The organism is Streptomyces sp. NPDC001922 (assembly GCF_042891165.1).
Classification (GTDB): domain Bacteria; phylum Actinomycetota; class Actinomycetes; order Streptomycetales; family Streptomycetaceae; genus Streptomyces.
In genome coordinates this window covers 113,903-171,573 of record NZ_JBIASV010000013.1, presented here as the reverse complement: position 1 = coordinate 171,573, position 57,671 = coordinate 113,903, and the positions used below count along the sequence as shown (strand labels likewise).

General features: G+C 71.7%; 44 protein-coding genes, 1 tRNA gene and 1 pseudogene (2 of these 46 running past the window's edge). 31 read left to right on the top strand and 15 right to left on the bottom strand.

Features of this window, described 5'->3' with window-relative positions; genetic code table 11:
• From ACFYYR_RS24435 to ACFYYR_RS24415, 5 genes are all read right to left on the bottom strand, one after another.
• Positions 1-548, bottom strand: the 5' portion of a protein-coding gene (locus ACFYYR_RS24435) for an alpha/beta fold hydrolase (protein ID WP_388857336.1). Its footprint begins 379 nt before the window's first position; only the first 548 of its 927 coding nucleotides appear in the window; the start codon lies at positions 546-548; its stop codon lies off the left edge, out of view.
• Positions 545-1,003 (bottom strand): phage holin family protein, encoded by a 459-nt coding sequence (locus ACFYYR_RS24430; protein WP_388857333.1) that lies wholly within the window; start codon positions 1,001-1,003, stop codon positions 545-547. The genes ACFYYR_RS24435 and ACFYYR_RS24430 overlap by 4 nt, the downstream gene beginning before the upstream one ends.
• A 75-nt stretch (positions 1,004-1,078) precedes the next feature.
• Positions 1,079-2,470 (bottom strand): Na+/H+ antiporter NhaA, encoded by a 1,392-nt coding sequence (gene nhaA / locus ACFYYR_RS24425; protein WP_388857330.1) that lies wholly within the window; start codon positions 2,468-2,470, stop codon positions 1,079-1,081.
• Positions 2,471-3,000: 530 nt separating this feature from the next.
• Positions 3,001-4,962: an acetate--CoA ligase gene (gene acs, locus ACFYYR_RS24420; RefSeq protein ID WP_388857326.1), complete on the bottom strand. Its 1,962-nt coding sequence runs from the start codon at positions 4,960-4,962 to the stop codon at positions 3,001-3,003.
• Between the two features lie 467 nt (positions 4,963-5,429).
• Positions 5,430-7,781, bottom strand: a complete 2,352-nt coding sequence (locus ACFYYR_RS24415; protein ID WP_388857323.1) for a SulP family inorganic anion transporter — start codon at positions 7,779-7,781, stop codon at positions 5,430-5,432.
• Positions 7,782-8,084: 303 nt separating this feature from the next.
• On the opposite strand from ACFYYR_RS24415, the gene ACFYYR_RS24410 reads away from it, so the two are divergent.
• On the top strand, positions 8,085-9,461 hold the full coding sequence (locus tag ACFYYR_RS24410) for a hypothetical protein (RefSeq protein ID WP_388857615.1): 1,377 nt from the start codon (positions 8,085-8,087) through the stop codon (positions 9,459-9,461).
• A 28-nt stretch (positions 9,462-9,489) separates the two neighbouring features.
• On the opposite strand, the gene ACFYYR_RS24405 is transcribed toward ACFYYR_RS24410, so the two are convergent.
• Positions 9,490-10,479: an ATP-binding protein gene (locus ACFYYR_RS24405; RefSeq protein WP_388857321.1), complete on the bottom strand. Its 990-nt coding sequence runs from the start codon at positions 10,477-10,479 to the stop codon at positions 9,490-9,492.
• Between the two features lie 100 nt (positions 10,480-10,579).
• On the opposite strand from ACFYYR_RS24405, the gene ACFYYR_RS24400 reads away from it, so the two are divergent.
• Positions 10,580-11,401: an oxidoreductase gene (locus ACFYYR_RS24400; RefSeq protein ID WP_388857319.1), complete on the top strand. Its 822-nt coding sequence runs from the start codon at positions 10,580-10,582 to the stop codon at positions 11,399-11,401.
• A 323-nt stretch (positions 11,402-11,724) separates the two neighbouring features.
• On the opposite strand, the gene ACFYYR_RS24395 is transcribed toward ACFYYR_RS24400, so the two are convergent.
• Positions 11,725-12,561: an HAD family hydrolase gene (locus ACFYYR_RS24395; protein WP_388857317.1), complete on the bottom strand. Its 837-nt coding sequence runs from the start codon at positions 12,559-12,561 to the stop codon at positions 11,725-11,727.
• A gap of 443 nt (positions 12,562-13,004) precedes the next feature.
• Between ACFYYR_RS24395 and ssd the strand changes: the two genes are divergently transcribed.
• The 7 genes and pseudogenes from ssd to ACFYYR_RS24360 form a co-directional block, all read left to right on the top strand.
• Complete coding sequence (ssd, locus tag ACFYYR_RS24390; RefSeq protein WP_388857314.1) at positions 13,005-14,132, top strand: septum site-determining protein Ssd; 1,128 nt, start codon at positions 13,005-13,007, stop codon at positions 14,130-14,132.
• Positions 14,129-15,313 (top strand): TadA family conjugal transfer-associated ATPase, encoded by a 1,185-nt coding sequence (locus ACFYYR_RS24385; RefSeq protein WP_388857311.1) that lies wholly within the window; start codon positions 14,129-14,131, stop codon positions 15,311-15,313. Before ssd ends, ACFYYR_RS24385 begins: the two co-directional genes overlap by 4 nt.
• 35 nt (positions 15,314-15,348) lie before the next feature.
• A complete protein-coding gene (locus tag ACFYYR_RS24380) occupies positions 15,349-16,248 on the top strand; it encodes a type II secretion system F family protein (RefSeq protein ID WP_388857612.1) in 900 nt (299 codons plus the stop codon).
• The gene (locus ACFYYR_RS24375; RefSeq protein WP_388857308.1) at positions 16,245-17,054 is read left to right on the top strand and encodes a type II secretion system F family protein; all 810 of its coding nucleotides are present in this window, start codon (positions 16,245-16,247) and stop codon (positions 17,052-17,054) included. Before ACFYYR_RS24380 ends, ACFYYR_RS24375 begins: the two co-directional genes overlap by 4 nt.
• Positions 17,055-17,168: 114 nt before the next feature.
• Positions 17,169-17,366 (top strand): DUF4244 domain-containing protein, encoded by a 198-nt coding sequence (locus ACFYYR_RS24370; protein ID WP_388857609.1) that lies wholly within the window; start codon positions 17,169-17,171, stop codon positions 17,364-17,366.
• Positions 17,353-17,796: a TadE family type IV pilus minor pilin gene (locus tag ACFYYR_RS24365; protein ID WP_388857304.1), complete on the top strand. Its 444-nt coding sequence runs from the start codon at positions 17,353-17,355 to the stop codon at positions 17,794-17,796. Before ACFYYR_RS24370 ends, ACFYYR_RS24365 begins: the two co-directional genes overlap by 14 nt.
• Positions 17,793-18,242, top strand: a pseudogene (locus ACFYYR_RS24360) (Rv3654c family TadE-like protein); the annotation flags it as partial. The gene ACFYYR_RS24365 and the pseudogene ACFYYR_RS24360, both read left to right, overlap by 4 nt.
• A gap of 127 nt (positions 18,243-18,369) precedes the next feature.
• Here ACFYYR_RS24360 and ACFYYR_RS24355 read toward each other — a convergent pair.
• Positions 18,370-21,006: a DEAD/DEAH box helicase gene (locus ACFYYR_RS24355; RefSeq protein WP_388857301.1), complete on the bottom strand. Its 2,637-nt coding sequence runs from the start codon at positions 21,004-21,006 to the stop codon at positions 18,370-18,372.
• Between the two features lie 54 nt (positions 21,007-21,060).
• On the opposite strand from ACFYYR_RS24355, the gene bldG reads away from it, so the two are divergent.
• From bldG to ACFYYR_RS24300, 11 genes are all read left to right on the top strand, one after another.
• Positions 21,061-21,402 carry an anti-sigma factor antagonist BldG gene (gene bldG / locus ACFYYR_RS24350; RefSeq protein ID WP_014178436.1) on the top strand — a complete coding sequence of 114 codons (342 nt, stop codon included), beginning with the start codon at positions 21,061-21,063 and terminating at the stop codon, positions 21,400-21,402.
• 90 nt (positions 21,403-21,492) lie between these two features.
• Positions 21,493-21,939, top strand: a complete 447-nt coding sequence (locus ACFYYR_RS24345; protein WP_351508044.1) for an ATP-binding protein — start codon at positions 21,493-21,495, stop codon at positions 21,937-21,939.
• A 1,067-nt stretch (positions 21,940-23,006) separates the two neighbouring features.
• The gene (locus tag ACFYYR_RS24340) at positions 23,007-25,400 is read left to right on the top strand and encodes a sodium-translocating pyrophosphatase (protein WP_388857297.1); all 2,394 of its coding nucleotides are present in this window, start codon (positions 23,007-23,009) and stop codon (positions 25,398-25,400) included.
• A 214-nt stretch (positions 25,401-25,614) separates the two neighbouring features.
• On the top strand, positions 25,615-26,175 hold the full coding sequence (locus ACFYYR_RS24335) for a small secreted protein (RefSeq protein ID WP_388857294.1): 561 nt from the start codon (positions 25,615-25,617) through the stop codon (positions 26,173-26,175).
• A 49-nt stretch (positions 26,176-26,224) separates the two neighbouring features.
• Positions 26,225-27,763 (top strand): methyltransferase, encoded by a 1,539-nt coding sequence (locus tag ACFYYR_RS24330; RefSeq protein ID WP_388857291.1) that lies wholly within the window; start codon positions 26,225-26,227, stop codon positions 27,761-27,763.
• Positions 27,764-27,877: 114 nt separating this feature from the next.
• Entirely contained in the window at positions 27,878-28,075 is a 198-nt protein-coding gene (locus tag ACFYYR_RS24325) for a hypothetical protein (RefSeq protein WP_388857288.1), read from the top strand.
• 226 nt (positions 28,076-28,301) lie between these two features.
• Positions 28,302-31,154, top strand: coding sequence for a type I DNA topoisomerase (gene topA, locus ACFYYR_RS24320; RefSeq protein WP_388857285.1), 2,853 nt, complete (start codon positions 28,302-28,304; stop codon positions 31,152-31,154).
• Positions 31,155-31,300: 146 nt separating this feature from the next.
• On the top strand, positions 31,301-34,795 hold the full coding sequence (gene tmk / locus ACFYYR_RS24315; RefSeq protein ID WP_388857282.1) for a dTMP kinase: 3,495 nt from the start codon (positions 31,301-31,303) through the stop codon (positions 34,793-34,795).
• Between the two features lie 461 nt (positions 34,796-35,256).
• Entirely contained in the window at positions 35,257-36,519 is a 1,263-nt protein-coding gene (locus tag ACFYYR_RS24310) for a DNA polymerase III subunit delta' (RefSeq protein ID WP_388857279.1), read from the top strand.
• 141 nt (positions 36,520-36,660) lie between these two features.
• Positions 36,661-38,262, top strand: a complete 1,602-nt coding sequence (locus ACFYYR_RS24305; RefSeq protein ID WP_388857276.1) for an alpha/beta hydrolase — start codon at positions 36,661-36,663, stop codon at positions 38,260-38,262.
• A 223-nt stretch (positions 38,263-38,485) separates the two neighbouring features.
• Positions 38,486-38,559 (top strand) — tRNA-Thr (locus ACFYYR_RS24300).
• A gap of 231 nt (positions 38,560-38,790) precedes the next feature.
• On the opposite strand, the gene ACFYYR_RS24295 is transcribed toward ACFYYR_RS24300, so the two are convergent.
• The 7 genes from ACFYYR_RS24295 to ACFYYR_RS24265 all read right to left on the bottom strand — a co-directional run bounded on the left by ACFYYR_RS24295 (position 38,791) and on the right by ACFYYR_RS24265 (position 44,251).
• Positions 38,791-39,186 carry a hypothetical protein gene (locus ACFYYR_RS24295; RefSeq protein ID WP_388857273.1) on the bottom strand — a complete coding sequence of 132 codons (396 nt, stop codon included), beginning with the start codon at positions 39,184-39,186 and terminating at the stop codon, positions 38,791-38,793.
• 243 nt (positions 39,187-39,429) lie between these two features.
• Complete coding sequence (locus tag ACFYYR_RS24290) at positions 39,430-40,215, bottom strand: hypothetical protein (protein WP_388857270.1); 786 nt, start codon at positions 40,213-40,215, stop codon at positions 39,430-39,432.
• Between the two features lie 78 nt (positions 40,216-40,293).
• A complete protein-coding gene (locus tag ACFYYR_RS24285; protein WP_388857267.1) occupies positions 40,294-41,205 on the bottom strand; it encodes a hypothetical protein in 912 nt (303 codons plus the stop codon).
• Positions 41,206-41,306: 101 nt separating this feature from the next.
• On the bottom strand, positions 41,307-42,575 hold the full coding sequence (locus tag ACFYYR_RS24280; protein ID WP_388857264.1) for an enoyl-CoA hydratase/isomerase family protein: 1,269 nt from the start codon (positions 42,573-42,575) through the stop codon (positions 41,307-41,309).
• Position 42,576: 1 nt separating this feature from the next.
• A complete protein-coding gene (locus ACFYYR_RS24275; RefSeq protein WP_351508868.1) occupies positions 42,577-42,882 on the bottom strand; it encodes a hypothetical protein in 306 nt (101 codons plus the stop codon).
• A 360-nt stretch (positions 42,883-43,242) separates the two neighbouring features.
• Positions 43,243-43,464, bottom strand: coding sequence for a DUF397 domain-containing protein (locus tag ACFYYR_RS24270; RefSeq protein ID WP_388857261.1), 222 nt, complete (start codon positions 43,462-43,464; stop codon positions 43,243-43,245).
• A complete protein-coding gene (locus tag ACFYYR_RS24265; RefSeq protein WP_388857258.1) occupies positions 43,457-44,251 on the bottom strand; it encodes a Scr1 family TA system antitoxin-like transcriptional regulator in 795 nt (264 codons plus the stop codon). The genes ACFYYR_RS24270 and ACFYYR_RS24265 overlap by 8 nt, the downstream gene beginning before the upstream one ends.
• Positions 44,252-44,594: 343 nt before the next feature.
• On the opposite strand from ACFYYR_RS24265, the gene ACFYYR_RS24260 reads away from it, so the two are divergent.
• The 11 genes from ACFYYR_RS24260 to ACFYYR_RS24210 form a co-directional block, all read left to right on the top strand.
• The gene (locus ACFYYR_RS24260; protein ID WP_388857606.1) at positions 44,595-44,936 is read left to right on the top strand and encodes a hypothetical protein; all 342 of its coding nucleotides are present in this window, start codon (positions 44,595-44,597) and stop codon (positions 44,934-44,936) included.
• A gap of 399 nt (positions 44,937-45,335) precedes the next feature.
• Entirely contained in the window at positions 45,336-46,148 is an 813-nt protein-coding gene (locus tag ACFYYR_RS24255; RefSeq protein WP_388857255.1) for a hypothetical protein, read from the top strand.
• Between the two features lie 104 nt (positions 46,149-46,252).
• A complete protein-coding gene (locus ACFYYR_RS24250; protein WP_388857252.1) occupies positions 46,253-47,473 on the top strand; it encodes a hypothetical protein in 1,221 nt (406 codons plus the stop codon).
• Between the two features lie 697 nt (positions 47,474-48,170).
• A complete protein-coding gene (gene hemA, locus ACFYYR_RS24245) occupies positions 48,171-49,391 on the top strand; it encodes a 5-aminolevulinate synthase (RefSeq protein WP_388857249.1) in 1,221 nt (406 codons plus the stop codon).
• Between the two features lie 37 nt (positions 49,392-49,428).
• Positions 49,429-50,364 carry a TauD/TfdA dioxygenase family protein gene (locus tag ACFYYR_RS24240; protein ID WP_388857246.1) on the top strand — a complete coding sequence of 312 codons (936 nt, stop codon included), beginning with the start codon at positions 49,429-49,431 and terminating at the stop codon, positions 50,362-50,364.
• The gene (locus ACFYYR_RS24235; protein WP_388857243.1) at positions 50,352-51,311 is read left to right on the top strand and encodes a 3-oxoacyl-ACP synthase III family protein; all 960 of its coding nucleotides are present in this window, start codon (positions 50,352-50,354) and stop codon (positions 51,309-51,311) included. Before ACFYYR_RS24240 ends, ACFYYR_RS24235 begins: the two co-directional genes overlap by 13 nt.
• Positions 51,308-52,516: an acetyl-CoA carboxylase biotin carboxylase subunit family protein gene (locus ACFYYR_RS24230; protein ID WP_388857240.1), complete on the top strand. Its 1,209-nt coding sequence runs from the start codon at positions 51,308-51,310 to the stop codon at positions 52,514-52,516. The genes ACFYYR_RS24235 and ACFYYR_RS24230 overlap by 4 nt, the downstream gene beginning before the upstream one ends.
• A complete protein-coding gene (locus tag ACFYYR_RS24225; RefSeq protein ID WP_388857237.1) occupies positions 52,513-54,435 on the top strand; it encodes a phenylacetate--CoA ligase family protein in 1,923 nt (640 codons plus the stop codon). Before ACFYYR_RS24230 ends, ACFYYR_RS24225 begins: the two co-directional genes overlap by 4 nt.
• A 100-nt stretch (positions 54,436-54,535) precedes the next feature.
• Positions 54,536-55,534 carry an NADP-dependent oxidoreductase gene (locus ACFYYR_RS24220; protein ID WP_388857234.1) on the top strand — a complete coding sequence of 333 codons (999 nt, stop codon included), beginning with the start codon at positions 54,536-54,538 and terminating at the stop codon, positions 55,532-55,534.
• Entirely contained in the window at positions 55,531-56,790 is a 1,260-nt protein-coding gene (locus ACFYYR_RS24215; RefSeq protein ID WP_388857231.1) for an MFS transporter, read from the top strand. Before ACFYYR_RS24220 ends, ACFYYR_RS24215 begins: the two co-directional genes overlap by 4 nt.
• 48 nt (positions 56,791-56,838) lie before the next feature.
• Positions 56,839-57,671, top strand: partial view of a PLP-dependent aminotransferase family protein gene (locus ACFYYR_RS24210; RefSeq protein ID WP_388857228.1) — the 5' portion only. 442 nt of this gene lie beyond the right edge of the window; only the first 833 of its 1,275 coding nucleotides appear in the window; its start codon is at positions 56,839-56,841; the stop codon falls past the right edge of the window.

The following is a 57,671-nucleotide window of genomic DNA, read 5'->3' as shown; positions in this document are numbered from 1 at the left end:
TCCCCCACCAGCGCCGCGCCGTCCGCCGTCAGCCGGCGCTCGGGCAGCCACGGCCGCTGGAAGCCCCAGATGTGGCTGCCGGCGGCGGTCTGCCGGGCGTCGGTGAGCATCGCGGAGCGCCAGCGCCGGGGATGCGGCATGGAGGAGACCGTCAGCCGCCGGACCAGCTTGGGCCGCATCGCGGCGGCCGTCCACGCGAGATAGCCGCCCAGATCGTGGCCGACCAGCGCGGCGTCCGGCTCCCCCAGCGAACGGATCACACCCGTCACATCGAGCGCGAGATTGGCGGGGTCGTACCCCCGGGGCGTGCGGTCGCTGCCGCCGACCCCGCGCAGGTCCATGGCGACGGCCCGGAAGCCCGCCTCGGCGAGCGCCGTGAGCTGGTGCCGCCAGGTCCACCAGAACTGCGGAAAACCGTGCAGCAGCAGGACGAGCGGCCCGTCGCCGGCCTCGGCGATATGGAATCTGGCGCCGTTCGCGGCCACGTCGCGATGGGTCCAGGGGCCGTCGAGCCGTACGACCGAGGCGCTGCTGTCGGGTGCCGTCATACGGAGGAGCGTGTCACAGTCACGCCGATCGGGCGCGGTTCGCTCGCCGGGCGCGGATGCGGCTTGACGCCCTGCAGCACGGCGGCCGTCTGCTTGGCCGAGGAGATGCTCCGCTGCGGGGGCTTCACCTTCTTGAACTTGGCGATCGCGAAGAGCCCGAGCACCGCGGCGATCAGCAGGTAGGCGCCGCCCACGATCAGGAAGGACCAGGCCAGACCGAGCCCCAGATTGTGGATGCCGTACGCGGCGGCGAAGCTCAGCACGGGGAGCGCGAACAGCGCCAGGATCCCGGCCGCCGTGATCGCGCCGCCGCCGATGCCGGCCCGCTTCGCGTCCTGGCGGAGCTCGGCCTTGGCTAGGGCGATCTCGTCGTGCACCAGGGCGGACATCTCGGTGGTCGCCTGCGCCATCAGCTGACCGAGGCTGCGGTCGCCGTCCTGCTCGACTGCGCTCATCGATACATCCCTCTTCTCTCTGCGCCTCTGCGCTCCGGACTGCCCACCGGGGCTTACCCGCCGGTTGCCCTCAGATCATGCCGGACCGTCGCGTTTTGTGCTTCCGTCCGCCGCCCCCTCGGCCAACCGCCGGTGCTCCGCGGCCTTCGCCTCGAGGATGGCCGCCATCCGCAGGTGGTACTCCGGGTTGTCCAGCTCGTAGATGTCCGGGATGCCGTCCTGGTCCTCGTCCCGCTCCTCTTCCTCGAACAGCCTCCGGTACACCCGGTCGCGCAGTTTGAGGAGCACCCCGGCGAGGATCGCCGCGATCAGCGACCCCACCAGGACGGCCGCCTTCACCTCGTCGGTGAGTACCGGGTCGTCGGGGAAGGCCAGTTCGCCGATGAGCAGCGCCACGGTGAAGCCGATACCGGCGAGCGCGGCGACGGCGAGCACATCGGCCCAGGCCAGATCCTTGTTGAGTTCCGCCTTGGTGAACCGGGCGGCGAGCCAGGAACCGCCGAAGACACCGACGGTCTTGCCGAGGACCAGGCCGAGGACGACGCCGAGCGGCTCCGGGGTGGTGAAGACGTCGCCGATGGCCTCCCCGGAGACCACGACCCCGGCCGCGAACAGGGCGAACAGCGGCACCGCCAGACCGGCGGACAGCGGTCGCACCAGGTGCTCGATGCGCTCGGCCGGGGAACGCTCCTCGCCCTCCCGGACCGTGCAGCGCAGCATCAGTCCCATCGCGACACCGGCGACGGTGGCGTGCACGCCGCTCGCGTGCATCAGCGCCCACACGACGAGGGCGAGCGGCACGTAGACGTACCAGCCGCGCACACCCCGGTGGTGCAGGAACCAGAACAGCACGAGGCCGGCGACGGAGAGCCCCAGGGCCACGAAGTCGATCGTGGTGGTGAAGAAGACCGCGATGATCAGAATCGCGAAGAGGTCGTCCACCACGGCCAGGGTCAGCAGGAAGGCGCGCAGCGCGGCCGGCAGCGAGGTGCCGAGCACGGCGAGGACGGCGAGGGCGAACGCGATGTCGGTGGCGGTCGGGACCGCCCAGCCGGCCAGGCTCCCCCCGCCGCCCACGTTCACGACGGCGTAGAACACCGCCGGGACCACCATGCCGCAGGCCGCCGCGACGACCGGGAGGGCCGCCGCCCGGGGGTCGCGCAGTTCCCCCGAGACCAGCTCGCGCTTGAGCTCGATACCGGCGACGAAGAAGAAGATGGTGAGGAGCCCGTCGGCCGCCCAGGAGCCGACGGAGAGGTGGAGATGCAGGGCCTCGGGGCCGAGCTCGAAATCCCTGACGTCCTGGTAGAAGTCGCTGAGCGGGGTGTTCGCCATGACGAGGGCGGCGAGCGCGGCCACCAGCAGGAGGATTCCTCCGGCCGTTTCGGTCCGCAGCGCGTCCGCCACGAAGTTCCGCTCCGGGAGCGGGAGACGGGCGAGGAACGTGCGGCTCTGGGGCGCGGCCACGGGGGCGACCTCCGGTCGGTTCGGTGAGAGTCCTCAGCCCAGGCATCGCTGAAGCTCTTGCCGACCAGACTTCCCGGCACCCCTGTATTTCTTGTCGCGACTTTGACGCGACGGCCAGTTTACCCGGCCCGCACAGGGGAGCGACGGGGGGAAGTTCACCCGCGCAGTGCACGGCGGGAGGAACGCAGGTCGGGGCGCACGCAGGACGTACGCAGGCCGGGGCGTACGCGGGCCAGGACGTACGCGGGTCGGGCGCACCCGCCACGGACGTAGCGCGTGCCGGGCGCACCCGTACGGGACGGGCCCACTACGACGGGAGCGGCCCACCACGGACGCAGATGCGCCGGGAGCGCCGCATGACGGGGCCGCCGCCCGACGGGACGGCCGCACCACGCGGCCCGGCGTCCGCCCGAGGGCGCCCGGAGCCTCGTCCGCACGACGGGACGCTCGGCACAACGGGGTGCCCGGCGTCATGCCGGACACCCCGTCATCGGTGTTCCGCCGGTGCCCCTGGGTGGGCTCCGGTCCGCTCAGTCCTCGCTCGAGGCGCTGGGCAGCTGGCTCTGGATGAGCTCCATCACCGACGAGTCGGTGAGCGTGGTGACATCGCCCAGGTCCCGGTTCTCCGCGACATCGCGCAGCAGCCGGCGCATGATCTTGCCGGAGCGGGTCTTGGGCAGCTCGGCCACCGGCAGGATCCGCTTGGGCTTGGCGATCGGGCCGAGCGCCTTGGCGACGTGGTTGCGGAGTTCCTCGACCAGCTCCGCGCCCTCGGTCGCGCCGCCGCGCAGAATGACGAAGGCACAGATGGCCTGGGTGGTCTGCGGATCGGTGGCCCCGACCACCGCGGCCTCGGCGACCTTCGGGTGCGAGACGAGGGCCGACTCGACCTCCGTGGTCGAGATGTTGTGGCCCGACACCAGCATCACGTCGTCGACCCGGCCGAGCAGCCAGATGTCCCCGTCGTCGTCCTTCTTGGCGCCGTCGCCCGCGAAGTAGCGGTTCTGGAAGCGCGACCAGTACGTGTCGAGGTAGCGCTGGTCGTCGCCCCAGATCGTCCGGAGCATCGAGGGCCACGGCTCGGTCAGCACCAGGTAGCCGCCGGAGCCGTCCGGCACCTCGTTGGCGTCGTCGTCGACGACGGTGGCGGCGATGCCGGGCAGCGGAATCTGCGCCGAGCCCGGCTTGGTCGTGGTGACTCCCGGCAGCGGGCTGATCATGATGCCGCCGGTCTCGGTCTGCCACCAGGTGTCGACGACGGGCGTCCGGTCCCCGCCGATGTTCTTCCGGTACCAGACCCAGGCCTCGGGGTTGATCGGCTCGCCCACCGACCCGAGGACCCGCAGCGACGACAGGTCGAACTTCGCCGGAATGTCGTCGCCCCACTTCATGCAGGCGCGGATCGCGGTCGGTGCGGTGTAGAGGGTCGTGACGCCGTACTTCTGGACGATCTCCCACCAGCGGCCCTGGTGCGGCGTGTCCGGGGTGCCCTCGTAGAGCACTTCGGTCGCCCCGTTGGAGAGCGGCCCGTAGACGATGTAGGAGTGGCCGGTCACCCAGCCGACGTCGGCGGTGCACCAGTAGACGTCGGACTCCGGCTTGAGGTCGAAGACCGCGTGGTGCGTGTAGGACACCTGGGTGAGGTAACCCCCGGTGGTGTGCAGGATGCCCTTGGGCTTCCCGGTGGTGCCGGAGGTGTACAGGATGAAGAGCGGGTGCTCGGCGTCGAACGCCTCCGGGGTGTGCTCCTCCGGCTGGCGGTCCACGATGTCGTGCCACCACACGTCGCGGCCCTCGGTCCACGCCGTGTCCTGGCCGGTGCGGCGGACGACCAGCACGTTGCGCACGTTCTCCGTGCCGGGGCGGGTCAGTGCCTCGTCGACGGCGGGCTTGAGGGCGGACGGCTTGCCGCGCCGGTAGCCGCCGTCGGCGGTGATGACCACCCGCGCGTCGGCGTCCTCGATCCGGGTGGCCAGGGCGTCGGCGGAGAAGCCGCCGAAGACCACGGAGTGCGGGGCACCGATCCGGGCGCAGGCCAGCATCGCCACGACCGTCTCCGGGATCATCGGAAGGTAGACGGCGACCCGGTCGCCCGCCCGCACCCCCAGCTCGGTCAGGGCGTGCGCCGCCCGCGAGACCTCACGCTGCAGCTCGGCGTAGGTGATCGAACGGCTGTCCCCGGGCTCGCCCTCGAAGTGCAGGGCCACCCGGTCGCCCAGGCCGTTCTCGACGTGCCGGTCCACGCAGTTGTACGCGACGTTGAGCTTGCCGTCCGCGAACCACTTCGCGAAGGGCGGGTTGCTCCAGTCGAGGGTCTCGGTCGGCTCGGTGGCCCAGGTCAGCCGACGCGCCTGCTCGGCCCAGAACGCCAACCGGTCGGCACCGGCCCGCTCGTACGCCTCGGCCGTCACATTGGCACCGGCGGCCAGGTCGGCCGGCGGCTCGAACCTCCGGTCCTCCTTCAGCAGGTTGGCCAGGCTTTCGTTGCTCACGACATCTCCCAATCCGAGGGTCCCCTGTGTGTCCCAGGCCATAGCTCATCAGTCAGCTGGCCACGTGACAAGGGCCTTCCGTGATTGGTTTAGACCTGTGCCCCGAGGTGCCCGGACAGCTGTGAGACGTACCCCGGCGGAGGCCGATTCACCGGCCCGCCCCGGGATCCGCCCCGCTGCCCGCCCATCCGGCGCAGAGCCACCACCGCGGCACGGATCTTCGCCGGTCGGGCAGCCGCCGACCCCGACGGCACCGCGCCCAGCAGCCCCTTCCCCCCAGCAGCCCCGGTCGCCCGAGCGGGCCCCGGTTGCCGAGCGGGGACGGGGGAGCACCACCGGGGTGTGCGGGACACCCCGGTGCAGCTCCCCACTGGACGAGTGCTCGGGCGGCCCGGGACGGGAGCGGCCGCACGAACCGGGCCCGGCCGCCCGGAGGCGGACCGAGCGCCCGTCGCGCCCGGCGCCCGTCAGACCAGGCTCTCCTCCTGCGCGGCGGGCTCCACCCGGGCGAACTCCTTCGCCTCCCCGTCGAGCACGTACGCCTGTGCCTCCCCTACATCGAAGTACATGCCGTGCAGCTCCAAGGAGCCCTCGGCCATCCGGCGCGCCACGGACTCGTGCGCCGCCAGATTGCGCAGCTGCTGCACCACGTTGGTCAGGCAGAGCCGCTCCACCGTGTCCGCAGGCGGCCGTCCGGCGATCCTCGGCCCGTCCTCGGGGTGCCCGGCGTTCATCCGGTCCAGGCTGGGGAAGCCGTGTCGCAGCCAGCGCTTCAGCGGGGTCCGCGGGCCTTCCGGCCCCGAGCTCAGCAGCGCCTGCATGGCTCCGCAGCCCGAGTGTCCGCACACCGTGATGCTGCTGACCTCCAGCACCTCGACCGCGTATTCGATGGCTGCGGCCACCGAGTCGTCCGAGGTCTCGAGCCCGGGCAACGGCACCAGGTTGCCGACATTCCGCACGGTGAAGAGGTCACCCGGTCCACTGGACGTGATCATGCTGGTGACGAGCCGCGAGTCGGCACAGGTGAGGAACAGCTGGGACGGCCGCTGCCCCTCCTTGGCCAGGCGGGCCAGCTCGTCCCGCACCAGCGGCGCGGTATTGCGCTGGAACGCGCTCAAGCCGCTGACCAGCTGTCCGCTCGCCGCCCCCGGCTTGCGTGGCGTCGGCGGCCGGGTGCACTGGTGGTTGCGCCAAGGAGTCCACGGCCGGCAGCTGTGCGAGGCGTGCGGTTCGCCGATGCGGTCCCCCGCCCGCCCGGTGACCGTCACGGTCCCCCCGAGCCCGGTGTGTGCGTCCCGCCAGTGCTGCAGCGTCTCGTACGCCGCGTGGTCCAGGAACGAACCGTCCAGCTCGACCACGGCGGGCGCCCCCTCGGGCACCTGCCCGAGGGCGCGGCTGAGCCGGGGCACCGCGAGGAACATCAACTGACCGCGCACCCGCACCCGGTGCGTGCCGTCCGGTTCCTTCTCGACGGTGATGCGGGTGTGTGCCAGCCGGTGCAGCGCCAGGCCGACCGCGACGGCGATACCGGCCGCCACTCCCTCCAGTACACCCAGCAGGACGACGGCGGTCAGGGTCGCCGCGTACACCAGGACCTCCCGGTGGCGTCTGACGGTGCGTACGTGCGTCAGGCTGACCATCTGCACACCCACCACCATCACCAGTGCCGCGAGGACGGCCAGCGGGATCAGCTCCAGGGCGCCGACGAGGACGCCGGCGGCGAGGAGCACCCAGACCCCGTGCAGCACCGTCGAGGCCCGGCTCACCGCTCCGGCGGCCACGTTCGCCGAGCTGCGCACGGCGACACCGGTGACCGGCAGTCCGCCCAGCGCCCCCGACACCACATTGGCCGCGCCCTGGCCGCGCAGCTCCCGGTCCAGGTCGGCGCGGGGGACCCGGCTTTCCGGTGGCCCTCCGCGGGCTGTGGCCAGCTTGTCCACGGCGACCGCGGACAGCAGTGATTCGACACTGGCCACGAGGGTGATGGTGAGCGCCGCCGCGAGGAGGCCCAGGACCGGCCCGTCGGGCATCCCGGGCAGTGCGTGACTTCTCCAGGAGGGCAGGTCGACCCGCGGCATGCGCAGTCCGGCCAGCGTCGTGAACGCCGTGGCCAGGGCGACGGCCACCAGAGCGGCCGGAGCCCTGCGGAGCATGCGGCCCCAGCGGTGGGGGAGCCGCGGCCAGACCAGGAGGGTGGCCACCGTGAGCGCGCTGACGGAGAGAGCCCCGACGTGGAGGTCCGTCAGCTGGTCGGGAAGGGCCAGGGCGTTGGCGACGGCGGAGCTCTGCGGCGTGCCGCCCAGGACGACATGGAGCTGCGCCAGCGCGATGGTGACCCCGATGCCGGCCAGCATGCCGTGCACGATCGCGGGGCTGACGGCCAGGGCGGACCGGGCCACGCGGGCGCAGCCCAGGCCGAACTGGGCCAGTCCGGCCACGACGGTGAGGGCGCAGGTGGTGCGCCACCCGTACTGCTGGATCAGATCCGCGGTGACCACGGTGAGTCCCGCGGCCGGGCCGCTGACCTGGAGCGGTGCACCGCCGAGCAGCCCGACGACGATCCCGCCGACGGCGGCCGCGACGAGCCCGGCCTGGAGCGGAGCTCCGGTGGCCAGGGCGATGCCCAGGGACAGCGGCAGGGCGATGAGGAAGACGGTGGCGGATGCGGAGAGGTCGGCGGTGTGCAGCCGGAAGCGCCTGCCCGGGCGGCGGCCCTCCGGGGGTGGGCACGGTTCTCGAGTGCTGCGGGCGCCGGATTCTTCCGGCGCTGTGCGGTGCGGGCGCAAGGGGCGGTCGCCCATGGACATTCGCAAGGTCATCGTCCCGTCTCCTCCGGGGCTGCGCGGTCGCGGTCTCGCGGCCGTGGGTCACGGCGTACAGCGGCGGGATGGCGGAGCGCCGGGTCCGGAGTGGTGCTGTCCGACTCAACGTTCCTCAACTCTCGGTAAATGAATCGTAATCCAGAGTAAAGAACGAGCGGTTGCTATCTCCATGAATACGCTGGTCTTTGCGCCTATTGAGTGAATTTGTATGACAGTCAGCTTGTCGTACAAATCCTCCGGCCCGGTCATGCGACGTTGGCGGTGCTGTGTCGGACTGGACAAGCCTCAGGAAAGAGGTGGCTGATGGCAGCCGCATGGAGAGTCGTTCTCGGTGTTGTCACCCCGGCGATGGCCCTCGCGGTCACCGGTTGTTCGAGCGGTGTGGCGCCGAAGCCGGGAGCCGGTGAGGCGCAGGAACGTTCTGCCGCACCCAAGGGGGCGGCTGCCGAAAAGGTCAGAATCATCGGTGACGGGTCGACAGCCGACACCGGACGTCAGCCCAGCCAGCCCGCCGCGCGCAGGATGCGGCCCGGCGAGGAGCCCCCGCAGTTCGTCGTCTTCTCCTGGGACGGCGCGGGGGAGGACAGCCAGAAGCTGTTCTCCCACTTCCGCGATGTCGGCAAGAAGTACGACGCGAGGATGACGTTCTTTCTGAGCGGCGTGTACATGCTTCCGGAGGAGAAGCGGAGGATCTACGCCCCGCCCGGGCACTCCGCCGGCGCCTCGGACATCGGCTTCAACAACCTGAAGGGAATCAGGGACACCCTGGCTCAGATCCGTCAGGCCTGGAAGGAGGGGCACGAGATCGGCACCCACTTCAACGGGCACTTCTGCGGAGCCAACGGTGTGGGGACCTGGTCCACGGAGGAGTGGAAGAGCGAGCTCGAGCAGGCCGAATCCTTCGTCAAGAAGTGGCGGACCCACACCGGCCTGAAGAACGAGAAACCGCTGCCCTTCGACTACAGCAAGGAACTCGTCGGCGGCCGCGCACCCTGCCTGGAGGGCCAGCGGAATCTGATCCCCGCGGCCAAGGCCATGGGGTTCCGATACGACGCCAGCTCCTCCGGCGGCCGTCAGGTCTGGCCGGGCACCATCGACGGGATCTGGGACTTCCCGCTCCAGGAGGTGCCCATGCCCGGCCGGGCGTTCGAAACCCTCTCGATGGACTACAACTTCCTGGCGAACCAGTCGGGGACAGTGCACGGGGACCCCGCACGGCACGGTGCCTGGGGGGAGCAGATGCGCAACGGGCTGCTCTCGGCCTTCTCCCGGGCGTACCGCGGCAACCGCGCGCCGCTGTTCATCGGCAACCACTTCGAGTCCTGGAACGGCGGCACGTACATGCGGGCCGTCGAGGACACCATCAAGGCGGTCTGCCCTCGGGAGGGCGTCCGCTGTGTGACGTTCAAACAGCTCGCGGACTGGCTCGACGCCCAGGACCCGAAGGTGCTTGACCGGCTCCGCACCCTGGACGTCGGAAAGAAGCCGAAGGGCGGCTGGGAGACCTTCCTCGACCGGCGCACTCCCGTACCCCGGAAGACCCCGCCCCGGAAAACCTCGCCCCGGAAAACTCTGCCCGGGAAGACCGCTCCGCGGAAGACGGCCCCCGGGAAGGCGGTATCCGGGAAGGCGGCCTCCGCGGAGCGCCGGGGAGCCGGGATTCTGGCCCAGGGGTAGCGCCCGGGGTGGCGGTCGCGCCCGGGGATCAGACGGGCTCGGTGGCCGTGCGGCTCTCGTCCAGTACGAAGGAGGGGTCGACCTGGGCCGCCAGGTCGGCCCCGGTTCTCGCGTTTCCCCAGCTCTGTGCGTTCTTGAGGTGGAAGTGCACCATCTGCCGGGTGTAGCGGTCCCAGTCGCGCCGCTCGTAGGCGGCGTCAGCCGTTCCGTGCAGCGCCTCCAGCGCCTGCCGGGTGGCGGGTTCGAGCGCGTCGAAGCGTGCGGGGCGGCCCTTCTCCATCGCCCGCACCCAGTCGGAGTGACCGACCGTCACGAGCAGGTCGTCGCCCACTTCCGCCCGGAGGAAGTCGACGTCGTCCGGTCCCTGCACCTTGTTGCCGACCACCCGCAGCGCCACCCCGAAGTCCCGGGCGTACTCCTTGTACTGGCGGTAGACGGCGATGCCCTTGCGGGTCGGCTCGGCCACCAGGAAGGTCATGTCGAAACGGGTGAACATGCCGGACGCGAACGAGTCGGAGCCCGCCGTCATGTCGACGACGACGTACTCGTCCCGCCCGTCGACGAGGTGGTTGAGGCAGAGCTCGACCGCGCCGACCTTCGAGTGGTAGCAGGCGACCCCGAGGTCCGACTCGGTGAAGGGCCCGGTCACCATCAGCCGGACGTCGGAGCCGTCCTCGAGCTGTACGGGCCGGGCGCAGGCGGCGTAGACCGGGTTCTCCTCACGGACCCGCAGCAGACGGGAGCCGTGGCCCGGAGGCGTGGTTTTGATCATGGTCTCGGCCGTGGGGATCCGCGGATTGGAGCCGCGCAGATAGTCCTTGATCAGGGGGAGTTCCGCGCCGAGGGCGGGCAGCTCGGCGGCCTCCCGCTCGTCGATGCCGAGGGCCGGGGCGAGGTGCTGGTTGATGTCGGCGTCCACCGCGATCACCGGGCGGCGCTCGGCGGCGAGATGACGGATGAACAGGGAGGACAGGGTGGTCTTGCCGCTGCCGCCCTTCCCAACGAAAGCGATCTTCATGTTCACCAAGGGTAGGCAGGTGTCGCTCAGGGTGAACGGAGGTGGTGAGGAAGACCACTCCTTCGAGGGGGGTGGGCCGTGAGTGCGTAGGGTCGGGCGCATGGGTACCAAAGCCGATCCGCTGGCCGCTCTCAGTGCGCTCCCGGGCGTGGCCGACTCCGTGGACTCCGTACGCAAGGCCGTGGACCGGGTCTACGGCCACCGGGTGATGCGGCGTCGCAGCAACGAGATCACCTCGGAGGCCGCACTGCGCGGAGCGCGCGGTTCCGCGGCGCTGGCCGGTGCCGACTGGGCGCTGGAGGAGGTGCGGCGGCGCAGCGACTTCGGCGGCGAGGGCGAGCCCCGGACCGTGGGTGCGGCGCTCCGGCTGACCGCGGAGGCGGGGCAGCTGCTCAGTGTCTGGCGGCAGTCGCCGCTGCGGACGCTCGCGCGGCTGCATCTGGTGGCGGCCGGGGGGTCCGCGCCGGAGGGCACGGTGGGCCGTCCGCGGCTCGAGGGTGAGCCGGTGGCCGAGCCGCTGGTCGAACTGCCCCTGCCGGATGCCGACGAGGTCGCCGGTCGGCTCGACGGGCTCGCGGAGCTCCTGCTGGCGGGAACGGAGGCGCCGGCGCTGGTGACGGCCGCGGTGGTGCACGGCGAGCTGGTGGCGCTGCGGCCCTTCGGGTGGGGCAACGGGCTGGTGGCGCGGGCGGCGGAGCGGATCGTGCTGGTCGGCAGCGGACTCGATCCGAAGTCGATCTGCCCGGCGGAAGTGGGGCACGCCGAGCTGGGGCGGGCCGCGTACGTCGCGGCCCTGGACGGTTACGTCTCCGGTACCCCGGAGGGCATGGCGGCCTGGATCACCCACTGCGGGCGGGCCGTGGAGCTGGGAGTCAGGGAGAGCGCGGCCGTGTGCGAGGCGCTGCAGCGCGGCGCGGCCTGAGTCGACGGTCCGGCCGGCGCGGCCGGTGACGAGTTGCGGCGGTACCCGCTGGGGGTACCGCCGCTGGCATGTCGGTCCGGTTACCAGTGCGTGCTCGTTTTTTGCTCATCAGGTCGGGTTCTTTGCCCGTCACCTGGTGCAGCTGGCCCGTAATCGACGGGTCGGCGTCGCGTGGGTGCCCGACTTTCATGCTCCGGTCCGTGGGGCCTTGATGCGTTGAGGAAGATCCTCCCGGATATCCCTGGTCTCGCGGGCCGTTGACTCCTTTCTACTCCTGGGTGTCCGGAAGCGGAACCCCTGGCTGCATATCTTTACTGTCGGCTTCACATGTGGGCATAAGCCGCACGGCGTCGGCCCGCGTACCAGACCAGGCCGGCGGTCGCGGCTGCCGCGCCCACCGCGGCGATGGCCGCGAGGACGGGTCGGGGCGGCAGGGAGAGCGACGGGAGCCGCTCCCTCAGTCGCACCGGACGGCTGAACGAGAGCACGGGCCAGCCCCGGGCCGCCGCCTCCCGGCGCAGCCCGCGGTCGGGGTTGACCGCGTGCGGGTGGCCGACTGTCTCCAGCATCGGGATGTCGGTGACGGAGTCGCTGTACGCATAGCAGCGGGCGAGGTCGTAGCCCTCGCTCTCGGCCAGCTCGGCGACGGCCTCTGCCTTGGTCGGCCCGTAGGCGTAGTACTCGATCTCGCCGGTGAACCGGCCGTCCTCGACGACCATGCGGGTGGCCACGACGCGATCGGCGCCGAGCAGCTCGCCGATCGGTTCGACGACCTCGGCGCCCGATGTGCTGACGATCACCACGTCCCGTCCGGCGGTGTGGTGCTCCTCGATCAGCGATGCGGCCTCGTCGTAGATGATCGGGCCGATGAGGCCGTGCAGCGCCTCCGCGACAATCTCCCGCACCTGCTGTACATCCCAGCCTTTGCAGAGGGCGGAAAGGTACTCGCGCATCCGCTCGGTCTGGTCGTGGTCGGCCCCTCCGACGAGGTACACGAACTGCGAGTAGGCGGTGCGCAGTACGGCCCTGCGGTTGATCAGGCCACCCTGGTAGAAGGACTTGCTGAAGGCCAGCGTGCTCGACTTCGCAATCACCGTCTTGTCGAGATCGAAGAAGGCGGCGGTGCGCGGCAAGAGGTGATTTTCCACGAGGCAGAGCATAGGGGCCCGCCATTCGGCGTAAGCTGTGGCGCGTGGGTTTGCCTGAGAAGGCTCTCGGGTACACCATGGAAGTCACGGATCGTTCGCGACCGTGCTAACCCGGTCCGACTCCTCCCCCCCCGAGTCGGCCGTGGGGACGACCCCCGCTCTCCCCCCCGGCGGGGGTCGTCGCATGTCCGGACGCGTTTTCGCATTTCCTTTCCGGATCTTCTCCCTCCGCTCTCTCTCGCCGAGCACGCTCTTCGTCTGTCATGACGCGTAACGCATCGTAATCGTTGCGATGCGGAGGGGAAGTCACCGGTATAGGTGACGGGGATATTCACAACCCGCAAGTAGTCCACAGTTTCCGACCAAGATCCACATGATTTCCCGGATCGCCGCACGGTGATTACCCGCGAAGTTCGCGGATGTGAGAGTGCGATGCGAGAGAGGGGGCGGAGACCGTGGCCGGATCCATTGGTTCACAGGGGCCGCAGACCGCCGGAGGGCAACCGCGGCGGCCGCTGATCGTCACGGAGGACGAAGCGCTGCTGGACGACCTGTTGCGCCTGTGTGCCGCGGCGGGTGCGGAGGCGGAGGTCTCCCATGGAGTGCCCGCGCAGCGGGGCAGTTGGGAGACGGCTCCTCTGGTCCTGGTCGGTGACGACGCCGCGCACCGGCTGCGGGGCACGGCGCGCAGAGCGGGAGTGCTGGTCGTCGGGCGGTGCCTCGACGACCAGGCCGTCTGGCGCCGCGCCGTGGAGATCGGTGCGGATCAGGTGCTGGCCCTGCCGGATGCCGAAGCCTGGCTGGTGGAGCGGATCGCGGACGCGGCCGAGAGCGTCGGTCGGGCGCTGACCGTCGGGGTGATCGGTGGCCGCGGCGGCGCGGGGGCGAGCACCCTGGCCTGCGCTCTCGCTGTGACCGCGGCCCGCGCCGGGCGGCGCACGATGCTGATCGACGCCGATTCGCTGGGCGGCGGGCTGGACGTGCTGCTCGGCGGAGAGCGGACGGAGGGACCGAGATGGCCGGCCTTCGCCCAGTCGCGTGGCCGACTGGGCGGCAGCGCGCTGGAGGAAGCCCTGCCCGAGCTGCGCGGAGTGCGGCTCCTGAGCTGGGACCGCGGCGATGCGGTGGCCCTGCCGCCCGAGGCGATGAGTTCGGTCCTGGCCGCGGCGCGCAGGGGCGGCGGGGTGGTCGTCGTCGATCTGCCGCGGCGCGTGGGTGACGCGGAGGCGGAGGCGCTGGCACAGCTGGACCTGGGTCTGCTCGTGGTGCCCGCGGAGCTGCGGGCGGTTGCCGCCGCGCACCGGGTGGCGGCCACGATGGGCACGGTGCTGGACGATCTGCGCGCTGTGGTGCGGGGGCCGTGCGGTGCCGGCCTGCACAGCGAGGAGATCGCCCGGCTGTTGGGGATCCCGCTGGCCGGGGAGCTCGCCCCGGAGACCGGGCTGTCGTCCGGCGGAGGTGTGCCGCCCGGCAGCAGTGTGCGGGGGCCGCTCGCGCGGTTCTCCGCGGACTTCTGGGAGCGGGCCCTCGCATCCGGAGGCGGGGCCGCGCCCGCCGGGCGCCCGGGAGGTGGCGTCGGATGACGGTGACGAGCCGGGCCACGGATGTGGCGGTGCCCCTGGTGGACGCGGTGCGGCTGAGGCTGGCCGAGAGCGGGGCCGAGCCCACTCCGGCAGCGGTGGCGGCAGCGTTACGCGCGGAAGGGCGGCTGCTGGGGGACACCGAAGTCCTGCGCGTGGTGACGCGCCTGCGGTCCGAACTCGTGGGCAGCGGGCCACTGGAGCCGCTGCTCGCGGAGCCGGACGTGACCGACGTCCTGGTCACCTCCCCGTCCGAGGTCTGGGTGGACCGCGGGCGGGGGCTGGAGCGGTCCGCTGTGTCGTTCCCCGACGCGGCGGCGGTCCGTCGGCTCGCCCAGCGGCTTGCCGCGGTGGCCGGGCGGCGGCTGGACGACGCACGGCCGTGGGTGGACGCCCGGCTGCCGGACGGCACCCGGCTGCATGCGGTGCTGCCGCCGGTGGCCGTCGGCTCGACCTGCCTCTCGCTGCGGGTCGTACGGCCCAGGGCGTTCGGGCTGGCCGAACTCGTGGACGCGGGGACCCTGCCGCCCGGCGGGGAGCGGCTGCTGCGGCAGATGCTGGAGTCCCGGCTGTCCTTCCTGATCAGCGGGGGGACCGGATCGGGCAAGACGACACTGCTCAGCACGCTGCTGGGGCTGGTCGGTCCGGACGAACGGATCGTCCTGGCCGAGGATTCGGCGGAGCTGCGGCCCGACCACCCCCATGTGGTCCGCCTCGAGGCGCGGCCCGCGAACCAGGAGGGGACCGGCCGTGTCACGCTGCGGGATCTGGTCCGCCAGGCACTGCGCATGCGGCCGGACCGGCTCGTGGTGGGCGAGGTCCGGGGCGCGGAGGTCACCGACCTCCTCGCCGCCCTGAACACCGGTCACGAAGGCGGCTGCGGAACGGTGCATGCCAATGCCGCGGCGGATGTGCCCGCCCGGCTGGAGGCGCTCGGTTCGGCGGCCGGACTCGACCGGGCCGCGCTGCACAGCCAGTTGGCAGCCGCTCTGTCGGTCGTGGTGCATCTGGTCCGGGACCGCACCGGACGCCGGCGCCTCGCCGAGGTGCATGTGCTCGAGCGGGACGGGGCCGGGCTGGTCCGAACGGTGCCGGCCGCTGTCTGGGGTGCCCAGGGCTTCGCGCGCGAGCGGGGCTGGGAGCGGCTCGGCCGGTTGTGCGCCCGCGGCGGTGATGCCTGGTGACCGGCGGCCTGATGACCGAGGGGGCGGTCACCGGCATGAACACCGGCCCGGCGTACGCGGCGGTGCTCTGTGCGGGCCTGGCCGCGCTGCTGCTGGGCGGGCGGGATGCGGAACTGCGGAGAGCCCGGCTGCTGTTCGCCGACGGCGGTGGCACGGCCCCCGGCCACCTCCGGCTTCCCGGGCCCTGGGAACGCTGGGCGATCGAGGCCCGCAGGCGCTGGAAGTCCCTGCCGGTCGGGCAGCCCGGACCGGAGCTGTGGTGCCTGCCCGTCGGGTGTCTGGTGGCGCTGCTCGGCGCCTCGGTGCTGCCCCTGCCGGCGGCGGTCGTCGCCGTGCCCCTGGTGCGCCGGTGGCTGCGGAGCCGGGAGCGGAGGCGGGCCCGTGACGCCATGGCGGCGCGCGTGATCGAGCTGTGCGCCGGGGTGGCGGGCGAGTTGCGTGCCGGGCGCCAGCCCGACGAGGCGCTACGGCTCGCTGTCTCCGGGGCTCTCGGAACGGCGGAGGGCACGGTGACGGCCGCCGCGCGCTTCGGCGGCGACGTACCGGCGGCGCTGCGGAAGGCCGCCCGGCAGCCGGGGGCCGAGGGGCTGCTCGGGGTCGCGGCGTGCTGGCAGGTGGCTGCCGACAGCGGAGCGGGGCTGGCCGCCGGGCTGGAGAGGGTGGCTGACGCCCTGCGTGCCGAACGGGCGCAGGGCGAGGAACTGGAGGCCCAGCTCGCCGGCACGCGGGCGACGGCGGTGATGCTGGCTCTCCTGCCGCTCGTCGGGCTGCTGATGGGCTCGGCGCTCGGCGCCGAACCGCTGCGCGTGCTGCTGCACAGTCCCGCCGGCTGGGTCTGCCTGCTGGTCGGCGGAGCGCTGGAGTACGCGGGGCTCGTCTGGACGGCCCGTGTCGTACGGGCCGCGTCGGGCCGACGCGGAACGGGGGCCGGATGACCGGCGAGGGGACCGTGGCCCTGGCGGGAGCGGCCGCAGCCGGCGCCGTGGCCGTCCGGATCTCGGTGGCGGTGGTCCGCCGCCGGCGGGAGCGTGCGGTACGCGGACGGCTCGGGCGGGTCTTCGGCTCGGGCGACGTGGCGCCGCGTCGGCAGCACCGTCTGCGGGAGTGGTTCGCCGCGTCGGCGGGGCGCCCCGGCCGTGCTCTGCGGGAGCGGTGGTTCGTACCGGCCGTCGGACTGACCGGCTTCGTCCTGGTGGGCGGAGTGCCGGGGTGCCTGGTCGGCGCCGTGGCGGCGTACGGCGTGCACCGATGGCGGCGGAGCCGCTCGGTGCTCGCCGTGACGGCGGAGGGCGACGAAGCCGTGTCCCGTCAACTGCCCATGGCCGCAGACCTGCTGGCGGCATGTCTGGCTGCCGGAGCGGGGCCGTGCGAGGCGGCGGACGCCGTCGGGAGGTCCCTCGGCGGCCCGGTCGGTGACCGGCTGGCGCGGACCGCTGCCGAGCTGAGGCTCGGCGGCGAACCCGCCACGGCCTGGGGCCGGCTCGGCGCGCTCGCCGGTGCGCGCGGACTGGCGCGCTGCTTGGAGCGAGCCCAGGCGACAGGAAGTCCCGCGGTGCAACCGGTGACCCGGGTGGCGGCGGAGTGCCGGGCCGAACAGGCACGGACGGCGACGGCCAGGGCGCGCCGCGCCGGTGTGCTGGCCACCGCGCCGCTGGGGCTCTGCTTTCTCCCCGCCTTTCTGACGGTCGGTGTGGCCCCGGTGCTCATCGGCCTGGCAACCGGCTTGCTGAACGGCCACTGACGGGTGGCGAGGAGAGGGCTCGGCGTGCGGCGGCGCCACAGACCTGGTGGCGACGGCGCAGCGACGACGGAAACGGAACCGGACCGGAAGAGGGAACCGACGATGGGTGCAGAGATGTTCACGAGGCTCGGTGCGCGGTGGCGGAGGCTGCGGTGCGCGCGACGGGACCAGGGGATGACGACGGCCGAGTACGCGGTCGGGACGGTCGCGGCGTGCGGATTCGCTGCCGTCCTCTACAAGGTGGTGACCAGCGGGGCGGTCTCCGGGGCACTCCAGTCGATCATCGGAAAGGCGCTCGATGCGCCGTTCTGACCGAGGGTTCGTGACGGCCGAGGCAGCGGTGGTGCTGCCCGCGCTGGTGCTGTTCGCCATGGCGCTGCTGTGGGGGCTGATGGCCGCCGCGGCCCAGATCCGGTGTGTGGACGCGGCGCGGGCGGGAGCTCGCGCCGCCGCCCGATCCGAACCGCCGGAGGCCGCACTGGCGGCCGCCCGGGCGGCCGCTCCACGGGGAGCGGAGGTGGCCGTGGAGCGTGAGGGGGATCAGGTACGGGTGCGGGTCGTGGCGCCCACAGCGGGGCCTCGCGCGCTGTCCCTCAGCCTTCGGGCGGAGGCCGTGGCGCTGTCGGAGGACCGGAGGACGGGGCCCGGGGCCGGAGCGGGAGCCGGCGCCACTCGATCCTTACCGGGTCCGGCCCCTTTCCCGGGCCCGAGCCACTGGCCCAGTGGGGTGGGATCCGTATGAGGACCTGGCCGAGGGATCGGATACGGGAGCGAGGCCGTGACGGCCGGGGCCCGCAGCCGGACCTGGGGAGAAGTACGGCGACCGCGGCCGGCCACAGGCCGGCGACCACGACCGGTCGCGGGCCGGCGACCACGACCGGTCGCGGGCCGGCGACCACGACCGGTCGCGGGTCGGCGGCCGGGACCGTCGTGACCGACCGTGGGTCGGCCACGGTGTGGACGGTGGTGTTCACCGCGGCGCTCTGTGCGGTGTTCACCGCGGTGCTGGGCATGGGAGCGGCGGTGACCGTACGCCACCGGGCGGGCGGAGCCGCGGATCTGGCCGCACTGGCGGCCGCCGATCATGCCCTGGAAGGTCAGGAGACCGCCTGTGCCATCGCACGGCGGATCGCGGTGGCACAGGGCGCACGGGTGGTCCGGTGTGCCGTGGCCGGAGAGGTCGCCGATCTCACTGCGGAGGTGCGGGCCGGGCCGTTCAGCTCCCGGATCCGGTCGCGGGCGGGCCCCGCGCCCGGGCGAACCGTGCCTGTCCTCCCCGCTCCACCGCACGCCCGGCGAGCCGGGTGGCCCGGAGCTACGCCTGCTCGCCGGAGTCTCCGGGATGTCCGGAGCCTCTCGGCCGACCGGAGTGCCCCGTCGTTGGCCCCGTCTGCGGCCCTGTCCGTGGCCCGGCCGGTGGGCCCGTCGAAGGCCCTGCCGGCCCACCGGCTGCGTCCGTCGGGGCCGAGGCCGCCCCCGCGGCCTCGCCGGACCGCGGTGCATCCTCCGGCAGATCCTCCGGCGCCGCGGAGAGGAGTGTGGCGAGCAGCCGTACGGCGGCTCGCTTGTGGAGCGGGTCGTTGCCGTTCCCGCACTTCGGGGACTGGATGCAGGACGGGCAGCCGGCCTCGCACTCACAGGAGGCGATGGCCTCCCGGGTGGCCCTCAGCCAGCGCTCCGCGGTGTGGAAGGCGCGTTCCGCGAACCCCGCCCCGCCCGGGTGGCCGTCGTATACGAAGACCGTGGGCAGAAGGGTGTCCGGGTGCAGCGGCACCGAGACCCCGCCGATGTCCCAGCGGTCGCAGGTGGCGAAGAGCGGCAGGATCCCGATGGAGGCGTGCTCGGCGGCGTGGAGGGCCCCCGCCAGCTGCTCCGGGGCGATCCGGGCGGCGTCGAGCTGGTCCTCGGTGACCGTCCACCAGACGGCTCGGGTGCGCAGGGTCCGGGGCGGCAGGTCCAGCTTGGTCTCGCCCAGCACCTCGCCCGTGACGAGTTTGCGACGCAGGAAGGAGACGACCTGATTGGTGACCTCGACCGAACCGAAGCACAGCCGGGAATCGCCCCAGGGGATCTCGGTCGTGGTGTCCAGAACGGAGATGGCCGTGGTGTCGCGGGCGGTGGTGCTGTACGGCGGGTTGGACTCCTCGACGAGGGCGACGGAGTCGTGGAGATCGAAGTGCTTCACCACGTAGGTGCGCCCCTGGTGGAGGTGGACCGCGCCGTCGTGGACCGTGGTGTGGGCAGCGGCGGCGTCCACGGTGCCCAGCAGGCGCCCGGTCGCCTCCTCCACCACGTGGACGGGGTCGCCGCCCTCGCCCCGGATGTCGGCCAGGTCGGCCGCCCGTTCGCGACGCGGCCAGTGCCAGGCGGTCGCCCGCCGCCGCAGCAGCTTGCGCTGTTCCAGCTGCGGTATGAGATCCGGAGCGGCCGGACCGAAGAGTCCCAGGTCGGCCTCGGTGAGCGGGAGCTCGGCAGCCGCCGCACACAGGTGGGGAGCGAGCACATACGGATTGTCCGGGTCGAGCACCGTGGACTCGACCGGCCGCTGGAAGAGGGCCTCGGGATGGTGCACCAGATAGGTGTCCAGCGGGTCGTCGCGGGCGACGAGGACCGCGAGTGCCCCCTGCCCCGCCCGGCCCGCCCGGCCGGCCTGCTGCCACAGGGACGCCCGGGTGCCGGGGTAACCGGCGACGAGCACCGCGTCGAGCCCCGCGACGTCCACACCCATCTCCAGAGCCGTGGTGGCCGCCAGCCCCAGCAGCTCCCCGGAGTGGAGGGCACGCTCCAGGGCGCGGCGTTCCGCCGGGAGGTAGCCGCCGCGATAGGCCGCGACCCGGCCGGGCAGGGACCGGTCGACCGCCGCCAGCCGCTCCTGGGCGATCAGGGCGATCAGCTCGGCCCCGCGCCGTGACCGGACGAAGGCCACGGTACGGACGCCCTGGACGGCCAGGTCGGTGAGCAGGTCCGCGGTCTCGGCGGTGGCGGTGCGCCGCACCGGCGCGCCCTGTTCGCCGTGGAGCTCGGTCAGCGGCGGCTCCCACAGGGCGAACACCAGCTCACCGCGGGGGGAGGCGTCCTCGGTGACCTCGGCCACCGGGACGCCCGTGAGCCGGGAGGCGGCCCGAGCCGGGTCCGCCGCGGTGGCGGAGGCGAGCAGGAACACGGGCTCGGAGCCGTAGCGGGCACAGACGCGGCGGAGCCGGCGCAGGACCTGCGCGACATGCGAACCGAACACCCCGCGGTAGGTGTGGCACTCGTCGATCACGACGAAGCGCAGCGCCCTCAGGAACGACGACCAGCGGGGGTGGGCGGGGAGGATGCCGCGGTGCAGCATGTCGGGGTTGGTCAGCACGTAGTTCGCGTACTGGCGCACCCATTCGCGCTCCTCGACGGGTGTGTCGCCGTCGTACACCGCGGGGCGCACGGCGGTGCCGAGCGGCGCCGCGAGCTCTGCGACGGCGCGCTTCTGATCGGCGGCGAGCGCCTTGGTCGGGGACAGGTAGAGGGCGGTCGCCCCTCGCCCGTTGGGGGCCTCGGAACCGTCGAGGAGCGTGCTGAGCACCGGAGCCAGATAGGCGAGCGACTTCCCCGACGCGGTGCCGGTGGCGACCACGACGGAATTCCCGCGCAGAGCGTGCTCGACCGTGTGCGCCTGGTGCTCCCACGGACGGTCGATCCCGGCCTTCCGGATGGCGTCGACGACCTCGGTGCGGATCCCCTCCGACCAGTCCGCATGACGGCCCGCACGCGGGGGCAAGTGCTCCGTATGAGTGATGCGCACAGCCCGATCGGCCCCGGCTGCGAGACGGTCCAGGACCGAGCGCGGGGATGTGCGTACGCCCGCAGAACGCGGGAGTTGATTGTTGGCCATCGGCACCGAGTGTGTCACTGGCGTGACGGAGAATGGACTCAAGGCGTCGTGCGCGCCTGCTGGTAAGTGATTGAATGCCATCGCGGCTGCCGATCCATGGGGGGCGACCGCTCGATGCAAGGTGCTGGAGGATCCGTGGACCTGTCCCTGTCGACCCGGACCGTTGGCGACCGCACGGTCGTCGAGGTCGGTGGCGAGATTGATGTATACACCGCGCCCAAGCTGCGCGAGCAGCTGGTCGAGCTTGTCAACGACGGTAATTATCACCTCGTCGTGGACATGGAGGGCGTCGACTTTCTCGACTCCACCGGGCTCGGCGTGCTGGTCGGTGGCCTGAAGCGGGTGCGTGCCCATGAGGGCTCGCTGCGCCTGGTGTGCAACCAGGAGCGCATTCTCAAGATCTTCCGCATTACCGGTCTGACCAAGGTGTTCCCGATTCACACCTCGGTCGACGACGCTGTCGCAGCCACCGACTGACGGCAGCGTTTCCCGCGGAAGCCACTGGGGGGACCGGGCGATCCTGCCCGGGCCCCCTGAGATGTACGCCCGTACGACCGAGGGGATGGCATGGCCACCGTCGAACTACTGTTCAGCGCGTTGCCCGAGCATGTCCGGACCGCCCGTCTGGTGGCGGCCGCGGTCGCGCGCCGAGCCGGGGTCGACGAAGCGGTGCTGGACGAGGTGCGCCTCGCCGTCGGTGAGGCCTGCACCCGGGCCGTGAGCCTGCACCAGAGCAATGCCGTGTCGGCTCCCGTCAAGGTCGTGCTGATCGAGGACGAGAAGAAGTTCTCCATCGAGGTGGGCGACGAGGCGCCGCACGCCGTCTCGGGCGCGGTCCCCGGAGCCCGCACGGGCGGGGACGGTGGCGCCGAGGACTCCGCCGCCGAGGAAGAGGACGAGATGGGCCTGGCGGTCATCAGCGGCCTCGTCGACGACGTGGAAGTGTCCACGGGTGAAGCAGGCGGGCTCATCCGGATGAGCTGGCCCGCGACCCCCGCGACCATGCTTCCGTAGCCCGAGCCCGAGCCCGAGCCCGAGCCCGAGCCCGAGCCCGAGCCCGAGCCCGAGCCCGAGCCCGAGCCCGAGCCCGAGCTCTGAGGCGGTACGTGCCTGCCCCGCGGCAGGCGCCCGACGCGGTCCGGCCGGTCCAGGACTGTGGGCTGCCGCGTCCGCTTCCGCGGGCGGTCGGCTTCCTCTGCGCTGCGCTGTAGGTGCCCCCTGGGTCACCCACCGCCCGTCCCGGACTCCGTGCCGAGCGCCGGCCCCGGTCGGGGCGTCGGCCTTGCAGAGGGGACGTCGGACCCGGGCCGCGCCGTGTCGTGGTCCGGTCGGCGATCTGCTGCGCCTCGCTCGCACTCCGTGCTCGCGCTGGTGCGTCCGTCACTCCGTCCGGCGTGATGGGCCGGGCCGTGCCCCGCCGTTCCTGCGGTGTCGGTGTCGGTGCCGGTGTCGGTGTCGGCGTTCGCGCTGTGCCCCATCGCCGCGTCGGCCCGCGTCGGCCCGTGTCGGCCCACGCCTTGTTCGACTCGGTGTCGGGGTGCGCATCTTGTGCACGTTCCAGTGCCCCGACGCCGCACCACCCTGCCCCGCCGTCGCGCCCTGCCCCACTGGTTCCCGGTCCCGGGAGTGGCCACTTCTGTCGCCCGTCCCCCGGTCCGTGTCGAGCGCGCAGGGCCCGCTCGCCTCCGGTGTCCCTGCTGTCGGTTCCGGCCGCTTCAGCCCGTCAACGGCACCCGTCCCCCGGGGGCTCCGTGCGTCACCCGGGTCCCGGGTGTCCGGCTCGGCGGGCCCGCTGAACTGCTCCTTCGGATGCCCGGAGATCTTTTTGTAGATCATTCCGTAGATCATTCAAAGGGCGTCAGTGAATTATCGGCCATCCCCCCTCCGGGCGAATTCCCGGAGTGATTCGTTTTGATCTTCGCTGGGTACGGGCGAATTCCGGTCACGGCACCCTGTTTTGATCCAGCTCGGCTCCCTACAATCCGTCCACATCTTGAGCTCAGTACGCCTGAGCGTGGCGGCTGTTCCTGTCGTAACCGACAACAGCTGCGCGCCCATGTGCCAAACGTCAAGGAGGACGAATGGCGGGGCCCTTTACCCCTCTGCAGCTGGACCACCCCTCTTCGCTCGCGGCCGCCGTGCTGACCAGTGACAACCGGGTGCTCGTGGCGGTCATCGCCGCGGTCGCGGTGGCCGCGCTCGTCGTCGCCGTGGTGCTCGTTCGACAGGTGCTCGCCGCCGGCGAGGGCACCGACAGCATGAAGGAGATCGCCGCCGCGGTGCAGGAAGGCGCCAATGCCTACCTCGCACGCCAGTTGCGCACCCTCGGCGTATTCGCCGTGGTGGTCTTCTTCCTGCTCCTGCTGCTTCCGGCGGACAACTGGACGCAGCGTGCCGGCCGTTCCGCGTTCTTCCTGATCGGTGCCCTGTTCTCGGCAGCGACCGGATACATCGGAATGTGGCTCGCGGTGCGCAGCAATGTCCGCGTCGCGGCAGCCGCCCGTGAGGCGACCCCCGCCGAGGGCGAGCCGGCCAAGGACCTCACCGCGGTCTCCCACAAGGCGATGAAGATCGCCTTCCGGACGGGTGGCGTCGTCGGCATGTTCACCGTGGGGCTGGGCCTGCTGGGCGCCTCCTGCGTGGTGCTCGTCTACGCGGCCGACGCGCCGAAGGTGCTCGAGGGCTTCGGCCTCGGTGCGGCGCTGATCGCGATGTTCATGCGTGTCGGCGGCGGCATCTTCACCAAGGCCGCGGACGTCGGCGCCGACCTGGTCGGCAAGGTCGAGCAGGGCATCCCGGAGGACGACCCGCGCAACGCCGCGACCATCGCGGACAACGTGGGCGACAACGTCGGTGACTGCGCCGGTATGGCGGCCGACCTCTTCGAGTCCTACGCGGTCACCCTCGTCGCGGCGCTGATCCTCGGAAAGGTCGCGTTCGGGGACTCCGGTCTGGCGTTCCCGCTGCTGGTTCCGGCGATCGGTGTGGTCACCGCGATGATCGGCATCTTCGCGGTGGCGCCCCGGCGTTCGGACCGCAGTGGCATGACCGCCATCAACCGCGGCTTCTTCATCTCCGCGGTGATCTCGCTGGTGCTGGTGGCCACGGCCGTCTACATCTACCTGCCGGCCAGCTACGCGGATCTGAACGGGGTCACCGACTCCGCCATTGCCGGGCACGAGGGCGACCCCCGGGTCCTCGCGCTCGTCGCCGTCGCCATCGGCATCGTGCTCGCCGCGCTGATCCAGCAGCTCACGGGCTACTTCACGGAGACCAACCGGCGCCCGGTGCGGGACATCGGCAAGACCTCGCTCACCGGGCCGGCGACCGTGGTGCTGTCCGGCATCTCGATCGGTCTGGAGTCCGCGGTCTACTCGGCGGTGCTGATCGCGCTCAGCGTGTACGGCGCGTTCCTGCTCGGCGGTACCTCGATCATGCTCGCGCTGTTCGCGGTCGCGCTGGCCGGCACCGGTCTGCTGACCACCGTCGGCGTGATCGTGGCCATGGACACGTTCGGTCCGGTCTCCGACAACGCGCAGGGCATCGCCGAGATGTCCGGCGACGTCACCGGTTCCGGCGCGCAGGTGCTCACCGACCTCGACGCGGTCGGCAACACCACCAAGGCCATCACCAAGGGCATCGCTATCGCCACGGCCGTCCTCGCCGCGGCCGCGCTGTTCGGCTCCTACCGGGACGCGATCGCCACGGCGGTCGCGGAGGTCAACGCCGAGGCCGGGGAGCTGGGGCTGAGCCTGGACATCTCGCAGCCCAACAACCTGGTCGGGCTGGTCCTGGGCGCGTCCGTCGTCTTCCTGTTCTCGGGGCTGGCGATCAACGCCGTGTCCCGGTCCGCCGGTTCGGTGGTCTACGAGGTGCGGCGGCAGTTCCGTGAGCACCCCGGGATCATGGACTACACGGAGAAGCCGGAGTACGGGCGCGTCGTCGACATCTGCACCAAGGACGCGCTGCGCGAACTCGCCACTCCCGGCCTGCTCGCGGTGCTCGCCCCGATCGCGGTCGGCTTCACGCTCGGTGTCGGGGCGCTCGGCTCGTATCTCGCGGGCGCGATCGGTACCGGCACGCTGATGGCCGTCTTCCTCGCCAACTCGGGCGGCGCCTGGGACAACGCGAAGAAGCTGGTCGAGGACGGGCACCACGGCGGCAAGGGCAGCGAGGCACACGCCGCGACGGTGATCGGCGACACCGTCGGCGACCCGTTCAAGGACACCGCGGGCCCCGCGATCAACCCGTTGCTGAAGGTGATGAACCTGGTGGCCCTTCTGATCGCTCCGGCCGTCGTCAAGTTCAGCTACGGCGACAACGCCAGCGTGGGGGTGCGCATCACGGTGGCCCTGCTCGCGATCGCGGTCATCGTGGGCGCGGTGTACGTCTCGAAGCGGCGTGGGATCGCCGTGGGTGACGAAGGCAACTCCGAGCGGGTGGCGAAGGCCAGCGACCCCGCGGTGGTGTCCTGACTCCGATGTCCCGATCCGGCCTCCTGGCCGGTCAGTTGGCGGGCGGGCGGCGTGCGTGAAGCGCGCCGCCCGCCCGTTTGCATGTATCGGTCGTCACACTCGGCCGTATGGTGCAAATGGTTACAATGCTGATCCTAATGGATGCCTGACTCGCGGCCCCGTCCCGCAGGGCGTGTATGTTCCGGGGCCGAGAGCCATGGAAGGGACCAATCCGGTGAACAAGAAGCTTGTGGCCGCGCTGTCCGGTGGCGCTGTGCTCGTGCTGGCGCTGTCCGGCTGCAGTGACGACGGCAGTGAGGTCGACGCCTACGCCAAGAAGGTCTGCGACGACGTCCAGCCGCAGCTGAAGAAGATCACGCAGGCCAACCAGGCGATCAAGGACACCGCGGCGGACGGCAAGCCGAGGGACATCAAGAAGACCGACTCGGCGGCCTTCCAGCAGATCTCCGACGGGTACGCCGCGCTGTCCGACTCCGTGGAGAAGGCGGGCACCCCGCCGGTCGACAACGGCGCGCAGATCCAGAAGGACGCGGTCAAGGAGCTGGACGCGACCTCCAAGGCATACGCCGAGCTGAAGCAGCAGTCCGACAAGCTCGACATCAAGACCCGGGGCGCGTTCGCCGACGGGCTCAAGAAGCTCATCGTCGAGATCGACAGGGTCAACGAGGTCGGCAACGCGGCGATCAGGAAGCTCCAGTCGGGCGAGATCGGCACGGCCATGGCCAAGCAGACCAGCTGCCAGCGGACCACCAAGGCCCCGTCGGCCGGCTCCTGAGGGCCCCGCCCCGGTCCGCCGGAAGCCGTCGGCACGGGACAATGGGCCGGTGAGTACGCACAGCCTCCCCACCCCCGATGCCGACCGCACCGCACGGCTGCGTGAGGCGCTCCGGTCGGCCGACTTCACCGCCGACGGGCTCCTCGCACTGCTCGGCGGTCCCGCCTACGCGGCCCTGGCCCGCAGCGAGACGGTCCCCGCGCTGCGGGCCACCCGCGGCGGGTCCCCGCTGGAGACCCTGACCCGGCTGTTCCTGTTGCAGCAGCCGGTCCCGCAGGCGCAGGCCAGGGCCGCGCTGCCGGCCGGGGACTGCCTCGCCGACGGCTGGCTGGTGCGGCACGGCGACGAGGTGCGGGCGACGGTGGACGTGCGCCCGTACGCCGGATCCGAGGGCCGGGACTGGTGGATCGTCTCCGATCTGGGCTGTGCGGTCGGCGGCGCCGGCGGCATTGCCTCGGGCGTGACCGGGGTGCCCCGCTCGCAGCTCGTCCTGGGCGTCGGCGGCGCGTCCACCACGCTGGCCGGGATCACCGTCCGGGAGCCCGTCGCCCGTGCCCTGGATCTCGGGACCGGCTCGGGCATCCAGGCCCTGCACGCCGCGCACCACGCCGACCTGGTCACCGCCACCGACCTCAACCCCCGGGCGCTGGGCTTCGCCCGGCTCACCCTCGCGCTCTCCGGCGCGCCCGAGGCGGACCTGCGGCAGGGGTCGCTCTTCGAGCCGGTGGCCGGTGAGGAGGGGTACGACCTGATCGTCTCCAACCCGCCGTTCGTGATCTCCCCCCGCTCCGCCGACGGGCCGCGGCTCACCTACCGCGACGGCGGGATGGCGGGCGACGACCTGTGCCGGACCCTGGTCCAGCAGGCCGCCGGGCACCTCAACGACGGCGGTCACCTGCAGCTGCTGGCCAACTGGCAGCACACCAAGGGCGAGGACTGGCGGGGCCGGCTGTCCTCCTGGGTGCCCGCGGGCTGCGACGCGTGGATCGTGCAGCGCGAGGTGCAGGACGTGGCGCAGTACGCGGAACTGTGGCTGCGGGACGCCGGTGACCACCGCACCGATCCGGCCGAGTACGCGGAGCGTTACGACGCCTGGCTGGCGGAGTTCGGGGCGCAGGGCACCGAGGGCATCGGTTTCGGCTGGATCACCCTGCGCAAGACGGGGTCGGAGCGCCCGTCGGTGGTGGCCGAGGAGTGGCCGCACCCGGTCGAGCAGCCGCTGGGCGCGGCCGTGCGGGACCACTTCGACCGGCAGGACTTCCTGCGCGCCACGGATGACGCCGCCCTGCTCGCGGGCCGCTTCCGGCTGGCCGGCGAGGTGGTGCAGGAGCAGGTCGGGCAGCCCGGTGCGGAGGACCCGGAGCACGTGGTGCTGCGGCAGAACCGCGGGATGCGGCGCGCCACCGAGGTCGACACGGTGAGTGCCGGGTTCGCCGGGGTGTGCGACGGCACACTCCCGGCCGGCCGGATCCTCGACGCGATCGCGCAGCTCGTGGGCGAGGACCCGGTGCTGCTGCGGGACCGTACGCCCGGGTCGATCCGCCGTCTGGTGGAGCAGGGCTTTCTGGAGCCGGTCCGGGAGGACTGATTCCGGGGGCCTGCCTGCTCACCGGGCGTTCGCTGTTCACCCGGTGTTCCCCCGTACGCCGTACGGGGGTGGCAGTCTCCAGCGTCACACGTCGCCGAGGGGACAGGCCAGGCCATGGAGAGCGGACCCGCGATCTTCGCCGGAACGGCATTCACGCTGTTCGGGGCCGCTCTGCTGCTGTGGACCGGTGCCCGGGTCACGCTCCGCGCGCCGGTCGCCCACGGAGTGAGCCCCGTCGCATCGACGGCCCTCGCGGTGATCTTCGGGACGGCCTTCCTCGCCGCCGGTATCGGCTGCTTCTGCCTGGCCTGATTGCGTATATCGGGGCCCCGGATCCGGGTGCCCGTTCGTCCGCCGTGCCTACGGTGCTCCTGTTCGGGCATGCCGGTCCGGGCGGCAGACAGGCCGCTTGTCGGGTTACCGTTCGAGTGGCGTTGCGGGCTTTTCCCGTTTGACACGGGGCCGGGAGGTACCGTCACACTCCGCAGCGTCACCGCAAAGCCGAACCCCTTGGCGTCGACTGGAGAGAAGAGCGAAGTTGTCCCCGACCAGCGAGACCGCACCAGGCGGCCGCCGACTCGTCATCGTCGAGTCGCCTGCCAAGGCGAAGACGATCAAGGGCTATCTCGGCCCTGGCTACACGGTCGAGGCCAGCGTCGGGCACATCCGCGACCTGCCCAACGGTGCCGCAGAAGTCCCCGCGAAGTTCAAGGGCGAGCCCTGGGCCCGTCTCGGCGTGAATGTCGAACATGACTTCGAGCCGGTCTATGTCGTCAACACGGACAAGAAGTCCCAGGTCAGCAAGTTGAAGGAACTGCTGGCCGAGTCGGACGAACTCTTCCTCGCCACCGATGAGGACCGGGAGGGCGAGGCGATCGCCTGGCATCTCCAGGAGGTCCTCAAGCCCAAGGTCCCGGTCCGCCGGATGGTCTTCCACGAGATCACCAAGGACGCGATCCGCGACGCCGTCGCCAACCCGCGCGAGCTGAACAAGCGGCTCGTCGACGCCCAGGAGACCCGCCGCATCCTCGACCGCCTCTACGGCTACGAGGTCTCGCCGGTCCTGTGGAAGAAGGTCATGCCGCGGCTGTCCGCCGGGCGGGTGCAGTCGGTCGCGACCCGGCTCGTCGTCGAGCGGGAGCACGAGCGCATCGCCTTCCGCTCCGCCGAGTACTGGGACCTGACCGGCACCTTCGCCACCGGCCGCGCCGGTGACTCCTCCGAGCCGGGCACCTTCGGCGCCCGGCTGACCGGCGTCGACGGGCGCCGGGTCGCCCAGGGCCGCGACTTCGGCTCGACCGGCACGCTCAAGGAGGGCTCCCAGGTCCTGCACCTGGACGAGGACCGGGCCCGTGAGCTCGCCGCGGCGCTGGAGGACACCGTCTTCTCGGTGCGGTCGGTGGAGTCCAAGCCCTACCGCCGCTCGCCGTACGCGCCGTTCCGTACGACCACCCTGCAGCAGGAGGCCTCGCGCAAGCTCGGCTTCGGTGCCAAGGCGACGATGCAGGTCGCGCAGAAGCTGTACGAGAACGGCTTCATCACCTATATGCGTACGGACTCGACCACGCTGTCGGACTCGGCGGTGGCCGCGGCCCGGTCGCAGGTGACGCAGCTCTACGGCGCCGACTACCTGCCGGACAAGCCCCGTATCTACGCGGGCAAGGTCAAGAACGCGCAGGAGGCGCACGAGGCGATCCGTCCCTCGGGTGATCGTTTCCGCACCCCGGCCGAGACCGGGCTGAGCGGCGACCAGTTCCGGCTCTACGAGCTGATCTGGAAGCGGACCGTGGCCTCCCAGATGAAGGACGCCGTCGGGAACTCCGTGACCGTCAAGGTCGGCGGCCGTTCGAGCGACGGCCGGGACGCCGAGTTCTCCGCCTCCGGCAAGATCATCACCTTCCACGGCTTCATGAAGGCCTACGTGGAGGGCGCCGACGACCCGAACGCCGAGCTCGACGACCGCGAGCGCCGGCTGCCGCAGGTCAGCGAGGGCGACGCGCTCACCGCTCAGGAGATCCGCGCCGACGGTCACGCCACCAAGCCCCCGGCCCGCTACACCGAGGCCTCGCTGGTCAAGGAGCTGGAGGAGCGCGAGATCGGCCGCCCGTCGACCTACGCGTCGATCATCGGCACCATCCTCGACCGCGGCTACGTCTTCAAGAAGGGCACGGCTCTCGTGCCCTCGTTCCTCTCCTTTGCCGTGGTCAACCTGCTGGAGAAGCACTTCGGCGCGCTGGTCGACTACGACTTCACCGCGAAGATGGAGGACGACCTCGACCGCATCGCGCGCGGCGAGGCCCAGCCCGTGCCGTGGCTGCGCCGCTTCTACTTCGGCGAGGAGGCCGAGGCCACCGGTGCCGAGGGCGACCACCTCCTCGGACTGAAGAAGCTGGTCACCGACCTGGGGGCGATCGACGCCCGCGAGGTGTCCTCCTTCCCGGTCGGCGAGGGCATCGTGCTGCGCGTCGGCCGCTACGGCCCGTACGTCGAGAAGCCCTCCGAGGTCGAGGGCGAGACCGGGCAGCGCGCGGACGTGCCGGACGACCTGCCGCCGGACGAGCTCACCGTCGACCTGGCCAAGGAACTGCTCGCCAAGCCCAGCGGGGAGCGCGAGCTCGGCGAGGACCCGGAGACCGGCCGGCCGATCGTGGCCAAGGACGGCCGCTACGGTCCGTACGTCACCGAGGTGCTGCCCGAGGGCACCCCGAAGAGCGGCAAGAACGCGGTCAAGCCGCGGACGGCCTCCCTCTTCAAGTCGATGTCGCTGGACACCGTCGTGCTGGAGGACGCCCTCCGGCTGCTGTCGCTGCCGCGCGTCGTGGGCACCGACCCCGAAGGCGTGGACGTCACCGCGCAGAACGGCCGCTACGGTCCGTATCTGAAGAAGGGCACCGACTCCCGCTCGCTGGAGAACGAGGAGCAGATCTTCTCGATCACCATCGAGGAGGCCATGGCGATCTACGCGCAGCCCAAGCAGCGCGGGCGCGCCGCGGCCAAGCCGCCGCTGAAGGAGCTGGGCACCGACCCGGTCAGCGAGCGCCCGGTGGTCGTCAAGGACGGCCGCTTCGGCCCGTACGTCACGGACGGCGAGACCAACGCGACGCTGCGCCGGGACGACGACGTCGAGACGATCACGGCGGAGCGGGGCTTCGAGCTGCTCGCGGAGAAGCGGGCCAAGGGGCCGGCGAAGAAGACCGCGAAGAAGGCGGCCAAAAAGGCGCCCGCGAAGAAGACGACCACGGCGAAGAAGACGGCCGCGAAGAAGACGACTGCGGCCAAGAAGACCACCACGGCCAAGAAGACGGCGGCGAAGAAGACCACCGCTGCCAAGAAGACGACCACGGCCAAGACCGCGGCGAAGAAGGCCGCCACCGCGGAGCCGGCCGAGTAGCGGACGGTCGCAGAGCACCACCAGCGCCGCCCCGTCCCGGAGTGATCACCTCATTCCGGTACGGGGCGGACGTGTGACCGGCCGCTGTGCGGGCACTTGTTCGGGCGGTTCATCAGTGTTTCGGCCGCGCCCGATAGGCTGGCCGGATGACGCGAGCGGAGCAGCCAACGGTCGTGACCCCCACCACATCCGACGCCCTTGCCGCAGATTCACGCGAGCGCGCCGTACGCGCCCTGCTGCGCTACCCGCCGCTGAAGCGGCTGTGGAGCGCCCGGTTCGTCGGCGGCACAGGAGACGCACTCGCCCTGCTGGTCCTCGTCCTGCTGTCGCTGCAAGCGGCAGTGGCCGAGGGCGCACTCGGCGGCGGCTATCGCGGCGCCGCCTTCGCGGTCGCCGCGGTGTTCGGCGCCCGCATGCTGGCGACCCTGCTCTTCGGCGCGGTCCTCCTCGGGCCCCTCTCGGCGCTGATCGCGCCGGGCGGCACCCGGAGCGGGGCGTCACCGGACAAGGGCGGCGGCGGACGGGACGGCGGACCGCTGGACCGCCGCTGGACCATGATCGGTGCGGACCTGGTGCGGCTGGCGCTGCTCATCGTGGCGCCCCTGTGGATCGACTGGACCCCCGGGAACGCCCTCGTACCGCTCCTCCTCACGGTCTTCGTCGCCGGAGCGGCGGAGCGGTTCTGGACCGTGGCCAAGGACAGCGCGGCGCCCGCCCTGCTGCCCGCCCCGCCCATAGAGGGCGCCGCGGTGCGCCCGCTGCCCGACCACCGCGACGCACTCCGTCGCCTCTGGCTGCGCACCAGCTTCGTGACGCTGCCCCTGGCCGCCGCCGCACTGGTCGTCATCGGCCTCGTCGGCGTCCTGCTGGGCACCGGGATCGAGTGGTTCGACGAGCACCAGGCCGCCCTCGGCTCGTACGTGGCGTCCGGTCTCTTCGCCGCCTCCGTGTCCGTCCTCTACTTCCTGGAACTGCCCGGCGGGCAGACGCCCCGCGCCCGTTCCCCGCTGGAGGGGCTGCGCCGCCCCCGGACCGGCAGTACGGCCGACAAGGGCCGTACCGGTGCGATGCCGCTGCTCGTCCTGGCGAGCGGGGCCGTCGCCGGTGCGGTCGCCGCCGCCGTCGCCCTCGCCGCCCTCCAGGCCACCGACCTGGACGCCGGGCCGGTCGGCTTCGCGCTGCTCGTGCTGACGCTGAGCGGCGGCGCGGTCGCCGGGATCCGGCTCGCGCCGCGGGTGCTGCCCGCGCTCTCCCGGCGGCGGATGTTCGCCCTGGCGACCGCGGTCACCGGGCTGGCGCTGCTCGCCGCGGGCCTGACCCCCGACCTCGCGACCGTGCTGCTGCTCTCCCTGCTCGCCGGGGTGGCGGCCGGTGTCGCGGCCAACACCGGGCACACCCTGCTGGACCAGGAGGCCGAGGAGCACCGCCGGGCGCGTACGGGCGAGCATCTGCGCGCCGTCGCCCGGGTCTTCATGGCGCTCGCCGCGGTCGGCGCCCCGCTGCTCGCCGCGGCGATCGGCCCGCACCGGCTGGCCGGCGGCTCGTTCGTCTTCGCGCACGGCGGCGCCGCGTTCACGCTGATGCTCGTCGGCGCGCTGCTGCTGCCCGTCGCGGCGCTGGTGCTGGGCAAGACCGACGACCGGTCCGGAGTGCCGCTGCGCCGCGACCTGCTGGACGCGCTGCGCGGCGGGGAGCCCGCCCAGGCGCCCGCCGCCACCGGCTTCTTCATCGCCCTCGAGGGCGGCGACGGAGCGGGCAAGTCCACCCAGGTCGAGGCGCTCGCCCAGTGGATCCGCAACAAGGGGCACGAGGTCGTCGTGACCCGCGAGCCCGGGGCGACCGCGATCGGCAAGCGGCTGCGGTCGATCCTGCTCGACGTCTCCAGCGCCGGTCTCTCGCACCGCGCGGAGGCCCTGCTGTACGCGGCCGACCGGGCCGAGCACGTCGACTCCGTCGTCCGTCCCGCCCTGGCCCGCGGCGCCGTGGTGATCTCCGACCGCTACATCGACTCCTCGGTGGCCTACCAGGGCGCGGGGCGCGACCTGTCGCCGACCGAGGTGGCCCGGATCTCCCGGTGGGCGACCGACGGCCTGGTGCCCCATCTGACCGTGCTGCTGGACGTCTCCCCGGAGACCGCGCGGGAGCGCTTCACCGAGGCGCCCGACCGGCTGGAGTCCGAGCCGCCGGAGTTCCACGCCCGGGTGCGGTCCGGCTTCCTCGCCCTCGCCGCCGCGGACCCGGCCCGCTACCTGGTGGTCGACGCCGGACAGGAGCCGGAGGCCGTCACCACCGTCGTCCGGCACCGGCTCGACCAGATGCTGCCGCTCTCCGAGGCCGAGATCCAGGCACAGGAGGAGGCCCGCAGGGCGGCCGAGGAGGAGCGCCGACGCCGGGAGGCCGAGGAGGCCGCACGGAAGGCCGAGGAGGAGCGGCTGGAGCGCGAACGCCAGGAGCAGCTCGCCAAGTTGCGCGCCGAGGAGGAGGAGCGCAAGCGCCGCGAGGCCGAGGAGGCCCGGCAGCAGGAGGCGGAGCGCAGGGCCGCCGAGGCGGCGGCCGAGGCGGAACGGCTCCGTCAGGAGGAGGAGCGCCGCCGGCGGGAGGCCGAGGAGGCCCGTCAGCGGGAGGAGGAGCGCCGCGCCGAGGAGGCCCGCCGCGCCGCCGAGGAGGAGCGGCAGCGGCAGGAGGCCGAGGAGCGGGCCCGTGCCGAGGAGCAGGAGCGCCTGCGCCGGCGTGCCGAGGAGGAGGCCCGGCAGCGCGCGGAGGAGAAGGAGCGCCTGCGCCTGCGCGCCGAGGAGGAGGCCCGGCAGCGGGCCGAGGCCGAGGAACGGCGCCGGGAGAAGCAGCACAAGGCCGAGGAGGCGCTGCGGCGCGCCGAGGAGGCCCGGCTGGCGGAGGAGGCCGCCCGGGCCGCCGCGCCCGACAACGAGGCGACGCTGGAGACCCCGATCCCCGGTTCGCCCGCCACGGATGCCGCTGCCGCCGACTCCGCCGCGGACCACGCGCAGACGGTGCCCACGCCGCGGATCGATCTCCGGAAGGACGAGACCGGACCGGCGACGGACCGGATCGATCTCACCAAGGACGAGGCCGGTCCCGCGACGGACCGGATCGACCTCACGAAGGACGAGCCGGAGCCCCGTCGGGGGGACGCGGACGAGACGACCGTGCTGCCGCAGATCGGCTCCGAGGGCGGTTCCCCGGCCGACGAGACGACCGTGATCCCGAAGCCGCAGGTGCCGGGGGCGGCCGACGAGACCGCGGTGCTGCCGGCGGTGGACCCCGGGCGGGACGCGCAGTCGCGCGAGCGGCCGGCCGACCCGGCGGACCGGGTCCCCTCCTGGCTCTTCAAGTCCGACGAGGCGGAGGAAGCGCCGTCCGCGGCCGGGGACGACCGGACGCGGGAGCTGCCGCAGATCGACCCGGCGGCCGAGACCCGGCCGATGCCGCAGGCCCGGCGCCGCTCGGACTGGGCCGAGGAGACCCCGCTCGACGACCTGCCGACCCTCGCGGACGAGCTGCTCGGCCCGCGGGACGACGAGGACGCGAACGGCCGGGGCGGACGCGGCGGACGCGGCCGGGGTGGCCGCGGCGGCAGCGGAGGCAGCGGTCGCGGAGGCGGCGGTCGCGGAGGCCGCGGATAGCGGACGGAACAGCCGGGCAGCGCCCGGGCAGGTCATGGACCGGCCCGGGCGCTGCTGTTTCCGGTGCCGTCTTCCGGTGCCGTCTTCTGGTGCCGGTCTTCGGGCGCGGGTCGTAGGACGGCGCTCGGGTGCGGGCGGGGCGTTCGTCGTCGCAGCGCTCGGGTGCGGCGGCCTGTGTGCGGCGGCGTTCGTGCGGGGCAGTGTCCGTGCGTGGCGGCATCCATGCGCGGCAACGTCCGTGCGGGGCGGTGTTCGGGTGCCGCGGTGAGGGGACCGGCATCGGATGTCGGTGGCGTGGACGACAATGGGGAGCCGCAGCACGTACGGCGGGAGCCGCGGCCGACGGGTGCGGCGGGAGCCGCGGCCGGTACGGCCCGGGCGGGCTGCGCTGACGGGCCCCACGGGGCGGTGACACGGACGGCGCGCAGTGACGCGCACGGCGCAGGGACGGCAGGACAGCGATGGCGGTATGGGACGACCTGGTCGGCCAGGAGCGGGTGACCGAGCAGCTCGCCGCGGCCGCGCGGGACGCCGACGCGTTCGTCACCGAGGCCGCGGCCACCGCGGCGGCGGAGGGGAACAGTCCGCACGCGCCGGAGCTCGAGGGCGGGCTCATCGAGGCGGTGGCCGCTTCGAAGATGACGCACGCCTGGCTGTTCACCGGCCCGCCCGGCTCCGGGCGGGCCACCGCCGCCCGGGCGTTCGCCGCCGCACTGCAGTGCGTCAGCCCGGACCGGGCCCACGGCGGCTCCCCGGGCTGCGGCTTCTGCGACGGCTGCCACACCTCGCTCGTCGGCACGCACGCCGACGTCGAGGTCGTCCGCACCGACCAGCTGTCCATCGGCGTCAAGGAGACCCGGGACCTGGTGCGCCGCGCTCAGCTCTCGCCCGCCAACGGCCGCTGGCAGGTGATCGTCCTGGAGGACGCGGACCGGCTCACCGAGGGGGCGGGCAATGTGCTGCTCAAGGCGGTCGAGGAGCCCGCGCCCCGCACCGTGTGGCTGCTCTGCGCGCCCTCGATCGAGGACGTCCTGCCGACGATCCGTTCCCGCTGCCGCCACCTCACCCTCACCACGCCCGCGGTGGACGCGGTGGCGGACATGCTGGTCCGCCGCGACGGGATCGAGCCCGCCCTCGCCGCCTCCGCGGCGCGGGCGACCCAGGGGCACATCGGCCGGGCCCGGCGGCTGGCCACCGACGAGCGCGCCCGGGAGCGGCGGGCCGCCGTGCTGAAGCTGCCGCTCCGGATCGATGACACCGGGGGCTGTCTGAAGGCGGCCCAGGAACTCGTCGACGCCGCCGCCGAGGACGCCAAGCAGGTCGCGGAGGAGGTCGACGCCAAGGAGACCGAGGAGCTGCGCGCCGCCCTCGGCGCGGCCGCGGGCACCGGCGGCCGGCTGCCCCGGGGCACCGCCGGGGCGATGAAGGACCTCCAGGACCGGCAGAAGCGGCGGGCGACGCGTACCCAGCGCGACAGCCTCGACCTCGCGCTCACCGATCTCACCGGCTTCTACCGGGACGTCCTGGCCCTGCAGCTCGGCTCCTCCGTGGCGATCGCGAACAGCGAGGTGCAGGACGCCCTGCGGCGCATCGCCGAGAACTCCACACCCGAACGCACCCTCCGCCGCATCGAGGCGGTCATCGCCTGCCGGGACGCGCTCGACCGCAACGTCGCCCCGCTGCTGGCCGTCGAGGCGATGACGCTGGCCCTGCGCGCCGGGTAGGGGGCCGGCTGCCCCTCGGGCGGCGATCGTACGGACGGCGGGGCGGGCGCCTCACCCGTACGAGGACGGTGAGCGGGCAGGGAGCGTGACCGTGCGGATACCCTCCGATCACACGGCGTGAAGAACTGAGGGGATGCCCGTATGGACACCAGTCGCCTGCTCCGCACCTCGGGCACGTTTCTCGCCTTCGCGGGACTGCTGATCTCGGGCTGTTCGTCGGGGAGCGGCGATGCGGACATCGCGGAGTCCGGGACGTCGTCGGCGGGACCGGGCAGCGGGCAGCGCCGGACCGGCGGCACCGGCGTGCTGCGCCCCCTCCCCGCCGCGATCCCGGCCGCCCTCGCGCCGTACTACGAGCAGAAGCTGCGCTGGCGCCGCTGCGGGGCCGAGGGGTTCGAGTGCGCCACGATGAAGGCCCCGCTCGACTACGACCGGCCCGGCGCGGGCGAGGACCTGGAGCTCGCGGTCTCCCGGGTGAAGGCCACCGGCCCCGGGCGGCGCATCGGCTCGCTGCTGGTGAACCCGGGCGGCCCGGGCGGCTCGGCGATCGGCTACCTCCAGAACTGGGCGGGCATCGGCTACCCGGCGCCCGTCCGCGCGCGGTACGACATGGTCGCGGTGGACCCGCGCGGCGTCGCGGGCAGCGAACCCGTCGGGTGTCTCTCCGACAAGGAGATGGACTCCTACACCCAGGTCGACCAGACGCCCGACGACCCGGGTGAGGTGAAGCGGCTGGTCAGCGCCTACAAGAAGTTCGCCAAGGGCTGCCGCGACCGCTCCGGCGACGTCCTCGGCCACGTCTCGACCGTCGAGGCCGCGCGCGACATGGACGTGCTCCGGGGCGTGCTGGGCGACGAGAAGCTGACCTACGTCGGCGCCTCGTACGGGACCTACCTCGGGGCCACCTACGCCGGGCTCTACCCGGGCCGGGCGGGGCGGCTGGTCCTGGACGGCGCGATGGACCCGTCCCTGACCTCCCTGCGGATGAACCGCGACCAGACCGCCGGCTTCGACACCGCCTTCACCGCCTTCGCCGAGGACTGCGTGCGGCGCGACGACTGTCCGCTGGGCACCGGGAGCGGGCAGGACGCGGGCGAGCGGCTGCAGGCCTTCTTCCGGAAGGTCGACGCCGATCCGCTGCCCACCGGCGAGCGGCGTGAGCTGGGCGAATCACTGGCGACGACCGCCGTGGTCGCGGCGATGTACGACGAGGGCAGCTGGGCGCAGCTGCGCAACGCGCTCCAGGCGGCCATGGACGGTGACGGCGCCGGGCTGCTGGGGCTCGCCGACGCCTACTACGAGCGGGACAGCGAGGGCTCGTACGCCAACCTCATGTTCGCCAACCCGGCCGTCAACTGTCTGGACCTGCCCGCCAGCTTCGGCGGCCCGGCCGACGTGCGCCGGGAGCTGCCGTCCTTCCGGAAGGCCTCGTCGGTCTTCGGCACCGGCTTCGCGTGGGCGGCGATGAACTGCACGTACTGGCCGGTCAAGCCGACGGGGGCGCCGCAGCGCATCGAGGCGAAGGGCGCGGACCCGATCGTGGTGGTGGGCACCAGCCGCGACCCGGCGACCCCGTACGTCTGGGCGCAAGGCCTCGCGGGCCAGCTCTCCTCGGCCTCGCTGCTGACCTACGAGGGGGACGGGCACACGGCGTACGGGCGCGGCAGCGACTGCATCGACACGGCGATCAACACCTATCTGCTGGCGGGGAAGGCTCCGGAGAAGGGGAAGAAGTGCCGGTGAGGGGTGGCGGGCCGGGAGTGCCGGTCGGGGGTGGCGGGCCGCAGCGCGGATGACCGGGAGCGCCGAGCGAGGCCGGAGCCGCTCGGAGAGCGGACGGAGCCCGGAGCGGGCGGTGAGCCCGGGGTCACGGTAACGGGGTGCGAGGCACCCCCGGTGACTGTGTAGACTTAGCGCCGTTGCTGATGCCGGTCCGTGTCCGCGAGACGAGGCGTACCAGCAGCTCGCCGCCTTAGCTCAGTCGGCCAGAGCGACGCACTCGTAATGCGTAGGTCAGGGGTTCGACTCCCCTAGGCGGCTCGCCTGAAGCCCAGGTCACATCCGGTGTGACCTGGGCTTTTTCGTGTCCCCGGCCGGATCCGGGGAATGATCTCGTTCTCTGTCCGTGTCGCGCAGTCGTCCGTGCCGCGCAGTCCTCGGAATTGTTCGCGTTCGTGTTCACGGACCTGGTCGCGGTCCGCGCCGGCGCGGACGTACGGACCCCCGGGGCCGCCAGAGGCTCCGGGGGTCGCGCACGATCCGGCGCTGCGGTCAGGCCACGGCGGCCCGGAGCCGGGTGTATCCGTCACCGCTGCCCGAGACATCCGACCAGAACACGTACCTGCGTCCCTCCACCAGGTTGGTGTCCTCGGAGTCCTTCCGGCTGCACTGGCCGTTGCCATTGGCGCGGACCCTCATGACGGTCTTTCCCGTCGTGGGGTCCTCGACGTCCACGGCGACGCTGCGGCCGTCCGACCTCCTGTCGCACACGGCGAGGCTGTCACCGTCGGAGAGGAACGAGGCGGTCCCGCGGACCGTCGTCTGCTCGGGCATGGTGACGTTCGTGCGGAAGTTGCTCGCCTGCGCTGTGCCCGCGGTGAGTGCCAGCGTCGCGACGCCGGTCATGCCCACCAGGAGTGCCCGTGCGACCTTGTTCTTCAGAGCCACGCGTTGTTTCCTGCCTTCATCCGTTCGCCCCGCCGTCCGGTGATCGGCGCAGGCTCAACGACAACCTGCCAGAGGGCGCCCGGAAAGTCGTGAGCGCTGAGTGCACAGTGCACTGGCGCAGAGTGCACTCGTGGCGTGCGACGCCGGACCGGACCGCAGCACAGGCCGATCCCCTCCCGCCAGAAGGCGGTTGCTTGTCCGCGGCCGCTCCGTGATCCGCCGCGGCAGGTGACGGCGGGGGCGTCAGTTGCTGAGTCCCGTTCTGACGTTGTCGCCCTCGATCTCGTCCACGATCTCGATCTCCGGTTCCGTGAAGGAGACCGTTCGCAGGACCGTCGTCATCAGGTCGCAGAACTCCGCCCAGTAGTCCGTGGACGCGGTGTAGAGCGTGAAGACCGCGGTGAACGGGCCGGTGGGGAAGGGGATGTGGACCTGGATCTGTCCGGTGAGGAGATCGACGGGCTCGCCGGTCGCCGTGATCTCCGGGGTGAGTTCGTACTGGGTCAGGGTGACGCAGGAGACGGCCGGACCGCACGGCAGGTCGAGCCAGCGGGCGTCGTTGTGCGGGTCGCCGGAGAGGACCGCGAGGATGCCGTGGGCGGCGATGTCGGTGTCCTCCGGGGCCGGGTCCGTGGGAACGGCCGCCACGGTGAAGGCGCACTGGGCGACGCCCTTGGAGCCTTCGTGCCAGGTTGCGGTCCGCTCCGGCGCTTCCGCCGTGCTGCTGCCTTCCGGGGCGCCGTCCTCCTCCGCTGTGGAGAAGAGACCCATCGCCGCGTACGAGACGCCGTTGCCCGTCATGAGTTCGGCCAGCGACGCGTAGTAGGGGGCGGCCGGTTCCCAGATGGTCTCGTCGCCCCGGGAGTAGAGGCCGCGGACGAACTCCTGGGACCGCTCGGTGCGCTCCTCGGGGGTGGCGGCGAGGGGGAGGGCGTAGAAGCCGTCGGGGACGACGAACCAGATGGGGGGAGGATCGAGGTGGTCGGCGGACACGGCGGGGAGGCCCGTGTCGTGGGGGGAGGTCGTCATGGAAGGGCCGTTCCGGGAAGTTCGGGTTGTGCCGTGAGGCCGTCGGGGCCGGGGCGCGGCACATCGTGCGGGTGAGGGTCAGCTGGTGAAGTCCGCGGGGTGGTACTGCGCGTAGGGGAGCTCTGTGCCGGCGGCGTCCATGACGGTGTCCCGGTCGGAGATGCCGAAGAAGGAGTCGGTCGTGCTCGGAGCCACCACGCTGACCCGGTAGCAGCCGCAGGTGTTGCGCGTGACGACCGGAGGTCCGGCGTCCGCCGGCTGGGTCGCGGCGAAGGTGCGGGCGGTGCTCTGCTGTGCCGGTGTGAGCGATTCCAAGGGCATCAGGTCGAGGGGGCCCTCGAGGTAGTCGGTGAAACGGCGGCGCCACTGGGCGCGGAGCCGGCACCACGAGCCGTCGGTGAAGACGAGCTTCACGTCCGTCCCGTCCTTGAAGTCGCGGGGCTCGACGGCAGCGATCGTGGACCGCGGGATTTCCCAGAGCAGCTCGTCCTCGATCACCTCCCGGTCCTTGTGGACCGGAAGGCCGACGATCACCAGGCGCCGGTCGGTGACGATCGCGTGGGTGGTGTAGCGCTTCGCGTCCGTGCGCCCCGGGTCCAGCTGCCAGGGCAGGGTGCGGGCGACGGTGCCGGGGGCGGCCCACATGACGGGGAAGTCCTCGACTTCGTCGGCCCGGTCGGTGGGGGTGTCCGAGCCCTGGTCCGATGCGCCCGGACCGACGCTGCCGCCCTGTGAGCTGAGGATGCCCATGACCACGACCCCCAGGGCGATGAGCCCGCCCTTGACCGTGTTCCGTACTGCCGCGTTCCCGGCGCCGCGGACCGCGTGGACCGGGCCCTCGGGCCAGCCCGGCAGTTCGGTCTGGATGTCGTGGCCTTCGGTGTCGCGGAACCACCGCATGCCCCGGACGCGCATGGCGGCGCCGGTGGCGAAGGTGACGGGGGTACGGGCGAGGAGGAGCTCGCCCGGCTCGGGCTGCCAGATGTGCATGTCCGTCTGTGTCTTCCTGCGTGGCGACTCGGTGGCCGGGGGCGGGTGCCGGAACCCGGGCCCCGGCCTGGGGGCTCACTCTGTCACTGTCGGCTGAACCGTCAGTGGGCCGCGGCTGACTTCTCGAGCTGATCGCCGGGGAAAAGGGCCTCTCCGACGTGCTGGTGGATGCTGGTGATCTTCGGGAAGATCTTGGCTCCGGCATCGATGGCGATACCGGCTCCCATGGGGTTGATGTTCACTCCGGGAATCAGATTGAGTCCCTTGGAACCGACCCACTGGCCCTGGAAATACCCGGCGTTGGCGAGGCCGCCCATCCGGGACATCATGCCGCTGCCGTGGGCGACCTCGTAGGCGTTGTCGGAGAAGCCTCCGAGTTTTATCAGGCCGGCTTTGCCGAGGCCCCCCGTGATGCCCGACGATTCCTGGCCGAAGGACATGAGGATGCGCGCCGGCTTTTCGATCTTGGTCGCCTGGAATCCCTTGCCGAGATTGGCGGCCGTGGCTTCTGCCCGCGCGACACCGACCACCTTGATGCCCTTGCCGAACATGCCGATGCCGGGCATCAGGCCCAGAGCGTCGAGGCCCATCTGCATCCAGCTGACGTCGGCGCCGCCGGCCTTGGCGAGGCCGTGGGCCGCCAGGGCGAGCCCGCTCGCGATCAGGGCCGCGGTGCCGAAGATCGCGGCCAGCGGCGGGAACGGGAGAGTGATGATGGCCAGCAGGCCCAGGACCGCGGTCAGGTCGCTGAGGAGGTCGCCGATCAGTTTGATGTCGTCGGCGTGCTTCTCGACCCACTCGGCGGTGGCGTTCCAGGCGTCCGAGATGTGCTCGCCGAGCTTGTCCCAGAAGCCGGGCTCGTCGGGCGCGATGTTGCCGGCCTTGTCGAGCTCCTTGCTGATCAGCCCGGCGGCCCGCTTGTAGCGCTCTTCGAGGTCGTGGACCTTGCCGGTGACCTTGTCGACGTCCCCCGATGCCTTGCCGAGTTCCTTGCTCCCCTTGCCTTCGGCCTTCTGCTCGGCCTTCTCCTCGGCCTCCAGCTTCTCTCCGGCGGACTTCTCCAGCCGGTCGGCCTCGTCCTGGAAGTCCTTGAGTTCACCGGCCCACCGGTGCAGGGCGCGGGAGGCCTTGTCGAAGGACTGGTGGCTCTTGCGGATGAGGGGAGTGACGTCCTTGCCGACGTACTCGGAAAAGGCGACGGCTGTCCTGCCTTTCCAGGCGCCGGTCTCGATCCGTTCCAAGTCCCGGACGGCAGTGCCGAGTTCGGAGGCGAGGCTGCCGAGCTTCTTGGCGAGTTCGCGGGTGTCCTCGACATCGCCGGGGGTGGGGTCCCAGCCTATGTGCGGGAAGGAGGGGCGCTTGCCCGCCATGTCACTTGCCCTTCTTCTTCGGCTTCGACTCCAGCGACTCGGCGAGGTCGTGGTCGAGCTTGTTGAACTCATGGCCGATCTTGTTGATCATCTTGACCGCGCCGTGGGTGTGCTTGCCGAGCTGCTTGATGCCGTAGCCCCACTCGTCGCTGAAGTCGTGCACGTCGTCGACGAGCTTGTCGGCGCCGACGGCCGAGGCGTCGACGGCCTTGAGCGTGCGACGGGCCGCGTCCATGCGATCGCTGACGGTGGAGAAGGTCGTCTTCAGATCCTCGAAGATCGTTCCGTCAAGGCGAAGGTCACTCATGTCCTGGTCCGGATCCCCTGTGTGGTCGATGAACTGAAGCCCGCGCATGAGGCCCGCCTTCGGGCGTCACTGCTGTCTGCTGTCGACTTCCGGTGAAACGACAATATAGCCAATGGTGTTGGCGATGCAGGGGGGAAGGAAAGCGCCGCTATGGGCAATTCGTCTCTCCGGGGAATGCTGGCGGTTGTGACGAATGCATGCAGGCTTGGTGAAGGTGGCGTAGTGGTGACGGCGGGCGCGGAGTTCTCGACCCGGAGATCCCCGATGGGCGGGCATGTGGACGCCTCGGCCCACTCTCTTCAGTGCCGGTGAGCATGGGGACGGATCGGGAATTATGGGCCGTTGCTCATCAAACCTGAATCAGGCGGGGAATTCTCCTGCTTTTACTGCGGAGATGAACGCCGACCAGTCGTGCGGGCGGAAGGTCAGGGCCGGGCCGTGTGGTTCCTTGGAGTCGCGAACGGCGATTCCGGACGGGCAGTGGTCCGTGATCTCGACGCAGCTTCCGGCTTCGGGCCCGCTGTAGGAGGACTTGCGCCATCCGCTCAATATCGAGGCGTCCGGAACTGCCCGCTCAGTCATGATGTAGATGTTCCTTCGCTGTCGCTCGCAACACGGCAAGGGACTCCTTCAGCGGCAGCGCGTCCCCCATGGCGAGATGGTAGGCGCTCTGCAGTCGCTCGACGACGGCCGGTGTGTCGTGCACCTTGCCGACCTGCAGGCCCTCGGAGTAGGCGACGGGAGGCTGGTCCTCGAACCACATCAGGGTCAGCATGCTCTGCATGAGTGGGTGGCTGCCGAGGTTGAACGGGAGGACGTGAACGCGCACGCGCTCGTCCTCGCCGAGCCGGACGATGTGCATGAGCTGATCGGCCATGACCTGTGGTCCGCCAACGGGTCGACGTAGGGCGGTCTCGTCCAGCAGCGCCCACACCACTGGCGATACCTGGTTGAGAAGGATCTTCGAGCGCTTCAGCCGTGCGACGAGGAGCCTGTCACACTCCTCGTCGCTCACAGGAGGGAAGCCGCTTCGCAGGATCGCACGCGCGTATGCCTCTGTCTGGAGCACGCCAGGGATGCAGGCCAGTGCGAATTCGCGGATCATTGTCGCCTGTTGTTCGAGCTGTCGGGCGGCCTCGAAGTAATCGGCGACCGCTGCATCGTCCTGCGGCAAGAAGCTGGCCAGTACATTCCCCGTGTTCAGGGCCCTGTCCAGCCGCCGTGCGTCCTCTCGTGACGGGATGCGCCGACCCGCCTCGATGTGCGCGATGTGCGTACGCGTCATGATCGCTGCGTCGGCCAGTTCCTGTTGGGTCAGCCCTGCCGCGTCGCGCTGCCCCTTGAGCCATTCCCCATAGGTATTACTCATCGTCAACTCCCGCGTGACGGAGTACCTGTCACATCAAAACCCCTGGTGAGCGTAGTCCCTTCGTCTCACTCTGTGAGTGGATTGCTACGGGGAGGCTCCGGCTCGCCCGGCTGGATGCCCGTAAGCGAAGCCCCGGCGACCGCTGCGAATGGCCCGGGGGCGAATCCATCAACCGACATGGAGTTGACGACGTGCTGCGCTGTATCGCTCATTACTTCGAGCCGCTGTCGGGGGTGTTGCGGCCCGCGGCCGGCCGTCACGGGTTGCACGCGATGCCCCGGCCCGCCGATTCGGTGCATGCGTTCCGGCGCGGAGTGCTGCACGGTGCGGGGGTGACCGCGTGATCAGTCAGGTGACGGGCAGCGGTGCCCGGCTGCTTCCGTGGGTCAGTCCCGAGGGCAAGCCCTGCTACCTCTTCGGTGACGGGTCCGGATGCGTCGCCCGTGCCGCCGACAACGTCGAGAGTGTGCAGCTCGGCATGGCCGCCGATCTGCTCGACCACGTCACCGACATGCTGTCCGACGGCTATGTCACCCCGGAGCAACTGCGTTTCGTCGCGGCTCGTATGACCGAGGCTCTGCGCGACGTGCACCGCATCGCGCAGAGCCGGGGTGAACGTCTTGCTCGCCCCGCCCCCGCGGAACGCGTCGGGACGGAGGAGCGCGGGATCTCGCCCGAGTGCTGACCCGCGCCGCGTATCCGCCGGTGTCCGGTGCATCGACAGGAGGCGTGCCTCCGGGAGTCCCGCCGTTCAGCGCGGCGCCCTTCGGGCGAGGTGGTGAGCCGGAAAGGCCACTGGGTCCTCGATACGGCGATCCGGAGGCTCATGGGCCCCCGATGAAGGGGCGTCGAGTCCCTTTGGGGCAGGGGCCGCCGAGGGCTGGCGGCGTTGAACCGGAATATCCGTTTCTCATAACGGACATGGCGACTCATCGGTAACACGGGGCTTGCGCGGTCCCCGTTCAGCGTGCAAGGTCTTCCTCAGTCACCCGGAATCGCCGCGGGACTCGGGCTCTCTGCCCCGAGAGGACGCGGCGCTCTCATGTCCCGGAAGGTCTCCTCCACCGTGTCTGCATCGTTCGCCATGCCTGCTGCTGTGCGCCTGCCGCGCACGGTTGCCGCGCGGCGTGCGCTGCTGGTGGTCCTCTTCCTCGGGGGACTTCTGGGGCTGGCCTTCCTGTTCGGTGGCAGCGCTCAGGCCGCGGACCTCGACGGTTCCTCCGGGCGGGCCACCGTGCTCGCCCCGGCCGAGCAGGCCGGCGGTCAGGCGAAGAGCCGGATGCAGGACCGCCGGGACCGGATGCAGGACCGCATGGCCGAGGGGGCGGAGAAGTCCGCCGAGCGCCGGCAGGCCGTCGAGGACGCCGTCGCCGACACCGTCGAGCCGGTCGCGCAGCGTACGGAGCGGGTCGCCCGCCCCGTCGCCGAGCCGGTGACGGGCCTGGTCGGGCGCACCGCCGCCGCCCGCCTGCCGGCGGACCTGCCCGGTGGTGACGCTCAGGACGGGTCCGGCGCGCAGCCGGACACCCGTGAGCCGCACCGTCCGGCGCAGGACGCCTCGGAGCAGGCGCACCACGCTCCGGCGAAGACCGCCGGTCCGGCCGTCCGTACCGCCGGGGTTCCGCAGCAGTACGCCGCGGACGCCACGGAGCGGGCGGAGTCCGCCGGTGCCGCGCAGCACCACGACCGGCTCCCGGTCGACCTTCCGCAGACGCCGCTGTCCAGCGGCTCCGCAGCGCAGAACGCCGGCAGCGGCAGCGGTCCCCGTGGCGGGGACGCGCACGCCGCCCCGGCGACGGACGCTCCCCGCTTCGGCCTGGTGGCCGGTGCGGTGCAGGCGGCGCACGGCGCGCCGACGCGTGAGCGCTCCCACGACATCCTCGAATTCCCGGGCTAGGGCAGGCCGTTCCACCGCCTCTTGTGGACCTGCCGCGGCGGGGGCGGATCAGGTCTGCCCAACCCCTTTCTCCGAAGCCCTTGAATTCGAAGGAACTCCTCTCCATGCGCAAGAACTTCCGTCGTTCCATCGTCGTCGCCGCTGCCGCCACCGGCATCTGGGCGCTGGGCAGCGCCGCCGCCTCCGCGGCCGAGCTGCCGGAGGTGCCGAACACCGGCTCCGTGACCGACACCGTCAAGGAGACCGCGACCGGCGCGACCGGCTCGGTGCAGGACAAGCTGTCGGCCGGTGACGTGGCCGGCACCGCGAAGGACACGGTCGACGGTGTGGCCGGCAAGGCCACCGGCACCCTCGGCGGCGGGCTGCCGTCCACCGACGGCCTCGACGACGTGACCGGCACCGTCTCCGGCGCCAAGGAGACCGCGGAGCGGCAGCTCGGCAAGGCCGACGCCAAGAAGGCCGTGAAGAAGGCCGCCAAGAAGGCCAAGAAGGCCGCGAAGTCCGCTCAGGGCAAGCTCTCCACCGGTGACGTGGCCGGCCGGCTGCCGAACGTCGCCGTTCCGGCCGTTCCGGCCGCCCCGGGCTTCCCGGCCGGTCTGCCGAGCGGCCTGCCCGGTGGCATCCCGGCGCACCTGCCGGCCGAGCTGCCCGCCGTTCCGGCCGAGCTGCCGGCCGTTCCGGCTGAGCTGCCCGCCGTTCCGGCTGTGCCCGGCGTCCCGGCCGTGCCCGGCGCCGAGGACCTGACCGCCGTTCCGGCCGCCGCCGGTGTCCGTCCGGAGCAGGCGAGCGACCTGGCCCAGGGCGCCGTCGCCACCGTCCGTCCGACCGTGGACCAGGCCGCTGCCGATGTGCTGCCGCCCGTCGGCCGCCGGCTGGTCGTCAAGGTGCTGCCGGTGGCCCAGGAGGCCGTGGGCGGCGTGGGCGTGCTCGCCGGTGACGCCACCGGTCAGGCCGTTCCGTTCGTGCAGGGTGTCGCCGGTGATGTGACGCCGCTCGCGCAGGGTGTGGCCGGCGACGCGTCCGGCTTCGCCACCGGTGTCGCGGCCGACGCGACCCCGTTCGCGCAGGGTGTCGCCGGTGACGTGGCCCCGTTCGCCCAGGGTGTGGCCGCTGACGCGCAGCCGTTCGCGCAGAACCTCGCCGGCACCGCCACCACCGACGCCCGGGGCGTCGCGGGCCGTGCCGCCACCGGTGTCCAGGGCCTGGCCCCGAAGGCCGCCGTTCCGGCCGACCTGACGAACGCCGCCAACATCCCGGCCCTGCCGTCCTTCGGCGCCGTCCCGGCCGTTCCGGCCGCGCCCGCCGTCGCCGGCCTGGCCGGCTGAATTCCCGCAGTGTGACCACCGCACGGCCGGCCCTCGTTGGGGCGAAGGCCCGCCGGCGGTGAACCCCGCGCCCGCGCGACGTCGCGGCGGCGCCGTACGGCGGGCGCAGGGGTGGGGCCGGCGGGCCCCGCGCCGGGCAACCGGCAGTGATGCAAGAGCTTTTCGGGCGGACTCCGTTGGGGCGGAGGCCGCCCGAACGGCTTTTCCGGGCCCGGGCGCGGGCCTTCGCAGGTGCGCGGACCCGTGTCCGGAGCGCAGATCGGCCCTTCGCGGGTGCGCGCCCGGTGTCCGGAGCGCTCGTCGGGCGCGGACCCGGGGCCCGTCCCCCGCGCGACGCGGCCGATCCCGGGTGTGTGCCGGAGTCCGGGGACCCAGCGAGAATCCGGGGACGTAGCGAGAACGCGGGGACCCAGCGAGAGTCGGAGACCCAGCGAGAACCCGGGGGCCCGCGGGGTGGCGCCCTACCCCGAGGGGCCGGGGCGGGTGCCGTCGGGTGAGCGAGCAGGCCCCTGCCGCAGCTGCCATCTGTGCGCGTTCCACGGTGTGGAGCCGCCCGCGGACCTGGCGTTGGCGGGGGTCGCTTTCCCGCACCCCGGAAGGTGTCCTGCGGGGACGGGAAGGAGCCGGGACCGGATCGGGAACGGCGGAGCCGATGGTGGTTCCCGACCGAATGACCTGACCCCGAGAGGGCAGCACAGTGATATCCACCCTTGCTCCGCCCCGTGCCCCGGATGTGTACGCCGCCCTCCGGACCGACCTCGACCGGCTCAAGGAGGAAGGCCTCTACCGTGAATTCGTCGCCTGCTCCTACCTCGCTGAGGACCGGGGGCACGCGCTGCATCACGGACGCCGCATCCAGGTGTGGTGCACCAACGACTACCTGGGCATGAGCCAGCACAGCGACGTGATGCAGGCCCAGATCGCTTCCACCCTGCGGCACGGCACCGGCAACGGCGGGTCCCGCAACATCGCGGGCACCAGCGAGGCCCATGTGGAGCTGGAGACACTGCTCGCCGTCTGGCACGCCAAGGAACGGGCGCTGGTTTTCACCAGCGGCTACGTCGCCAACGTGGAGACGCTGAGCACTCTGCTGCGGGCCGAGCCGGAGACGATGGTCTTCTCGGACGCGCTCAACCACCGGTCCCTGATCGAGGGCGTTCGGACGTCCGGCAACGCCAAGCACATCTTCGCTCACAACAACTTGGCGGATCTGGAGCTGGCGCTCGCCGAGCAGCCCCTGGAGCGACCGAAGCTGATCGTCTTCGAGTCGGTGTACTCGATGGACGGCGACATCGCGCCCATCCGCGAGATCTGTGATCTGGCCGAGCGCTACAACGCCCGCACCTACCTGGACGAGACCCATGCGATCGGGGTCTCCGGGCCCACCGGAGCCGGCATCTGCGAGGCGATCGGCGAGGACCGGGTCACGTTCGTGCAGGGCGTGTTCGGCAAGGCCGTGGGCACCACCGGCGGCTATGTGGCCGGTCCCGACGTCCCGCTGGACTATGTACGGTCCCACGCCCCCGGGTTCATCTTCACCACGACGATCCCGCGGGCCTCCCTGGACGCCACCCTGGCGAGCCTCTCCGTCATCCGGGGTGCCGAAGGGGCCCGGACGAGGGCGAGACTGCACGTCAACGCCGACCTGATGCGCCGCCGCCTCACCGATGCGGGCATCGGCCACGTCCCCGCGCCCACCCACCTCGTCCCGGTCCTGGTGCCGGGCGGCGAACGGGTCAAGCGCATCTCCCGCCGGCTGCTCGACGAATTCTCCATCTATGTGCAGCCCATCAACTTCCCGTCGGTGCCGAAAGGCGGCGAGCGCTTCCGGGTGACCGTCGCGCCCTTCCGCACGGAGCAGCAGATCGACCGGTTCGTCGAGGCGCTCGCGCAGTGCCTGGCCGACGACCCCAGTTGAACGACGTCCCGTCATCACACAAGGAGACGACAGAACCATGACCACGACCATGCCCGAGACCATGACCGAGACCATGACCGAGACCGAGGCCATGACCGAGACCGGGACCGACACCGGGATCCGGATCAGTCACCTCACGCCCTTCATCGGCGCCGAGATGACGGGTGTGACCTACGAGGATCTCCAGGACTCCGTGCTCTGGAACAGGGTGACCACGCTCCTGCACGAACGGGAGCTGGTCGTCATCCGCTGCCTGGACATCACCCCGGAGCAGCAGATCGAGCTGGCGAGCCGCATCGGCCGGCCCAAGCCCTTCCTGATGACGAAGTACCGCCACCCGGAGCACGAGGAGATCATGATCTCCTCCAACGCCAAGAAGAACGACCAGGCGATCGGCGTCGCCCGGGTCGGCAACTTCTGGCACCAGGACTCCTCCTACCAGCAGACGCCGCCGCCCTACACGATGCTGCACGGCATCGACGTCCCGGGCACGAGCGGCCACACGCTCTACGCCAACGCGGCCGACGTCTACGACCGCCTGCCCGAGGAGTGGAAGGCGAAGATCGAGGGGCGCACCGCGGTGCACACCGTCTCCAAGCGCCAGCGCATCTCCGCCGACCATGCCGGCCTGTCCATTGCGGAGTTCAAGGCGCTGGTGGAGGAGCAGTACCCGCCCGTCCGGCACCCGTTGGTCAAGACGGACCCCACCACCGGGCGCCGGTACGTGTACGGCGCGCCGGAGTACATGGAACGCGTAGTCGGTTTCGACGCGAACGAGAACGAGGAGTTCTTCGCGCTGCTGGACCGGCTGATCCAGGACCCCGAGCGGGTCTACGAGCACCACTGGAGCCCGCGGGACCTGGTGGTCTGGAAGTGCGAGCTCACCTACCACGCGGCCACCGCGGTGGAGCCCGGCGTCGACCGCACCGTGCACCGCGTGAGCATCGATGCGAGGGAACCGTGGGCGGCATAGTCGACTTCGACGTGTGCTTTCCGTCGGCGACGGCTGACATCCGGGACATGCATCAGGTCTCGGGTGTGCCCGTCGGGGACATCGCGGCCATCACCCACACCGAGTCGTTCCCGGTCCTCGCGGACGGCGAGACGGCGTCGGGGCTGGCTCTGAAGGCAGCCTCCCTGCTCCTGGAGCGGCTGGGAACCGACCGCTCGGCCATCCGCGAGGTGATCTATACGGGCTCCGGCCAGTGGGACACCCCGTTCTGGTCTCCGGCCGCCAAGGTCGCCGACGAACTGGGCATCAGGAACGCGCACTGCTACGAGATCTCGAACTTCTGCAATGCCGGCCTGACCGCGATCCGGCTGGCGACCGGTTCCACCGGGACCACGCCGGGCGGGTACACGCTGGTTCTCCTCGGTGACCGGCTGAGCAGGATGGTGGACTACAGTGACCCGGATTCCAAGGCGCTCTTCAATTTCGGTGATGCGGGCGCGGCGGTGCTGCTGGCAGATCACGATCCTGCTTTCCGGGTCCTCCACTCGGCGATGCGCACCGATCCCGGCTGGTCCGACTACTACCAGGGCGAATGGCGCGACGGCCGGGTCGTCATCCGGCGGGGCGCGCACAGGCGAGGTCTCGCCCGTGCCTACGTGGAGAATTTCACGCGTCTTGTCCACGAGTCGTTGACTGCGACGGGACGGGACATCGACGACATCGCCTGGTTCCTGATCAATCAGGGAGACAAGGGGATGCACGAGCGCCTGCTGAAAAGCCTCGGCATCTCCGCGGAACGCAGCGTTTTCAACTACGGAAGGCTCGGCCACATGGGCGGAGCCGACACCCTGATCGCCCTGAACGACCTCATGGAGGAGAAGAAACTCCGCGAGGGGGATCTGGTCCTGCTGGCCACCAGCGCCATGGGATTCAGCTGGGGCATCACAGCCTTGGAGTACTCCGGATGAAGATTCTCGTGATCCACCAGGTGCCCTACCGCAAGATCTCCTACCACCTGGGCATCGACCACGAACGGCACGACGTGACGTACATCGGCCGGCCTGCATCGCTGCGGCAGATCCCCGGCGATCTGCGCTGTTCGCGGATCCCGCTGAGCGAGGACGACGACCTGGTGGCCGGTGTGACGGCCCGGGTGCAGCCGTCCGACGGCTACCAGAAGGTGCTGTCGCTCTCCGAGTTCGGGATCCTGGAGGCGGTGCACATCCGCCGTCACCTGGGGTTGCCCGGTCCGTCGGCGGGCCGGATCGAACTCGTCCGGGACAAGGTCCGCATGAAGGAGACGCTGGCGGGGTCGGGGATCCGCTTCCCCCGCTTCGTGGGCGCGCCCCCCGCCTGCGGGCCGCTGCCGTGGAGTGGGAAGACCGTGCTCAAGCCCCGCTCGGGGGCCTCCAGCGAGGGCGTCATGGTGCTGGAGACCGCGCGCGAAGCGCTCTCCGCCTACCGCAAGCTGCCCGATCCGGAGAACTACCAGCTCGAGGAGCACATCGAGGGCGACATCCTGCACATCGACGGGCTGATGCAGGACGGCAGGTTCCTGGAACTGGCCGCCAGCCGGTATGTCAACAAGCCGGTGGAGTTCGCCGGCGGCCTGCCGCTCGGCTCGTACCAGATCCCCCTGACCGAGGCGCATCGTGATCTCGCGCGGGAGGTCTCTCTCGCTCTCGGCATCGAAGAGGGCTGCGTCCACCTGGAGGCGTTCCACACGGCCGACGACGAACTGGTCTTCCTGGAGGTCGCCAACCGGGTCGGCGGGGCCGGGGTGGTCACCGCCCACGAGCGGCGCTACGGCGTCCACCTGCCGTCCCACGAGATCGCCGTACGGCTGGGCCTGGAACGTCCGCCGTCGACCGAGCGCAGCGGCCGCTACCACGGCTGGCTGGCCTTCCCCGGCCACCACCTCCCGGCCGGAACCGCTGAGGTCACGCTCCCCGCCGGTCTGGCCGAGCACCCCTGCGTGGACCAGCTGTACGTCCTGCCCCCTGACCGGCCGCTGCCCGGACACATCACCTACCAGGAATGGGAGTGCCCCGTGTTCATCGAGGCCTCGCACCGCGACGCCGAGGAACTCGGCCGGTTCCTGCGTGCCTGTGCGGACGCCATCAGCGTGGTCTCCGGGAACCGTGTGCCCGCCGAACTGGGGGGCGCCGCATGATCCGCCACTATCCGACCGACCTTCTGCTGGCCGTGGAGCACGTTCAGCAGGCCCTGGCCACCGACACGGCGTCCCCGGTGGCCCGGGTCCTGAAGGAGGCCGACCTCCTCGAACTCGGCTGCCTGCTGGATGCCGACGCACTGGCCCAGGCCCTCGACGAGGCACTCGGCGGTCTGAGCCAGTTCCCCTGGCGCCCGCTCACCGACACCGACGACGTCTGGGAGCAGACGCCGGTGGGCCGCGTGGTCCTCGACGACACCAGGGCCGGGAACACGCTCCGGGGGCTCCTGCTCTCCTGGGCGCTGGGCAACGCGGTCGTCGTCCGCACCGCCCGCCCCGCACTGTGGCGCGCCGTGTTCGAGGTGCTGCGCGAGCCGGGGTTCCCGCTGCCCGCAGCCGAGGCAGCGGCGCCCGGGGCGGACGTGAACGGAATCGTGGTTGCGGTTCCCGACCTGGTGCTGCTCTCCGGTGACCCCATGACCGGCTCCGGGGAGTTGTTCGCGGGGGCCGAGCGTCCGGGAGTCCCCTCGGTCCGGATCCGGATCACGCCCGGGGACGACGGCCCGCAGGCGCCTGTCGCGGACATCGACTGCCGCTCGCCCTGGTTCCGCCGGCTGTTCACCTCCGTCTATCTGGCCGGTACCTCGCTGGAGGCGGCACGCCGCGCCGACCCCGACCGGGCCTCGCGGATGGACGCCCGGGTCCGTTACCTCGTCGGGATGGCCCGCCGGACGCCCTACTACCGGGACCTGCCCCGCGTCGACGGCGTCGCCGACCTGGCCCGGTTGCCCGTCCTGGAGAAGGCATCGCTGGAGGCCGAGTCGCTGCCCCGCGGACGGGCCATGTCCAGCGGCGGCCGGCCCAGCGGCGAGGTGCTGCGCAGCGGTGCTTCCAGCGGGGAGCCGCGGTACATCGTGTACTCGCGAACCGACTGGGAGAACATGGTCCGCGAAGCGATCCCCCTCCTGAGGGCCCTGGGCATCCACAACGGGGACCGCGTTCTCAACGCGCTCGTCGGCGGCGGCCTGTACGGCGGCCTGATGACGACCGCCAGCGAGCTGACCCGGATGCCCGTGGAGGCGTTCTCCGCCGGCCAGCAGGTCACCGCGGACATGATGCTGATGCTGGTCCGCGACTTCTCGGTGAACGTCCTGCTGGGCCAGCCCGCCGTGGTCCTGCCCCTGCTCCGGGAGGCCCGGCGGAGGGACCCCGGCCTGCGGCTCGAGAAGGTCGTCTACGGCGGCACCCCGATGACCGAGTCCGACAAGCAATGGCTGCGCGAGGAGCTCGGCACGCAGTCCATCACGAGCATCCTGGCGGCCAACGACGGCGCACAGATCGGATACCAGTGCGCGCGGCTCGGCGGCACGCTGCACCATGTCAACGACGACTACAACCTCGTCGAGGTGGTCGACGAGGACGGCGCCCCCCTGCCGGACGGGGAAACCGGACACCTGCTGATCACCGCGATGCAGAAGTTCGAGGGACCGCTGATCCGTTACCGCATCGGCGACATGGGCAGGGTGACCGAACGCGACTGTCCCTGCGGGGTGTCCGGGCGGGTGCTGGAGTACCTCGGACGCAGCGACGGGCTGCTGAAGTTCAAGTCGGCGACCGTGCACTACGGCCAGATCCTCGCCGCACTGGAGACATTCCAGGTGTCCCAGCTCCAGGCGGAGCTGACCACTCGGAGCGGCACCGAAACCCTGGTGCTCCGCACCGAGTCGCGCGACGAGCTGGACCCGGGCGTCCTGCGCGCCTTCCTCGCCGACGCCTTCCCGCCCCTGAGCGGCGAGCACCTCTACGACGACGGACTGCGGCTGTTCGAGCTCGAGGTCGAGTGCCACCCCGAGGGGGCGCTGGAGCGCAATCCGGTCAGCGGCAAGATCCGGACCGTGATCGACCGTCGGCTGAACTGACCGTCTCGGCGACACGGCTTGCGCCGTCTTCCCTCCTTCCTCCCCTTCCTGTCCTGATCTCCCTCCTGCCTTTCCCCTCTGCACCCTCCCGGAGCCTGAAATGTCACAGACAGCACGGTTCGTTCAGCAGGTGAGCCGCCCCTGCGGGCGCCCGACCGGCGCCGAGTTCGTCTTCGTCGAGGAGCCGTTGCCGGTCCCGCGGCCGGGCACCGCGCTGGTCGAGAACGTCCTGCTCTCCGTCGACCCGTACATGCGGGAGAACATGGACGGCGGGTGGGACCTGTCGACCCCGCTGGAAGGCCGGTCCATCGGCCGGGTGACCGACTCCCGGACACCCGACCTGGCCGAGGGCGACCTGGTCTTCCACCGCCAGGGCTGGCGCACCCACGCCGTGGTGCGTCCGGAGGACGTACGTGTCCTGCCGCAGACCCCCGACGTACCGCCCGAGACCTACCTGGGCATCCTCGGCGGCACCGGCCTCACCGCCCATGTCGCCCTCACCCGTGTCGCCCGGCTCCAACCCGGCGAGACCGTCTACATCTCCGCCGCTGCGGGGGGCGTGGGCAGCGCGGCCGGGCAACTGGCACGACTGATGGGAGCCGGACGGGTGGTCGGCAGCGCCGGCTCCCCGGCCAAGGTCCGCTCTCTCACCGAGGAGTTGGGTTTCGACGCCGCGTTCGACCACCGCGACGGGCGGCTCAGCGAGCAGTTGGCGAAGGCGGCACCCGATGGCATCGACGTATGCATCGACAACGTGGGCGGGGAGCATCTGGAAGCCGCGATCGGCGCGATGCGCGAGTACGGGCGCATCGCCTGGTGCGGCGCGATCGCCCAATACGACGCGACCGAGCCGCCTGCCGCACCACGCAACCTGTTCGACCTGGTCGAGAAGAGCATCCGCTTGGAGGGCTTCCTGGTCCGCAACCACCGTGACGCACAGGACGAGTTGGAGCGACTGCTGCTGCCGGCACTCGCTTCCGGAGCGGTCACGGACCGGCACACGGTCACCGAGGGATTCGACCGGATCGTCGACGCCTTTCTGGGGATGCTCGGCGGCGGCAACACCGGCAAGGCGACGGTCCGGCTGGTGACGGCATGATCTGGCGGGACACCACGGCACGCACCATGATCGGTTCGATGCTCGTGTCGAGCATCGGCATGGGCCTGTACACGCTGGCGCTCGGGCAGACGCTGTTCCAGCACACCGGGGACGCCCAGGCGTTCGCCATGATCTTCGCGCTGCAGGGGCTGGGGGCGGTGGCGGTGCTCCCCTTCTCCGGGCCGCTGGTGGACGCCTTCGACTCCAAGGCCGTCTACGTACTCTGCAGTCTCCTGCGGGCCGTGACCGTGAGCGTCATCGTGTTGGCCCTCTTCACGGGCCACGGAGGCATGGTGACCGTCGTGGGGACGGCTGCCGTGTTCCTGGCGGTCTTCGACAACGTGCAACGCACTGCGTTCTTCAAGTTCACCGCGCACCACATCGCCGGGGACCGCGCGGTGGCCTTCAACAGTCTGATCGGCATCGCGATCCAGGCCGGCAGCCTGATCGGCATGGCGGTGCTCGGCCTCGTCCTGATGATCGGCACAGCCACCCAGGCGCTGCTGGTCGACGTGGCGGTCTCGCTGGTGGCCGCTCTGGTGGTCTCGCGGCTGCGAGCGCCGCGCCAGGAGTCGGCGGGGCGGCTGCGGAACAGCACCCTTCGGTCGGCGCTGCCCGACCTGCTCCGGGACTGGGCCGGGCTGTTCAGCAGGCACCGCCACGAGGTCGTGGTCTTCGGGATGGTCCTGATGTGCGCGGGTGACTTCGTCTACTCGTACAGCCTCTCCACCCTGGTGGTCCCCCTCGTCGACGCCTGGCACGGCGGGCAGCCGTGGGCGGTGTCGGCCCTGGAGGGCACCCTGGGCGCGGGGATGATCGTGGCGACCTTTTTCACCCGCCACACGGTGCGCCTGGTGCTGCTGCCGGTCTGGGTCTCGCTGCAGGCGGTGATCGCGGCGGGGCTTGCCTTCACCACCGCCCCGACCCTGCACTACGTCGGGTTCTTCCTGGCCGGGTTCGCCAACCTGAACGGCATCACCCTGCTTCTGACGCTCCTGCAGCAGCACGCCGGCCCACTGGACAAGGCAAAGATGGCGTCGCTGCGACTGCTGGCGATCGGCCTCGGGACCGCCGCCCTGATGCCGGTGCTGGGGCTGGCGACCCGGCAGTCGCTCGCCGCCGCCTTCCTCACCGTCGCCGCGTTGCTGGTGCCGTTCGCGGCCTGCGGCGTCTGGGCCGCGCTCCGCTTCCGCCCCCGGGCAGCCGACGGGGCGAAGAACGAGGCCGAGCCGCGGCCGGAGCCCGTACCTGCCTGAGTCTCCGTCCCTTCCGCCCTCTCCCTCCCCAAGCCTTCAGGAGACACGATGATCTCGTTACAGCCGATCCCGCCCCTGGACACGGTTCCGGCCCCGCCACTGCGCTTCGCCGACCGGACACACCGGATGGTGCCCTCCGAGACGAGAGCGCTCTTCTCCATGGCCGCGCGGGAGAACGTCGTCTCCCTCGCGGGAGGGATGCCCAGCCCCGAAGCCCTGCCTGCCGAGGAGCTCCGCGCGGTCCTCCAGGAGGTACTCGCCGCAGAGGGGCCGCAGGCCCTGCAGTACGGATCCGCGCAGGGCGACCCGGTGCTGCGTGAGCAGATCTGCGACGTCATGGCGGCCGAGGGGATCGAGGCTTCACCGGACGAGGTCCTGGTCACGGTGGGATCGCAGCAGGCGCTGGACCTGGTGACGCGCGTCTTCGTGAACCCGGGGGACAGCGTGGTGACGGAGGGCCCCACCTACGTCACTGCTCTCAGCACCTTCGCGGCCCACCAGGCCCGGGTCGTCGAGGTCGCCATGGACCAGGGCGGAGTGGTCCCCCAGGCACTGGCCGATGCCTTCGCCCTGCTCGCCGCCGAGGGGCGCCCTGCCAAGTTCTTCTACACGGTGCCGACCTTCCAGAACCCCACCGGCCGAGTGCTCGGCACGGACCGCAGGAGAGAGGTGCTGGACATCTGCCGGCGGGCCGGTGTCCTCGTCGTCGAGGACAACCCGTACGGGCTGCTGCACTTCGGGGAGCGGCCGCACCGGGCACTGTGCGCCGACGCCCCCGAGGGCGTGATCCACCTGGGCTCGTTCTCCAAGACCCTCGCCCCCGGCCTGCGGGTCGGCTGGGCCCGGGCTCCGCGCGCCGTCACCGACAAGCTGGTCCTCGC

Bases quoted from the DNA above. Each gene is read 5' to 3' on its own strand.
- ACFYYR_RS24270 (WP_388857261.1), bottom strand. From the start codon at position 43,464: ATGACTGAGCGGGCAGTTCCGGACGCCTCGATATTGAGCGGATGGCGC.
- ACFYYR_RS24370 (WP_388857609.1), top strand. From the start codon at position 17,169: ATGTTCACGAGGCTCGGTGCGCGGTGGCGGAGGCTGCGGTGCGCGCGA.
- ACFYYR_RS24215 (WP_388857231.1), top strand. From the start codon at position 55,531: ATGATCTGGCGGGACACCACGGCACGCACCATGATCGGTTCGATGCTC.
- ACFYYR_RS24310 (WP_388857279.1), top strand. From the start codon at position 35,257: ATGGCGGTATGGGACGACCTGGTCGGCCAGGAGCGGGTGACCGAGCAG.
- ACFYYR_RS24275 (WP_351508868.1), bottom strand. From the start codon at position 42,882: ATGAGTGACCTTCGCCTTGACGGAACGATCTTCGAGGATCTGAAGACG.
- ACFYYR_RS24240 (WP_388857246.1), top strand. From the start codon at position 49,429: ATGACCACGACCATGCCCGAGACCATGACCGAGACCATGACCGAGACC.
- ACFYYR_RS24265 (WP_388857258.1), bottom strand. From the start codon at position 44,251: ATGAGTAATACCTATGGGGAATGGCTCAAGGGGCAGCGCGACGCGGCA.
- ACFYYR_RS24305 (WP_388857276.1), top strand. From the start codon at position 36,661: ATGGACACCAGTCGCCTGCTCCGCACCTCGGGCACGTTTCTCGCCTTC.
- ACFYYR_RS24230 (WP_388857240.1), top strand. From the start codon at position 51,308: ATGAAGATTCTCGTGATCCACCAGGTGCCCTACCGCAAGATCTCCTAC.
- ACFYYR_RS24225 (WP_388857237.1), top strand. From the start codon at position 52,513: ATGATCCGCCACTATCCGACCGACCTTCTGCTGGCCGTGGAGCACGTT.
- ACFYYR_RS24355 (WP_388857301.1), bottom strand. From the start codon at position 21,006: ATGGCATTCAATCACTTACCAGCAGGCGCGCACGACGCCTTGAGTCCA.
- ACFYYR_RS24325 (WP_388857288.1), top strand. From the start codon at position 27,878: ATGGAGAGCGGACCCGCGATCTTCGCCGGAACGGCATTCACGCTGTTC.
- ACFYYR_RS24400 (WP_388857319.1), top strand. From the start codon at position 10,580: ATGGGTACCAAAGCCGATCCGCTGGCCGCTCTCAGTGCGCTCCCGGGC.
- ACFYYR_RS24255 (WP_388857255.1), top strand. From the start codon at position 45,336: ATGCCTGCTGCTGTGCGCCTGCCGCGCACGGTTGCCGCGCGGCGTGCG.
- tmk (WP_388857282.1), top strand. From the start codon at position 31,301: ATGACGCGAGCGGAGCAGCCAACGGTCGTGACCCCCACCACATCCGAC.
- ACFYYR_RS24395 (WP_388857317.1), bottom strand. From the start codon at position 12,561: ATGCTCTGCCTCGTGGAAAATCACCTCTTGCCGCGCACCGCCGCCTTC.
- ACFYYR_RS24250 (WP_388857252.1), top strand. From the start codon at position 46,253: ATGCGCAAGAACTTCCGTCGTTCCATCGTCGTCGCCGCTGCCGCCACC.
- ACFYYR_RS24430 (WP_388857333.1), bottom strand. From the start codon at position 1,003: ATGAGCGCAGTCGAGCAGGACGGCGACCGCAGCCTCGGTCAGCTGATG.
- ACFYYR_RS24385 (WP_388857311.1), top strand. From the start codon at position 14,129: ATGACGGTGACGAGCCGGGCCACGGATGTGGCGGTGCCCCTGGTGGAC.
- ACFYYR_RS24290 (WP_388857270.1), bottom strand. From the start codon at position 40,215: ATGACGACCTCCCCCCACGACACGGGCCTCCCCGCCGTGTCCGCCGAC.
- ACFYYR_RS24365 (WP_388857304.1), top strand. From the start codon at position 17,353: ATGCGCCGTTCTGACCGAGGGTTCGTGACGGCCGAGGCAGCGGTGGTG.
- ACFYYR_RS24340 (WP_388857297.1), top strand. From the start codon at position 23,007: ATGGCGGGGCCCTTTACCCCTCTGCAGCTGGACCACCCCTCTTCGCTC.
- ACFYYR_RS24415 (WP_388857323.1), bottom strand. From the start codon at position 7,781: ATGACCTTGCGAATGTCCATGGGCGACCGCCCCTTGCGCCCGCACCGC.
- ACFYYR_RS24220 (WP_388857234.1), top strand. From the start codon at position 54,536: ATGTCACAGACAGCACGGTTCGTTCAGCAGGTGAGCCGCCCCTGCGGG.
- ACFYYR_RS24380 (WP_388857612.1), top strand. From the start codon at position 15,349: ATGAACACCGGCCCGGCGTACGCGGCGGTGCTCTGTGCGGGCCTGGCC.
- ACFYYR_RS24375 (WP_388857308.1), top strand. From the start codon at position 16,245: ATGACCGGCGAGGGGACCGTGGCCCTGGCGGGAGCGGCCGCAGCCGGC.
- ACFYYR_RS24280 (WP_388857264.1), bottom strand. From the start codon at position 42,575: ATGGCGGGCAAGCGCCCCTCCTTCCCGCACATAGGCTGGGACCCCACC.
- ACFYYR_RS24405 (WP_388857321.1), bottom strand. From the start codon at position 10,479: ATGAAGATCGCTTTCGTTGGGAAGGGCGGCAGCGGCAAGACCACCCTG.
- ACFYYR_RS24285 (WP_388857267.1), bottom strand. From the start codon at position 41,205: ATGCACATCTGGCAGCCCGAGCCGGGCGAGCTCCTCCTCGCCCGTACC.
- ACFYYR_RS24345 (WP_351508044.1), top strand. From the start codon at position 21,493: ATGGCCACCGTCGAACTACTGTTCAGCGCGTTGCCCGAGCATGTCCGG.